Source organism: Persicobacter sp. CCB-QB2, assembly GCF_001274635.1.
GTDB lineage: Bacteria > Bacteroidota > Bacteroidia > Cytophagales > Cyclobacteriaceae > Persicobacter > Persicobacter diffluens.
On the sequence record NZ_LBGV01000001.1, the window covers coordinates 865072 to 922742 of the forward strand.

49 protein-coding genes and 1 other RNA gene (2 of these 50 only partly in view) are annotated in these 57671 nt (G+C 42.2%); 29 read left to right on the top strand and 21 right to left on the bottom strand.

The genetic code is table 11. The features are described from left to right. Both NG22_RS03990 and NG22_RS03995 read left to right on the top strand, forming a co-directional pair. A protein-coding gene (locus NG22_RS03990) for a RagB/SusD family nutrient uptake outer membrane protein (RefSeq protein ID WP_082304980.1) crosses the window boundary here: on the top strand, window positions 1-1613 show its 3' portion. 46 nt of this gene lie to the left of the window's left edge; 1613 of the gene's 1659 nt are visible here — the last part of the coding sequence; its start codon lies beyond the left edge, outside the window; the stop codon is at window positions 1611-1613. 18 nt (window positions 1614-1631) lie between these two features. Further along, the gene (locus tag NG22_RS03995; protein WP_053404527.1) at window positions 1632-3041 is read left to right on the top strand and encodes a hypothetical protein; all 1410 of its coding nucleotides are present in this window, start codon (window positions 1632-1634) and stop codon (window positions 3039-3041) included. A gap of 445 nt (window positions 3042-3486) precedes the next feature. Here NG22_RS03995 and NG22_RS04000 read toward each other — a convergent pair whose 3' ends face one another. Then, window positions 3487-3990, bottom strand: coding sequence for a dihydrofolate reductase (locus tag NG22_RS04000; RefSeq protein WP_053404528.1), 504 nt, complete (start codon window positions 3988-3990; stop codon window positions 3487-3489). An 836-nt stretch (window positions 3991-4826) separates the two neighbouring features. Here NG22_RS04000 and NG22_RS04010 point away from each other — a divergent pair. Both NG22_RS04010 and NG22_RS04015 read left to right on the top strand, forming a co-directional pair. Then, window positions 4827-6512, top strand: coding sequence for an AAA family ATPase (locus NG22_RS04010; RefSeq protein WP_072159181.1), 1686 nt, complete (start codon window positions 4827-4829; stop codon window positions 6510-6512). Between the two features lie 582 nt (window positions 6513-7094). Further along, window positions 7095-7418 carry a hypothetical protein gene (locus NG22_RS04015; protein WP_053404531.1) on the top strand — a complete coding sequence of 108 codons (324 nt, stop codon included), beginning with the start codon at window positions 7095-7097 and terminating at the stop codon, window positions 7416-7418. A 234-nt stretch (window positions 7419-7652) separates the two neighbouring features. On the opposite strand, the gene NG22_RS04020 is transcribed toward NG22_RS04015, so the two are convergent. Then, window positions 7653-9713 (bottom strand): M13 family metallopeptidase, encoded by a 2061-nt coding sequence (locus NG22_RS04020; RefSeq protein ID WP_053404532.1) that lies wholly within the window; start codon window positions 9711-9713, stop codon window positions 7653-7655. Window positions 9714-9919: 206 nt separating this feature from the next. Here NG22_RS04020 and NG22_RS04025 point away from each other — a divergent pair, with 206 nt between their 5' ends. The 5 genes from NG22_RS04025 (at window position 9920) to NG22_RS04040 (ending at window position 12635) form a co-directional block, all read left to right on the top strand. Beyond that, on the top strand, window positions 9920-10390 hold the full coding sequence (locus tag NG22_RS04025) for a hypothetical protein (RefSeq protein WP_053406876.1): 471 nt from the start codon (window positions 9920-9922) through the stop codon (window positions 10388-10390). A gap of 101 nt (window positions 10391-10491) precedes the next feature. Continuing rightward, window positions 10492-10650, top strand: a complete 159-nt coding sequence (locus NG22_RS17720; protein WP_157600856.1) for a hypothetical protein — start codon at window positions 10492-10494, stop codon at window positions 10648-10650. A gap of 87 nt (window positions 10651-10737) precedes the next feature. Beyond that, window positions 10738-11007 (top strand): hypothetical protein, encoded by a 270-nt coding sequence (locus NG22_RS04030; protein ID WP_053404533.1) that lies wholly within the window; start codon window positions 10738-10740, stop codon window positions 11005-11007. A 156-nt stretch (window positions 11008-11163) separates the two neighbouring features. Further along, entirely contained in the window at window positions 11164-11811 is a 648-nt protein-coding gene (locus NG22_RS04035) for a peroxiredoxin-like family protein (RefSeq protein ID WP_053404534.1), read from the top strand. Between the two features lie 143 nt (window positions 11812-11954). After that, window positions 11955-12635 carry a haloacid dehalogenase type II gene (locus tag NG22_RS04040; RefSeq protein ID WP_053404535.1) on the top strand — a complete coding sequence of 227 codons (681 nt, stop codon included), beginning with the start codon at window positions 11955-11957 and terminating at the stop codon, window positions 12633-12635. 60 nt (window positions 12636-12695) lie between these two features. On the opposite strand, the gene NG22_RS04045 is transcribed toward NG22_RS04040, so the two are convergent. The 4 genes from NG22_RS04045 to NG22_RS04060 all read right to left on the bottom strand — a co-directional run bounded on the left by NG22_RS04045 (window position 12696) and on the right by NG22_RS04060 (window position 16432). Further along, complete coding sequence (locus NG22_RS04045; RefSeq protein ID WP_053404536.1) at window positions 12696-13016, bottom strand: GNAT family N-acetyltransferase; 321 nt, start codon at window positions 13014-13016, stop codon at window positions 12696-12698. Between the two features lie 265 nt (window positions 13017-13281). Then, on the bottom strand, window positions 13282-13689 hold the full coding sequence (locus NG22_RS04050) for a hypothetical protein (protein WP_157600857.1): 408 nt from the start codon (window positions 13687-13689) through the stop codon (window positions 13282-13284). After that, a complete protein-coding gene (locus tag NG22_RS04055; RefSeq protein ID WP_053404538.1) occupies window positions 13679-14941 on the bottom strand; it encodes an MFS transporter in 1263 nt (420 codons plus the stop codon). The genes NG22_RS04050 and NG22_RS04055 overlap by 11 nt, the downstream gene beginning before the upstream one ends. Window positions 14942-15589: 648 nt before the next feature. Further along, window positions 15590-16432 (bottom strand): LysR family transcriptional regulator, encoded by an 843-nt coding sequence (locus NG22_RS04060; protein WP_053404539.1) that lies wholly within the window; start codon window positions 16430-16432, stop codon window positions 15590-15592. A 121-nt stretch (window positions 16433-16553) separates the two neighbouring features. On the opposite strand from NG22_RS04060, the gene NG22_RS04065 reads away from it, so the two are divergent. The 5 genes from NG22_RS04065 (at window position 16554) to NG22_RS04085 (ending at window position 22276) form a co-directional block, all read left to right on the top strand. Continuing rightward, window positions 16554-17147 carry an NAD(P)H-dependent oxidoreductase gene (locus tag NG22_RS04065; protein WP_053404540.1) on the top strand — a complete coding sequence of 198 codons (594 nt, stop codon included), beginning with the start codon at window positions 16554-16556 and terminating at the stop codon, window positions 17145-17147. A gap of 390 nt (window positions 17148-17537) precedes the next feature. Next, window positions 17538-18215, top strand: a complete 678-nt coding sequence (locus NG22_RS04070) for a TetR/AcrR family transcriptional regulator (protein WP_053404541.1) — start codon at window positions 17538-17540, stop codon at window positions 18213-18215. Next, complete coding sequence (locus NG22_RS04075; RefSeq protein ID WP_053404542.1) at window positions 18212-18517, top strand: hypothetical protein; 306 nt, start codon at window positions 18212-18214, stop codon at window positions 18515-18517. The genes NG22_RS04070 and NG22_RS04075 overlap by 4 nt, the downstream gene beginning before the upstream one ends. A 171-nt stretch (window positions 18518-18688) precedes the next feature. Continuing rightward, entirely contained in the window at window positions 18689-20299 is a 1611-nt protein-coding gene (locus NG22_RS04080; protein ID WP_053404543.1) for a SulP family inorganic anion transporter, read from the top strand. 879 nt (window positions 20300-21178) lie between these two features. Continuing rightward, on the top strand, window positions 21179-22276 hold the full coding sequence (locus tag NG22_RS04085) for an ISAs1 family transposase (protein ID WP_053404476.1): 1098 nt from the start codon (window positions 21179-21181) through the stop codon (window positions 22274-22276). Here the strand turns inward: NG22_RS04085 and NG22_RS04090 are convergent. The 4 genes from NG22_RS04090 to NG22_RS04110 all read right to left on the bottom strand — a co-directional run bounded on the left by NG22_RS04090 (window position 22238) and on the right by NG22_RS04110 (window position 26744). After that, window positions 22238-22873, bottom strand: coding sequence for a hypothetical protein (locus NG22_RS04090; protein WP_072159025.1), 636 nt, complete (start codon window positions 22871-22873; stop codon window positions 22238-22240). The genes NG22_RS04085 and NG22_RS04090 overlap by 39 nt on opposite strands. Before the next feature lie 165 nt (window positions 22874-23038). Then, the gene (locus NG22_RS04095) at window positions 23039-24322 is read right to left on the bottom strand and encodes a transposase (protein WP_072159026.1); all 1284 of its coding nucleotides are present in this window, start codon (window positions 24320-24322) and stop codon (window positions 23039-23041) included. Between the two features lie 19 nt (window positions 24323-24341). Continuing rightward, on the bottom strand, window positions 24342-24905 hold the full coding sequence (locus NG22_RS04100) for a hypothetical protein (protein ID WP_053404546.1): 564 nt from the start codon (window positions 24903-24905) through the stop codon (window positions 24342-24344). 1212 nt (window positions 24906-26117) lie between these two features. After that, the gene (locus NG22_RS04110) at window positions 26118-26744 is read right to left on the bottom strand and encodes a MarC family protein (RefSeq protein ID WP_053404548.1); all 627 of its coding nucleotides are present in this window, start codon (window positions 26742-26744) and stop codon (window positions 26118-26120) included. Window positions 26745-26850: 106 nt separating this feature from the next. On the opposite strand from NG22_RS04110, the gene NG22_RS04115 reads away from it, so the two are divergent. Next, window positions 26851-27741: a CPBP family intramembrane glutamic endopeptidase gene (locus NG22_RS04115; protein WP_157600858.1), complete on the top strand. Its 891-nt coding sequence runs from the start codon at window positions 26851-26853 to the stop codon at window positions 27739-27741. Window positions 27742-27840: 99 nt separating this feature from the next. Here NG22_RS04115 and NG22_RS04120 read toward each other — a convergent pair whose 3' ends face one another. Both NG22_RS04120 and NG22_RS04125 read right to left on the bottom strand, forming a co-directional pair. Beyond that, the gene (locus NG22_RS04120; protein ID WP_157600859.1) at window positions 27841-30660 is read right to left on the bottom strand and encodes an RICIN domain-containing protein; all 2820 of its coding nucleotides are present in this window, start codon (window positions 30658-30660) and stop codon (window positions 27841-27843) included. Window positions 30661-30715: 55 nt separating this feature from the next. Further along, window positions 30716-32596 (bottom strand): RICIN domain-containing protein, encoded by a 1881-nt coding sequence (locus NG22_RS04125; RefSeq protein ID WP_082304983.1) that lies wholly within the window; start codon window positions 32594-32596, stop codon window positions 30716-30718. A 687-nt stretch (window positions 32597-33283) separates the two neighbouring features. Between NG22_RS04125 and NG22_RS04130 the strand changes: the two genes are divergently transcribed. The 7 genes from NG22_RS04130 to NG22_RS04160 all read left to right on the top strand — a co-directional run bounded on the left by NG22_RS04130 (window position 33284) and on the right by NG22_RS04160 (window position 41872). Continuing rightward, window positions 33284-35413, top strand: coding sequence for a translation factor GTPase family protein (locus tag NG22_RS04130; RefSeq protein WP_053404552.1), 2130 nt, complete (start codon window positions 33284-33286; stop codon window positions 35411-35413). Between the two features lie 419 nt (window positions 35414-35832). Beyond that, window positions 35833-36165, top strand: coding sequence for an alpha-L-fucosidase (locus tag NG22_RS17725; RefSeq protein ID WP_157600860.1), 333 nt, complete (start codon window positions 35833-35835; stop codon window positions 36163-36165). Continuing rightward, window positions 36078-37979 carry an alpha-L-fucosidase gene (locus NG22_RS04140; RefSeq protein WP_072159027.1) on the top strand — a complete coding sequence of 634 codons (1902 nt, stop codon included), beginning with the start codon at window positions 36078-36080 and terminating at the stop codon, window positions 37977-37979. The genes NG22_RS17725 and NG22_RS04140 overlap by 88 nt, the downstream gene beginning before the upstream one ends. 335 nt (window positions 37980-38314) lie before the next feature. Next, the gene (locus NG22_RS04145) at window positions 38315-38884 is read left to right on the top strand and encodes a Maf family nucleotide pyrophosphatase (protein ID WP_053404555.1); all 570 of its coding nucleotides are present in this window, start codon (window positions 38315-38317) and stop codon (window positions 38882-38884) included. 246 nt (window positions 38885-39130) lie between these two features. Beyond that, window positions 39131-40108, top strand: coding sequence for a Smr/MutS family protein (locus NG22_RS04150; protein WP_072159028.1), 978 nt, complete (start codon window positions 39131-39133; stop codon window positions 40106-40108). Window positions 40109-40279: 171 nt separating this feature from the next. Then, window positions 40280-40652: RNase P RNA component class A (gene rnpB, locus NG22_RS17150), an RNA gene on the top strand. Between the two features lie 62 nt (window positions 40653-40714). Continuing rightward, on the top strand, window positions 40715-41872 hold the full coding sequence (locus NG22_RS04160) for a sigma-54 dependent transcriptional regulator (RefSeq protein ID WP_053404557.1): 1158 nt from the start codon (window positions 40715-40717) through the stop codon (window positions 41870-41872). Between the two features lie 87 nt (window positions 41873-41959). On the opposite strand, the gene NG22_RS17915 is transcribed toward NG22_RS04160, so the two are convergent. Both NG22_RS17915 and NG22_RS04165 read right to left on the bottom strand, forming a co-directional pair. Continuing rightward, window positions 41960-42103 carry a hypothetical protein gene (locus NG22_RS17915; protein WP_172674290.1) on the bottom strand — a complete coding sequence of 48 codons (144 nt, stop codon included), beginning with the start codon at window positions 42101-42103 and terminating at the stop codon, window positions 41960-41962. Window positions 42104-42214: 111 nt separating this feature from the next. Then, on the bottom strand, window positions 42215-43210 hold the full coding sequence (locus NG22_RS04165) for an acyltransferase (RefSeq protein WP_053406877.1): 996 nt from the start codon (window positions 43208-43210) through the stop codon (window positions 42215-42217). Between the two features lie 316 nt (window positions 43211-43526). On the opposite strand from NG22_RS04165, the gene hemN reads away from it, so the two are divergent. Then, window positions 43527-44894, top strand: coding sequence for an oxygen-independent coproporphyrinogen III oxidase (gene hemN / locus NG22_RS04175; protein WP_053406878.1), 1368 nt, complete (start codon window positions 43527-43529; stop codon window positions 44892-44894). Between the two features lie 374 nt (window positions 44895-45268). Then, window positions 45269-45715 carry a hypothetical protein gene (locus NG22_RS04180; RefSeq protein ID WP_053404559.1) on the top strand — a complete coding sequence of 149 codons (447 nt, stop codon included), beginning with the start codon at window positions 45269-45271 and terminating at the stop codon, window positions 45713-45715. Between the two features lie 406 nt (window positions 45716-46121). Here NG22_RS04180 and NG22_RS04185 read toward each other — a convergent pair whose 3' ends face one another. Next, window positions 46122-48035 carry an ATP-dependent DNA helicase RecQ gene (locus NG22_RS04185; protein ID WP_053404560.1) on the bottom strand — a complete coding sequence of 638 codons (1914 nt, stop codon included), beginning with the start codon at window positions 48033-48035 and terminating at the stop codon, window positions 46122-46124. A gap of 265 nt (window positions 48036-48300) precedes the next feature. Here NG22_RS04185 and NG22_RS04190 point away from each other — a divergent pair, with 265 nt between their 5' ends. The 4 genes from NG22_RS04190 to NG22_RS04205 all read left to right on the top strand — a co-directional run bounded on the left by NG22_RS04190 (window position 48301) and on the right by NG22_RS04205 (window position 51688). Beyond that, on the top strand, window positions 48301-49482 hold the full coding sequence (locus NG22_RS04190) for a carboxypeptidase-like regulatory domain-containing protein (RefSeq protein ID WP_172674315.1): 1182 nt from the start codon (window positions 48301-48303) through the stop codon (window positions 49480-49482). Between the two features lie 13 nt (window positions 49483-49495). After that, a complete protein-coding gene (locus tag NG22_RS04195) occupies window positions 49496-50374 on the top strand; it encodes an SDR family NAD(P)-dependent oxidoreductase (RefSeq protein WP_053404562.1) in 879 nt (292 codons plus the stop codon). Window positions 50375-50658: 284 nt separating this feature from the next. Beyond that, entirely contained in the window at window positions 50659-50889 is a 231-nt protein-coding gene (locus tag NG22_RS04200; protein ID WP_157600861.1) for a hypothetical protein, read from the top strand. 295 nt (window positions 50890-51184) lie between these two features. After that, window positions 51185-51688 carry an RNA polymerase sigma factor gene (locus tag NG22_RS04205; RefSeq protein ID WP_053404564.1) on the top strand — a complete coding sequence of 168 codons (504 nt, stop codon included), beginning with the start codon at window positions 51185-51187 and terminating at the stop codon, window positions 51686-51688. Between the two features lie 102 nt (window positions 51689-51790). On the opposite strand, the gene leuS is transcribed toward NG22_RS04205, so the two are convergent. Both leuS and NG22_RS04215 read right to left on the bottom strand, forming a co-directional pair. Next, window positions 51791-54562, bottom strand: coding sequence for a leucine--tRNA ligase (gene leuS / locus NG22_RS04210; RefSeq protein ID WP_053404565.1), 2772 nt, complete (start codon window positions 54560-54562; stop codon window positions 51791-51793). 176 nt (window positions 54563-54738) lie between these two features. Beyond that, entirely contained in the window at window positions 54739-55170 is a 432-nt protein-coding gene (locus NG22_RS04215) for a hypothetical protein (RefSeq protein WP_053404566.1), read from the bottom strand. A 221-nt stretch (window positions 55171-55391) separates the two neighbouring features. On the opposite strand from NG22_RS04215, the gene NG22_RS04220 reads away from it, so the two are divergent. Then, window positions 55392-56174, top strand: a complete 783-nt coding sequence (locus tag NG22_RS04220; protein WP_172674316.1) for an alpha/beta fold hydrolase — start codon at window positions 55392-55394, stop codon at window positions 56172-56174. Here the strand turns inward: NG22_RS04220 and NG22_RS04225 are convergent. The 4 genes from NG22_RS04225 to brnQ all read right to left on the bottom strand — a co-directional run. Further along, window positions 56110-56598, bottom strand: coding sequence for a hypothetical protein (locus NG22_RS04225; protein WP_053404568.1), 489 nt, complete (start codon window positions 56596-56598; stop codon window positions 56110-56112). The two genes, NG22_RS04220 and NG22_RS04225, sit on opposite strands and share 65 nt — an antisense overlap. A gap of 57 nt (window positions 56599-56655) precedes the next feature. Further along, entirely contained in the window at window positions 56656-57078 is a 423-nt protein-coding gene (locus tag NG22_RS17980; protein WP_053404569.1) for a hypothetical protein, read from the bottom strand. Window positions 57079-57322: 244 nt separating this feature from the next. Further along, entirely contained in the window at window positions 57323-57508 is a 186-nt protein-coding gene (locus NG22_RS17985; RefSeq protein WP_216597591.1) for an SEC-C metal-binding domain-containing protein, read from the bottom strand. An 87-nt stretch (window positions 57509-57595) separates the two neighbouring features. Continuing rightward, window positions 57596-57671: the 3' portion of a branched-chain amino acid transport system II carrier protein gene (brnQ, locus tag NG22_RS04235; protein WP_053404570.1), read on the bottom strand. The gene runs 1211 nt beyond the window's last position; the window shows 76 of its 1287 coding nt (coding positions 1212-1287); its start codon lies off the right edge, out of view; the stop codon is at window positions 57596-57598.

The window sequence follows — 57671 nt, forward strand, 5'->3', positions numbered from 1 at the left end:
TTTTGATAGGATGCATGCCTTCCTGTAGCTTTTTGGATTTGGATCCGGTACGGGAATATGAGCGGAAAGATTTTTATGCCACTGCAGATCAGGCGATGATGGGCCTGGTCGGGGTTTATGGCAACCTTCGTCCGCTTTATCGTCGGAATTTATCCGTCAATCTTTCTTTGGGAACAGATGAAATTGTGCTGAACAAAGCCTCGGATAATACGCTGGGGGCACTGATTGCTCGCCATACCTTTAACCGCTACACGCCAGAGGTGAATGACATCTGGACGGATTCTTACCGCGGAATTTCCTTTGCCAATGACTTCATCTACAATATGGAAGGCCGGGGAGAGATTGACGGCCTGAGTGAATTGCAACGTAAAACATATTTGGGAGAAGGCCTGGCTTTGCGCGCATTGTTCTATTTTAATTTGGTGCGCCTTTATGAGCATGTACCCTTACGGCTGGAGCCCTTTACGGATTATGCCCTGACGCCCGAACAACTGCACATGCCCAATAGTCCGGCAGCAAAAGTTTATGATCAGATTATAGATGACCTGGACGCTGCCATCGCCTTATTGCCGGAAAGTCCACGGAACCATGGTGCGGTAGGGAAGTTGGCGGCACATGGGTTACTCGCCCGGGTTTATTTGACGCTTGCAGGAGCTAGATTACAAGGGGGTAATGTGGGGGAAATGAAGTGTTATGAAATGGCGGTTTTTCACTGTAACCAGGTGATATCTTCCGGCAAACACGAATTGTTGCCCAGTTATCGGACGGTATTCCTGAACCAGATTCAACAACGGAATATTGACAAGGAAATCCTCTGGGATGTGGTGTTCAAGGTAGAAGATATCCGGAATATGGGCGGTATGCTTGGACAGTGGCTGGGGCCGAAAATCCCCAATGTGAGTCCGTCATTACCGGCAGCAGATTCCCGGGGAAGTGTCACGCCTTGGTTGATAGATCTGTTTGATGCTGAGTTGGATAGTCGGTTCGATTGGAATATTGCGGCTTATAACATTAGCTATGATGATGAATTCAAAACGTATAAGTACAACAATATCGGGGATCAGAATAATTTCGCCATAGGTAAGTGGAGGAGAGCCGGGCTGGATTTGGAAATGCCAGATGAAGATCATGTGGTGTTTTATGAGGAAGGTTTTCTGGATCGAAATTCCACTTCTTTTGATTACCCCCTTGTTCGTTATTCGGATGTGCTTTTGATGAAAGCCGAAGCCCTGAACCAATGGAAAGGCATTAATCCCGAAGCCATTCAGGCTTTGGATGAGGTGAGGTTTCGGGCAGGATTGGTCAGCATCACTGAGGGCTTGGCCGAGAGGGGATTAGCGCTTTCTCCGGCTACTTTTTTGGAAGAAATCAAGGATGAGCGTGCCAGAGAGTTGTGCTTTGAGGGGCACCGTAGATTTGATCTGGTTCGTTGGGGAGAATTTACAAGGCGTATTCAGGAGACCTATCAATATTCTCAGGAAGTGCATGGAGAGAGTCGTCTGCACTTTATTGTTCCTGGCGAAAATGTGCTCCCTAAACATGAGGTTTTTCCGATTCCGGAAGATGAAATTAACCTTAACCGTAACATTGAACAACACCCTGATTGGCAGTAATTTTTTAAAGACAAGAAGATGAAATACTATAAATTGTTATGGCTCTTTTTGCCACTTTTGGCTTGTGAGGAATTCACCAATGAAATAGCTTTGGAAGAGCGGGTGAACTATGTGGGTTACCAGCATTATAAAATGAATATTTCTCCCAAAGAGGTGTGGACCTCGGGAGATCCGAAGGTGAGAGCGAGTGGGAATTTGTCCTATTTTTTGGATTCCGCAAGCATAAGTCCAACGGATACTATTGCCCTTTCGGACTATTTTGAGATTGATCAAAATACCGGGGTGGTACGCTTAAGTGGTCAGGATTCTCTGCCACAGGGGGATTACCAGTTATCGGTGCATGTACAGAATGATTTGAACAGTTTTACCAATCCGGAGGCCATTCGATTACGGGTGTTGCCACCTACTTTTATTGAAATGTTGCCCGCACAGGAGGCTTATACCTTCTGGGTGGATACGCAATTGAAGCCGGAAGAGGATACGCTGTCAATTTTGACGATTGATCGAGGGGATCCATTGAATGTGACCACCATTTTGCATCCGACAGATTCCTTTGCGCTGTCGGAAAATGGGCAAATCATCTTTACTCAAAAAGCATATACCGAAACCAAATATCAACTGCATTTGCAGGTGGTGAATGATGCGCTTGATACAGCGGAGACCCGATTTGAATTGGAGAGAGCAATCAAAATCATTCCGATTGCGGATGACATTCCTTTCAGTATCAGTCATTGGGCCGGGGCAAATGTGTTTTTCTTTAATGGGTATAATTTCCCGGGGGATGAGCTTTTTGATCCATTCCTGGTGAATGATTTTAATGAGATTCATTTGGCGCACATGCGTACTATGCAGATTTATCCGGCAACACCACTGGAAATAAAAGCAGGCAATAGTCTATGGGGATTTGCTTTGGAAAGTAAGCTCAACCATGTTTTTGACAGCAAAAGGGTGCTCAAATATATTAACAATAAGGTAGGTACCACTTTTGGTGATTTCTATGAACATTTGATGTTTACGGATCTTATTCCCTCGGAAAGATTGACGAGCATTGGTCTGCAGGCCCAGTTTTATTCCAATGGCGCGATAGTACCCGATCAGCAATATATGGAAGGCTACTGGGTGACCGAAGCACAATTTCAGCAATTGTTGTCCGTAGACTTAGCCGAAAGAAGAGCCATTGTGGACGGCTGGGACGCATTCTTTTCTTCCATTGAAAGCAGTGAAGAGGATAACGTAAATCCGGAATTTAAACTGCATAATATTGACGTAGCTTCTTCGGAGGAATGGCTTTCTCTGATTCAGGGCGATGCCGCAGGTGGCCGATTGGTTTTCCGTTTTGTAGAGGCCAAGCCAGATGCTAACTCCGGATTGATGGGCGTGCACTATATTAATATTAAACGAATGGTGGAGCCAGTGCTGGAGCTGTAAGAGGTATTTGGAAAATAAAATTTGTATCGAATTCGAAGCATTGCAGAAGCGATATCCGGTTCTTTAGAAAGAAAAGCATCACAATTGTTGAACGCTTTTAGCAGATTTATCGAAATGAGCTTGCTTCAGTAATTGTTGGGAAAATACAAATAGTGGGTCGGGCGAGGTGGCAATAGAAATAGGCCACTTCACCACAGACTGCTTCTTCAAAGGGAGCAGTCTTTTTTTCTTCGGAATTATTCACCACAGCATATATTAAAGCAATATATTAGTCCTAATAGCAATTGATTGCAGTTGATTTTCTTTGATTTTTTGTGGCCCCTATTGGGCTAAGCTTGCTTTCTTCTCCTTCATCGGCTTCGTTGGAAAAAAACTTGGAATAGGAAAAATCTATTTATTTTTCACCAATGCAGCTAAACGAGAATTTAAGTAGGCATAATTCAGGTTATATACGATCGTATATAGCAAATTCCATGGCGTGGGAGTGCTGTTCATCTGCGGGGAAAAATTCGCTTTTGGATTTATGCCATTGATGGAGGTTCAATGGCGGGAAGAAGGCATCCGCTTTCGAAAAATTTCCATGCACATGGGTAAGGTAGAGCCTTTGCGTAATGGGCAGTGCAGCAGCATAGATTTGAGCCCCACCACCAATTAATACTTCCGGATAATGAGGTTGGAGGCTTTGGATCGCAGTTTCTATTTTAGTGTGGGATTGAAATCCATTCAGCTTAAATTGGGGATCCCGGCTAATGATCAGGTTCTGAATCCCTGAAAGCTCCATATCCGGAGACAATGCCGTCTTCCGCCCCATAATCATTGGGCGGGAAGCGATCATGGATTTGAAAAAGGCGGTGTCTCTGGGCAGACTCCACGGTAATTTGTTATGCACGCCAAGCTCGTGGTTTTGTCCTATAGCCGCGATAATGGAAATAGTGGGGAGTTTAGTCATGCAAATAAGATGAGTATTTTTTTCGAAAAGGTCAAGATGGTCTCTACGGCCCATTCCAGGGAATTTTGCAGTTGGTCTTTTGATGTTCACAAGGCTCGCTGTAACACTAAGGTCTGAGAGGTATTTGATCAACAAAATTCATTCACCCCAAAGGAGTGTTACAAAATAGCGATGGGTGAAAAACCATCGATACAGGTTCCCCTCTGTAACCCAAGCCTGAAGGGCTTGTATTATAAAGGAATAGAAGGGATGAATTTTAAGATGAGCATTTGGAGGAATTTCGATGTTATTTTGCTGAGCTGATGTGTTTCACTATAATTCGATTAACTCAACTAGCCTCGTTACGTGCTTTAATCCCTCCGCGATAGGAGAGCAGCAGTATTGAACGAGATATGCCCGAAGAAAGTGGTGTTTAGGGGTTGAAAAATAGCGGCAAAATTGGTTGATTTAAATGCCAATAAAAACCTAACCAAAAATTTGTCACCATGAGCGAAATTAATCAAATCCCACCTATTACGGAAGCAACACCCAATTGTCGTACGTCTTCGCACACGGAACTTCGGAGTCTAGCAGGGATGTTGCGCAGTGACTACGATCCTGTCCACGGAATTTAGCAGTTGGTCTTTTGATGCTCGAAGGGTTTATCGTAACCCTTAGATCCGGAAAGGATTATTGGGTCAGCAAATTTCACTTACCCCCTCTGTTCAAAGCAACGCGCTTTAAACAAATCCAACAAAAACGAAATCAAATCCGTCAAAGTGGTGATCGGCAACAGCGGGCCACTATTTTTTATCCCTTGGGGAAAAATGCTTAAATTGCCTTATAAAGCATGTAACATGAAAAGACTTCCCATCGGCCTATCCGATTTCAGACAAATCCGCAATGAAGATGCTTATTATATCGATAAGTCCCTCTTCATTGAGGAACTGATGCGAAATAATGCGCAGACTTTATTGTTTCCGCGTCCGCGCCGTTTTGGGAAAACGCTCAATATGAGCATGCTGAGCTATTTTTTCGATATTGATCATGCAGAGGAGTATCGGGATTGGTTTTCCGGCCTGGCTATTGAGCAATCGGAGGAATGGAAGCATCAGGGAAAGTACCCAGTGATTTTTTTGACGTTTAAGGATTTGAAGATGGGGAGTTTTGAGCTAGCCGTCTCCAAATTGAAAAAAGAATTAGGAAGGGATGTGGTTAGAAAATATGGCTATTTGTTTAGCTCTGATCAATTGGATGAATTTGATAAAGAATATTTGTTGAACTTCCGAAAAGGAGCGGTGGATATTTTTGATCTCGAGGATTATTTAAGGGAGATCAGTAAAATGTTGGCGAAACACCACGGTATCGCTCCCATACTCCTGATTGATGAATACGATGCGCCCATCCATGCGGCTTTCGAATATGGTTACTTGCCGGAGATGGTCGGTTTCATGCGGAATTTTCTATCTGCCGGTTTTAAAGATAAAGATCTCATTACAAAAGGAGTGATCACCGGTATTCTGCGTGTTGCGAAAGAGGATATCTTTTCCGGTTTAAATAATCTGGCGACTTATTCTATTTTGGATTACGAGTTTGCGGATAAGTTCGGGCTGACGCAGTCTGAAATCGACCAATTGTTGGATGATGCGGGCTATAGTGCAGACCGGCAAAAAGTGGCTGATTGGTACAACGGCTATACTTTTGGTCAGGTAGAAAAAATTTACAATCCATGGTCTATCCTGAATTTTGTTGCCCGTCATGAAGAAGGACTCAAACCTTATTGGGTAAATACATCCTCCAACAAGTTGATTCAGGAGACTTTGCCCAAAATTGATGCGCCCGCCCAGGAGTTGCTTTTCGATTTGTTGCAGGGTAAATCCGTGCGTGCCCGACTGGCTGATTTCATCATTTTTGAAGATTTACACAGTGGCGACTCCAAAGTAGTTTTAGGATTATTGATATTCAGCGGTTACCTCACCACGGACGGCACCGCCCTGGATCCGGGCCGACTGGAATACAAGCTTCGGGTGCCCAATGAGGAGATCCGCATCATGTATGAAATGATGCTGGCAAGATATCTGAAGGCGAGTGAGAAGGTAACAGACAATGAATTGTTGATGGCCTTGCTGCAGCAAAAGCCCAAAACTTTTGCTGATGCCTTGAAAAGATATTTATTGCACTCCTTTAGTTTTTTCGATATCGGTACCAAAGGTTTTTTACCAGAAAAAATCTACCATGCTTTTATGCTGGGATTGATGGCGAATTTGAGTCAGGAATATCATGTTAAATCCAATCGGGAAAGTGGTTTGGGGCGGGCAGACCTGATCATTTATCCTAAAGATTCGAAGAACCAAAAAGGTTGGGTATTGGAATTCAAGAAGAAGACGCTTGATGATCCTGAAAGTCTGGAAGAACTCGCACAATCCGCCCTGGGTCAAATTCATGAGCAGCAGTATGTGACTGAGTTAAATGGCCATGGGAAAACAGAAATCATGTGCATGGGCATTGCTTTTGACGGGAAGCAGGCGGCTTGTGCGTTTTGAGGAAAATGGGGCTCGTTGTAGAAATGCAGCTCGTAAGTCTTCGTACACCGAACTTCAGCCTTAGGTAGTAAATCAGCGCCGCGACTACGGCCAGTCCAGGGAATTTTGCAGTTTGTCTTTTGATGTTCACAAGGCTCGCTGTAACACTAAGGTCTTCGAGGTATTTAATTAACAAATTTCATTCACCCCAAAGGGTGATACTAAATAGCGACGGGTGGTCCCCCTGGTAACCCAAGCCTGAAGGGCTTGTACTATAAAGGAATAGAAGGGATGAATTTTAAGATGCGCATTTGGCGGAATCTCGATATTATTTTGCTGAGCGGTTGGGTCTCATTATGCCTCGATAAACTCAGCAAGGGTCGTTGTATACTTTAATCCCTTCTGAACTCTTTTTAGAGGTTGGCGGCTTGTTCGGTTGGAAAAGTTTATATTAAGGTCAAACCAAAAGCATAAATTAATGTCGGGCAGATCTATAGGTAAAGCTTTATTGGGTATGTTGATAGGTTTGATATTATTTTCTATATACCAAAATAGCCCAAGGGAAGTCGGTTTGTTTTCGTAGAAGACCCCTTTGCCACCTCCATGAATGGTGAAAATTGTGACTCATTTCTCGGCGTATTTCACCCTCATATAAAAAAGAAAAAAGTAACCAATAAGATGTTTCTGCTGGGGCTGTTTTTCAGAGGCTTGTTGAGCCAGTGCGATAGTTCTTGTGCGGAACCAGTATTTATGCAAGCAAGAGCAAAGGCACTTATTTTGTATAAAAATTCAGCAGATACTATTTGTTATGGTCCATTTCATGGATACTATAAAAATGGGGATTACTTTAATAATGATCAATTCAAAGCAGTATTAGTGAAGGAGGTTTGGAATGATGATTGGTCAATTATCGAAAAAATGGAGTGATCAAGTCCTCCTGCGGGCTTTTGTTTAGGGGGCTATAATCGTTAGATTGAAGCTGAATTTTGCGGAATGAGATGGAAAAGGGATGGAGCGGGTTTGTTTGAACCACAGCGGGCCGATAGCCCGATGGGGTGAGCCGCGAGAGCCCGACGGCGCGTCTAAGCGCGGCGATTTCCCCAAAACAAAAAAAGCGCCCTCTGCTGAAGACGCTTTTTGTAATCTAATATTTTGGGATGCTTACCAGATGACGATACGATCTTTACGTACCATAGGGGCATCATCTTTCAAATCGAATGCTTCCTGGAATGGAGGGAAGTTGCCCAATGGGCCAATTGCACGGAAGAAACCAGGAGAGTGAGGATCCGTCATCACTTGCTGACGCAAAGCTTCATCACGAGATTTAGTTCTCCAAACAGTTGCCCAAGACAAGAAGAAACGCTGCTCTGGCGAATAACCGTCAATCGCATCAGGACGACCATTTTTCTCCAAATCTTTCACCATGGCATTATAAGCCAAAGTTACGCCACCTAAATCGGCAATGTTTTCACCCAAAGTCAAACGACCGTTCACATGTACGGAATCCAATACGGTGTAAGCATCATACTGCTCCACCACCTTATTGGCCAAAGCGTCAAAACGCTCACCATCTTCTTCCGTCCACCAGTCATTTTGGTTACCGTTGGCATCGTACTTACGACCCTGATCATCAAAACCGTGGGTGATTTCGTGACCGATTACTGCTCCGATACCACCATAGTTCACGGCTTTATCCGCTTTGTAGTCGTAGAAAGGAGGCTGCAAAATTGCGGCCGGGAATACGATTTCGTTATTGGTTGGGCTGTAATAAGCATTTACCGTTTGTGGTGTCATGCCCCATTTGCTCTTATCTACCGGCTTACCCAGGTCATTCAACATATCATAGTAGTCGAATTTGTTGGAGTTGATGATGGTTTGCAAGAAGGAAGTTTGGTCGATTTCCAAATCAGCATAAGACTTCCATTTGTCAGGATATCCAATTTTTACATTGATATTTGCCAATTTTTCCTGCGCTTTTGCTTTGGTGTCGTCACCCATCCACTCCAATTTGGTGATGCGCTCGCCCAATACTTCACGTACGTTCTCGATCATGGCCGCCAACATGCTCTTAGCTTCCTCAGGGAAAACTTCTTTCACATAGATCTGACCAAAGCCTTCACCAGCTACACCATTAACCGTGGTTAACATGCGCTTCCAACGTGGACGCATTTCCTGAGCTCCACTTAATTTCTTACCGTAGAAGTCGAAGTTCAGGGCTACAAATTCTGAATCAAGATATGCAGCGAAAGTATTGATCGCTTTGAATTCGAAATAAGCCTTGATGGTTTCCAAATCAGCACCAGCCAATACTTTGGAAAGGTTTACAAAATAATCAGGCTGTGTTACCACTACCTCCGGTACAAGATTTACCGGCACATCTCCGGCTTTCAAATATTTGATCACATCAAAGCTTGCGAAAGATTGATCAAAATCCTTCGTGCTCATTTTATTATAAGTCAATTCAGGATTACGCATTTTAGCTCGATCCCAGGAGATTTTTGCCATCTCTGTTTCGAAAGCCAAAATAGTTTGTGCCTCTGTTTTTGCTTTTGCCTCCTCTTCGCCCAATTTCATGAATACATCGGTGATGTACTGCACATAGGCATCACGAATACCGGCGAAAGGCTCACCATCTTTTAAATAGTAATCTTTGTCAGGCAAAGACAAGCCCCCTTGTGAGAAATAATAAGTAGTGGCCTGAGAATTTTTACGGTCGGTATATACATAATCGCCGAAAAGTCCACCAACACCTACAATGTTCAATTCCCCCATTAGCTGAGACAAATCTGCTTTGCTCTTCAAGCCACGGATTTTATCAAAAATAGGCTGTAATTTTTCTGTTCCGGCATTTTCAATAGCCGCAGAGTCCATACCCAATTGGTACACCTGTAGCGCCTTTAATTGATCTCCTGAAAATTGATCAATGTTCTCCAACGCTTTTTTCATGATGCGCTGCTGAGCGGCGATATTACGGTCACGTAATTCGTTGAATGCCCCCCAACGGGTTTGATCATCCGGAATTTCCGTGATTTTGTCCCATCCGCCATTGGCGAAGTGATAGAAATCTTCCCCCGGGTGAACGTGGGCGTCCATATTTTTAGGATCAATACCATGGACTTCAGCATCAGCCGTAGCAGCTTGCTGTTTTTCTTTAGAATCACAGGAAATTAGTGCTGCAGAAAGTGCAACGGCCATACCTGCTGACAAGAATTTTTTATTCATAATGAAAAGATAAGTTTCAAATCGAGCTGGAAAAATAGCATTTATAACAAAAACATACCCTCAATATTTGATAAGCGGAAATATATCGAGGGTATCGGCAACTTGAAATATTGACAAACGGTTAAATTCATACAAATGTACTTTGTAATCGGTTTTCTTTCGTATTCCGGTTGATTCGATTTAAAAAACCAGAGCAGAAATATCTTATGGCTAGAGCAAATTTAAAGCTGGTGGACTGCATCAGAAAGGCAGCTACCAAAATTGAAAATGAAGGGAATTACCAATGGGGGCATATGGGCGGTTGTAATTGTGGACATTTGGCGCAAGAGATTACTCACTTAAGTGCCAAAGATATCCATCAATACGCTTTGGCGAATCGCACTGAGGGTGATTGGTCGGAACAAACTGCTGCATTTTGTCCTACTTCCGGCTATCCTATGGATATGGTGATCTCCATGATGCTCGATGCGGGATTGGATATTTCGGACCTCAAACATTTGGAAAAATTATCCAATCCGGAAATTTTGAAAGGTTTACCTGCAGAAAGCCATTACCTGAAACATAACCGTAAAGAGGATGTGGTTTTGTATATGCGAATTTGGGCGAATCAGCTGGAAGAAAAATTGTTAGGTAATATTTCAGTAAAAATTGAAGAAATCCAGATGGAATCGGTTTAAAATGGGGATTTTTATGATAGGTTGAATTAAAAATTGATGATTAGGAAGGATGGGTTTCAGTCCAATTCGTTATTAAAGTGTAACTAATCAAATCCTAACCTATGGAAGCTGAAAATTTACCATTTGAAACACGCCCACTAGAAAATATCGACCCTCAACCTGCTCCAAGACAGCGAGTGCTGCGAGATGTTCAAGATGAAAACCTAGACAGTTTGATGGACGATCTTTTTAAAGATATGGGATATGAATTTGAAGAGTAAAGATGATGAAAAACCGGCCTAGTGTCGGTTTTTTTTGTGAATACTATTTTCCTATGTGTATCTTTGGAAAAATAAGCAACAGAAATCATGGCGAAGAAATCTTCAAATATTGTCAATCGTTATTTTATCAATGAATTTGGGGCCTACAAAGTATTGGTGCAGGTGAATCCTGTGACTTTAGAGGGCCTTGAGCTGATTGTGCATCCCGATAACCGAATCGAAAAAACGGAAATGGAATTTGATGAGGAGATTTATGATGATTTGGCTGAGGATAAATTTGAAGAAACCAATGGCTTAGCCTTCAATTTATATTTGAGCCAAAGTGAGGGAGAATTACCGGCAGGTGAGGGAGAATAATGCAATATTGAATAATGATAATATGAAAGCAGTTAAATTCGTTTTGACTGCTTTTTTTATGGATTTTTCCGATAAGATGATCGAATTTTTCCGTTTCTAAATCTTTCTAATTCTATATATCATTGTGAAGTTGATTGATGAAACAAAACAATAGCCATGACATTTCAGGAAAAATTGGCTTCACTCGTGGAGCGCATAGAAGGAAAAATGCCCGAATCTTATTTGGAGGTTATGCACGGGGCAACACAGGATCTAATTGATTCCGGTATTCAGGACAAGGTACTGAAAGTAGGCGATAGGGCTCCGGAATTTGTGTTGGAGGATCAGAACGGGAATAAAGTTTCGAGCCGGGAGGTGTTGGCTAAAGGCCCTTTGGTTTTGACTTTTTACCGGGGTGTTTGGTGCCCGTATTGCAACACAGATTTGGCCAATATTAAGAAATACGTGCCCGAAATGCAGGAATTAGGCGCCGCCTTCTTTTCTGTTTCTCCTGAGTTACCACAAATGCTGGATAATATTATAAAGACGCATCGACTGAATTTTGATATTTTACATGATGACCGCAATGCTTTGGCGGATCAGTTTGGATTGAAGTTTTATTATCCGGAAGATTTAAAGGCATTGTACAGGGATCAGTTCAATATTGATTTGGAAGTGCAGCAGGGGAATGAGGAATGGGCATTACCCATGCCGGCCAGATTTGTGATTGATCAGTCGGGCATTATCCGCTATGCGGAGAGTGAACCGGATTACAGGAGAAGGCCTGATCCGGATGATTTAATGGAAGTTTTAAGGAAATTGTAATATTCTAAAATGACTATTTTTTGGAAAGTAGTTAATTGAAACTTTTGGGCTTTGAATTCTCTTATTTTTAAACGTATTTATAATGTTTAAAGGAGGAGGGTTCAAAGCCCTTCCTTTTCCATCTTTGTCTTATATTTCAGAAAATGAAGACTTACACCCTGGCTTTTGATATTTATGGAACTTTAATTGATACCAGTGGCGTATCAGTAGCTGTCCGCCAATATGTGAAGGATAATACGGATGATTTTGTACAGCTGTGGAGGTCTAAGCAATTAGAGTATTCTTTTCGAAAAGGATTGATGGGGAAGTATGAGGATTTTGGGGTGTGCACCGCTCAGGCACTGGATTATTGTTGTCTGGCTTTTAATATTCTGCTTTCTGCCCAGGAAAAAGAGCGTTTGATGCTGGAATATAAGGTGCTTCCGAAGTTTGAAGAAGTGGAGAGCGCTTTATCCGCCCTTAAAGATGCCGGCCACCGGCTTTTTGCTTTTTCTAATGGTAGTAATGAGGCGCTGTATCATTTGCTGGATCATGCCGGGATTTATGATACCTTTGAAAAGGTGATTAGCATGAAGGATATTGCGATGTTTAAGCCTCACCCTTCCGGGTATCAGCATTTTTTAGATAAAGCAGGAGCAGAAGTGCAGCAGGCATTTCTAATTTCTTCCAATCCTTTCGATATCATCGGGGCGGCTTCTTACGGAATGCATACTGCCTGGGTCCGAAGAAGTAAAAACAGCATTTTTGATCCCTGGGGAATTCAGCCCAATTATGTGTTGAGCAGTTTACTGGAATTGCAGGCTGTTTTAGCCGGTCATGGATGATGTTCCGCTTTTCAAGATGTGGGTGTTTTTCAAGGGGAAAAGTCCGTTTTGCGGATAGTTTTATGCAAACTCCAAATAGGTGCTTACCGCTTGAAATCCTTGTTTTTTATAAATGTTGATGCCCTCCTCAGTGGCCTGGAGGATCAGATATTTAAATCCTTTTTCCTTTGCAAGCTGAATGGTGGCTGCCATGATCTGTGTGCCGATGCCCTTTCCTCTGGCGGAAGCCAAAGTGGACACATTGTAAATACCGGCGGTCTCCTGGTTGGAGGGAAATAATTCGGCAACCGCTGCTAATTTACCTTCCCAATAAGCGGTGAGTAAATAGGTAGGAGGGGGGCTTTGAAGTAAAAAGGCCGCTTTTTCCCGATAATAAGTCATCACATTTTCGTCCGCAGGAAACCAATTGGCAGCCAGTACCTGGGCAAAATGATTGATGCTCTCTGTATTTTTAGCGAGCTGAATATCGAGTTTTTCATTAACCCGAATTATTCACCGCTAGATTCAGTGAATTGCTCTAACTGAAACATTGTCAGTGCGTTGTATTTGTTTCTGCTGATTTTTGTATAGCCCAAATTTGGGTGAGCTTGCTTTCTCCTCATTCATCTGCTTCGTTGGAAAAAACTCGAAATAGGAAACTATTCCTTCATTTTTCCCGCCTTGCAGCTAAAAGAGGATTGAAGCATGAATAATCCGGGTTAAGTTGTATGGCTGTTGATGCAAATTCTGAAAGCTGCAGCACCATCCCGGTTTCCGAATTTTGTACTTTGATGCCCAATTGTTTAAAAAGGGATTCGATGGCCGTTGTTAAATGTTCTTTGGTAATCCAGATACAAAAAGCCTGCTGTAGGGAATGATAATGCTCAATGGCCTGTTGGAGCTGAGGGATCTTCACCTGATCTCCTTGGGAAATATGGAGCACATTAAAGGTGTCGCAGTCCAGCCCACTATAGACGGCGGTAAAACCATTTTGTTCCAATACCTGCATTTGGTTATTTTTTGTCGCAATAAAGCGGGAATGGTGCCCAAAATTTTCAATGATCTTATTTTTCATTTTTGCTATTGAGTTTTTCATATTTCCAGGAAGCCCACCAGCCAATAATGGAGGCCAAAGATAAAAACAAAAACACAAATTGATGATTGAGTGGACTGTCAAATTTTTCGAGAAAATAACCCATCAATGGCCCCATGAAGATGTCCGGGGTGTAGCCGATTACCGAAATTAAACCAACCACCGTGCCGGTATATAGTATGGGGATTTGGCCTTCTTCGATCAAGGTGAAATATAAGCTCCGAAGGGTATAGACTCCAATGCTGCAAATGACCAGGTTCAATAAGGGAAGGAAAAGGGCACCCTCCGGCAACAAGCCACTACCAATGATGAGGCTACTGCCGAGCATGAGGAGGAAACCATAATGGATGATCTTTTGAGGATTAAAGGTATCGGCCAAAATACCCGCCATCACAGCAATGATGACCCTAGTCCAAAGCGAAATGGTGCCTACTTTTGCAGCGTCTATTTCATCAAAACCAAGGATTTCATGGGCATACAAAGAAAAATCATCCGTGGTTTTATAACCAATATAGGCGCAGATAATAATCAGCGCCAGGTAGCGGACTTTTTTCATGCGGGCGATTTTCCCTATGAGTTCTGGTTTTATGCTTTCCGGTTTTTCAGCTCCTGCTTCGGTTTTGGGTAGTTTTATCCAACAAAGTAGCCCTGTACCCATAGTGATGGCAGAGACTACATACAACAAATTGGAAAATGCCTTGGAGGAAATGGCAGTACTATCTACTGAGCCGGACGCAACAAAATTCAGTAAAGAAATGGCCACTGTACCCATACTGGCGGCCACAAAAGCTCTGCCGCCATCCAGTATTCCGAAAGCATGTCCCTGCTGATCGTGCCCTCCCCATTCTCTGGTGGCCCGAATCAGGGGTGCCCAAAAAAGAAAAATAGTGGTAATTCCCCAATAGGCATAGAGTAAATTCATGACCCATAGCGGTGGAATCTGTGCCATAAGCAAGCCCCCGATACCTGTGGCAACCAAGGCGATGCTGATCAGATTTTTTGCCGGATATTTGTCGGCTAAAGGTCCGCCGAAAAAGTAGGAAAATACGGCCAGAATTCCATAGATGGAAAAAAAGCTTCCCAGTTGGATGTTGTCAATCTGAAATACTTCCAGTAGGGTGGGGCGGAAGAGCCGGGCGATGACAAAAGGTAAAAAGAAAATAACTTCTCCGGCTAATATCAGCAGGAAAAGGGTGTTGTATCGGCGATTTTGAAGGAGGCTTACTGTTGGCATATCTGTCAATATAAGGCTTTCATTTTAGAGCTAAGAAAAATATAGATAGCATTTAGGCCGGTTTATTCATGCTTGACCCGGATCAAACAGAGTTATGCTCTTTTAGCTGTCAGGCGGGAAAAATGAAGGAATTTTTCCTATTAGAGTTTTTCCCAACGAAGTAGATGAATGAGGAGAAAGCAAACATACCCAAATTTGAGCTATTGATAATTCGGTAAAACTAACCGTAAAACAACGAAGTCTAGGTGTTTATAGCAACTCACTAAATCTACCGGTGAATAATTCGGCTTAAAGACTCTTTTTGCTGCCAGAAGGAGAAATGAAGAAAATTTTCCTATTTCGAGTTTTTCCAGCGCAACCGATGAGTGAGGAGAAAGAACGCCTACTCTAATTTCGGTCATTAGAAAATCAGTCAAAATAGTTGTAAAGGATTAGTGGTAAGTCTATTGAGTTGGATAGGTGATTCTGGAGGTGAATAATTCGACTTAGTGCTTCTTTAAAAGCACAACATCCGGCTGCAAAATCGAATTATTGGAAGCGATTTATGATATTTCCCCAACAATAGCGCTGCTATGCTTTCAAAATAATTGGGTGTCGCTTTTGCATTAATCAAATTTTCGCTTCGGCTTTTGGCTTTTAATCAAGCGCTTAGAAACTGATAAAACTTTTCAGTGCGCGAGATTTATTACTTTTTTTCCATACGAATATAAGTTCCCGTACGAATAGTGCATCCGACAATGGAATAAACTTGATGCCGGAAATCATATTGTTGGTTTGGGCGGCTAGTGAAACCCCAACACCCGCAGAAACCAGAGAGGTGACGGTGTCATTATTTTGGGCCTGAAATACGGGATTCACCTTGATTTTTTTCGCTTTCATTTGGGCGGTCACCTCCTCAAATAAAGGGCAGTTGGTTCTTTCTATAAAAGGCATTCCTTCCAATGCTTCAAGGGGAAGGCTGGAGGCGGCGGCTAATGGGTTTTGGTGGGAAACCGCTATGTCGAGCCTTTCAGAAAAGGCCGGGCGAGAAGCATAAAATTCTTCATCAATATCCTGCTTTTCAATGAAAATACCGTCCAATTCTTCCTGGTCCAGCTTTTGGAACAGCTCTACCAGCGTACTTTCAATCATCTTTACCTGGTATTGGCCGTATATTTCCTGATAGTTGCGAAACATTGGCACCACGGCTTCAATCACAATATTGTCTAAAAGGCCTAATCTTAAGAGCCTGTTTTCGCCATCAGCAAATTCGTTTTCAATTTCGTGCCATTGCGCCAGCATTTTTTTTGCCAAAGGCAGCAGGCGTTGTCCCTCCGGACTGAGGCGTACATTGCGTTTGTCGCGGTGAAATAAATTCACATCCAGACTTTCTTCCAGCTTTTTGATGCCCGCCGAAAAAGTAGACTGAACTACCGGGATCTTTTCTGCCGCTCTGGTGAAGTTCTTGTATTCGGCCAGTAATACGAAATATTTCAGAAACTGTAAATTCATTATCGTAAATGTCGATTTGTTTGATCTAAAAAATCTGTTTTGCAAATATAATGACTTACCCCATATTTGCACAAGACAATGGGACAGGAAATAAAGATTTTAGACATAAACAAACATTAAAATGAAAACGGTTTTAGTAATCAACGGACATGAACCCTATGCTTTTGCAGCAGGCCAATTCAACGACGGACTTTTCGATGTTGCGGTAGAAACTTTGAGTAAAGAATTTAAGGTGTTGACCACCGTAATGAAGGACGGTTATCAGGTGGAAGAGGAACATGAAAAGTTCAAACAAGCCGATGTGGTGATCTTCCAGTTTCCAATTTATTGGTTCAGTACGCCAGGCTTAATGAAGAAGTATTTCGATGAAGTCTATGCTTATGGTGTATTCTTCGGGATGGGAGGAGAAAATCCTGAGGTAGAAAGTAAATACGGCTTTGATAACGGTCTGATGAACGGTAAACCCTATATGCTGTCGGCTACGATGAATGCCCCTATGGATGCTTTCAATACGGCAGATGGCTTTTTTGATGGGAAATCCATGGATGAAAGCTTACTATATCATATTCATAAAACTCATCAATTCTGTGGCATGAAAGCATTGCCTTCTTTTGGTGCTCATAATGTGATAAAAGGTCCGCAATTTGAAGCGGATGCCCAAAAGTGGAGATTGCATTTAGAAAATGAGGTAGTAAGGTTGTTTACAACCGCATAAGCAGCTGTTCTGTGTTATCAAAGGGTTTATACTTCCGGGTGTAAGCCCTTTTTTTGTGAAGGGAAAATGTTTCAAGAATCGCGGATAAGAATAACAAAAATGATTTTTTTAACGTAATCACATTGTTGGTTTAGCCCATAATAGTAATACTATTATCTCGGACTATTCACGCTGAAATCCTCCTTTAACGACAAGGCGGGAAAAACGAAGGAATAGTTTTTATTTCGAGTTTTTTCCAATGAAGCAGAGGAAGGAGGAGGAAGCAATTTAAAATTTGGCCATTTAAAAAATCGGGAAAACAACCTAAATAATCTATTAGGGAGTTGATGGATTCGATGTAGTCATATTTTCGGTGAATAACTCGGCTAAAAGCCACCTAAAACCTTTCTTATGAAATCCATCTGGCCCTATCCTGTTCTAAAGGTGAGCGAAAGTACCTATTTGAAAGATCCAGCATCTACGGATTTGGGACGCCGTATAGTATCCGGTAGTATTGATCAGATTTCTGACCTGGGTTTTGAAGCCTTTACTTTCCGAAAACTGGCTAAAAAAATTAATTCTACAGAGGCCTCTGCATATCGCTATTTTGAATCCAAACACCAATTGTTATTGTATTTGGTAAATTGGTACTGGGCCTGGACGCATTACCGCCTGATGTCCGCTACCGCTTCAAATGCTCAACCACAAGCGCGGCTGCGCAAAGCGCTTCATCTTTTGAGTGTGGCTATAGAAGAGGATGGGAATTTTTCTCACATTAACGAAATCCAACTACAACAAATAGTCATTGATAATGCCGCCAAGACTTATCTGACCACCGCGGTCGATAGGGAACAGCAGCATGGTGCATTCTCCAACTATATTTTATTAGTTGCCCAACTGGCGGAATGGGTTTTGGCCGTTAATCCGGATTACCCTTATCCGCATATGTTGATTTCCAATACGATAGAGGGTATGCATCACCAGCGTTTTTTTGCCGAGCATTTGCCTGCTCTAACGGATTTGAATTCTTCTCATGATCAAATCAATGCATTTTATCAGGATTTGGTATTTAAAACGCTTGCCTCATGAAATACGCATTGGTTCATTTCGTGCCCCGACAATTTGCTCATTGGATGAGTCTCTTTTTATTACTCTTCCTGGTTTTGAGCACCATGGATCAAAATGATGAACCATTAGCGGATGAGGTGAAAGTGGAGCTTAAAATGGAGATGAGCGGTGAGTCGGGGGAAGATTCAAAATATTGCCATGATTGGGAATGGCCTTTAGAACCTTTCATCACTCAGAAGCGGGGAGGTGATTTTCCCGATCTTATTTTTTCAGTGGAAATGTTGAGTCAAAGGGTGGTTAGTCCGCCTCCGGAACTTTTTTGAAAAGGCCTTTCCTCCATTCTGACAGGGATTCAGGAAATAAATGCCGCTTTTCTTTTCACTAATCTGTCAATCAATTGCAATTCATTTTTTCAATATCCATTTGGGCTTCCTAAAAAAAGGACACCATCAAAATCATAGAAGGTTTATCCTTCAGCAGAAAAACCAATTATTATGAAACCAAATCCACGCCAGGGGATGTTCGCTCACTTGAAGTCCGATTTTCCCGCCAGTATCATTGTTTTCCTTGTCGCACTTCCACTTTGTTTGGGAATCGCCCTGGCATCCGGAGCACCTTTGTTTTCAGGCATCATTGCCGGCATTGTAGGGGGTATTGTAGTGGCCAGCCTTAGTGGCTCTCCTCTGGGCGTTAGCGGACCTGCGGCCGGTCTGGCGATTATTGTCTTGAATTCCATACAGGAATTGGGCGCTTTTGATGCTTTCTTGTTGGCAGTGGTAATCGCCGGGATTATTCAGATCATTTTGGGGTTTTTAAAAGCCGGGATTATTGGTTATTATTTTCCTTCCTCGGTGATAAAGGGTATGCTCTCCGGTATCGGCATCATTATTATCCTCAAGCAAATTCCCCACGCCATGGGCTATGATAAAGATGCTATGGGGGATTTTTCCTACAATCAGATTGACGGGCATACCACTTTCTCGGAGCTTTTTTATATGCTGGAGGGCATAAACCCCGCAGCCATGATCGTGACGGTGGTTTCCCTGATCATTTTGATACTCTGGGAACAGCCCTTCATGAAAAAAATCCCCCTTACCAGAATTGTGCAGGGGCCATTGGTGGTGGTCAGTATGGCCATTGGTTTAAATTTGTTTTTCCAAAATAGCGGATTACTCAAATTTGATGCGGATGAATTAGTCACCATTCCTGTAGCCGCCTCCATAGAGAGTTTTATCGGGCAGTTTACCCTTCCGGATTTCAGCCAGATTACTAATCCTGATATTTATGTGATTGCCCTGACTGTTGCGGTGGTGGCGAGTTTGGAGACCCTGCTTTGTGTGGAAGCCACCGATAAACTGGATCCTCAAAAAAGGGTGACCCCTACGAATAAGGAGTTGATTGCCCAGGGGGTAGGGAATACACTCTCCGGATTAATTGGTGGTTTGCCGGTGACACAGGTTATTGTTCGAAGTTCAGCCAATATTCAGTCGGGAGGAAAAACCAAGCTGTCGGCCATTCTGCATGGTTTTTTTATATTGATTTCTATCATCCTGATTCCAAGGGTTTTGAATTTGATTCCTTTGTCCGCATTAGCTGCTATTCTTTTTGTGGTGGGTTATAAGCTGGCCAAGCCTACAGTATTTAAAGCCATGTACAAAAAGGGAATGCCGGAATTTGTTCCGTTTATGGTGACTATTTTAGGAATCATCCGTATCGATATGCTGGTGGGGATCGGCCTGGGCCTGGTGGTCGCCATCATCTGGATTTTATATAATAATTATAAAATTCCTTATCATTTTGATGATGCGGATTATCGGGCAGGAGAGCCCATTCGCATTCATTTGGCGGAGGAAGTTTCCTTCCTGAATAAGGCGCCTATTCTAAGATCTCTGAAACATCTTCCCGATGACTCCACCGTAATTATTGATGCCTCCAAGACCAAATCCATTCATCCGGATGTCCTCGAAATCATTGATGATTTTGAAGATAATGCCAAAACACGTGGCATTACTGTGGCTTTAGTCGGTCTGACGCATAGCAATGGAGAAGACCCTGTGAAGCTTTTCAGTAAGACGGTTTCTTCACAGAATGAAAAGGTCAGCTAGCCCATAGATCTTGGGTTTATAATAGAGAAATAAGGGGTGTCCATATCTAGGGATTCCCTTTTTTTTCGGGGCTACCTCCTGACGTCGGCCCGGGCTGGCGGCAGTCGCTTTTTACGGTGAATAGGGTTTAAATTTTGGCCCACCGTAAAAGAGCTTCAACAAACGGCTACGCCTCTGCCTTCATCCCTAGCCCGCACTGGTTAGTGCAGCAAGGACGGCTAATGCCAATCCCCTTCCTCAAGCTCAAAGAGTGACGTACTTCTTGTGGTAGTATTGTGGCAATTTTTAGGGCCAAAACAGTAGACAGTTGGTGTTTACTGTTTTTAAAAGCACTCCATCTTTATTCCACCATTTTGTCTGTTATAATCTTATTCCGATTCCAATATTCCTTGGAGGATTCTGCTAACTACCTCCAAGGCTGGTAGGGATGGATTAAAGTATTAACCCGAATTATTCACTGATAAATTCGTTGCAAAAACACAAGCGACTTATTTTCAATTCTTTATAATTTGTTTTCTTTGATTTATAGTAGCCCAAATTTGGGCAATCTTGCTTTCTCCTCATTCATCTGTTTCATTGGAAAAAACTCAAAATAGGGAAATTTCCTTCATTTATCGGCTTGCAACGGCATGAGGAATCACGGCTTTTTCAAAAGACTATGAATGGATAAAAAATAGGTAGATCCGGTTTCTCATAAAACTACAAATGGACAAATAATAGGAATGATCTAGTTCCCAATGGGGGCTATTTGATTTGAGCGCTTGTTTATGAGTTAGCTTAGGGAAGTGGCAAATATTAAACTACACAACCGGATTGATAAAAATATAGGGCAAACGCATCAAGTTAAAAACTATTGAGAAATTGGTTTATTTTTGCCCTATGAATACACCCACGACTATTTTTTCAGGAGTAGAAGACCCTCGCCAAGAGTGGAGATGTCTTCATCCATTAGAAAATATCCTTTTTATCGCCTTAGCAACAATGATTTGTAATGGCGAAGATTTTGAAGATATGGTAATTTTCGGAGAGCAAAATTATGAATGGCTAGCCGAGTGCCTTGATTTATCGAATGGTATCCCATCTCATGATACCTTTAATCGAGTTCTACAAAGATTACGACCAGACTCATTGCTGAATAGTCTCAAAGAAGATGGGCAACAATTACTGGACGTTGTAAATGAAAAGCAGGTGATTTTAGATGGGAAAAAATTAAGGGGAGTTTCTCCAAATCAAAAAGGGAATAAAGGTTTATACATATTAAGTGCTTGGGTTGGTGAAAATAATATTTGCATAGGCCAACAAAAGGTTAAAAATAAAAGCAACGAAATTACAGCCATTCCTGAATTACTTGATAGCATAGAATTGGCCGGCGCTACGGTGAGTATTGATGCGATAGGGTGTCAAAGGGAGATTGCTCAAAAAATAACACAAGATTGTGATGCTCAATACTTTCTTTCGCTTAAAAAAAACCAGAGGAACAGTTATCAGATTGTTGAAGATGCATTCCGCTTCCACAATCCTAGCAAATTTGACTTAATGATTGAAGAAGGGCATGGAAGAAAAGAAGAACGTAAATGCACTATAATTTCAATGGCATCTTTGCCGGAAGAGGAGCAATTAACTGGTTGGGAAGGGCTAAAAACTATTGTTAAGATTGAGAGTAATCGAAATGTTAAAGGGAAGGAAAGTAAGCAGGTTAGATTCTACATGAGTTCTGAAGAAATTTCAGATCCAAAATACTACAATTTATTGGCAAGAGGACATTGGAGCATAGAGAATCAACTGCACTGGCATTTGGATGTGACATTTAATGAGGATGCTTGTAGAGCCAGAAAGGATCATTCCGCTGAAAACTTAAATATCCTCCGAAAAATCGCACTGCAGAGAATTTCTAGAATGGATGATAAACTCAGTAAGAAAAAGAGGAGATACAAGGCTTCAATGGATCATAACTACCTTATATCCATCATCTCCTGATGCGTTTGCCCTAATAAAAATATCCCATTTGGGCAGAATCTCGTTTCTTTGTAAGTTTTTGTCAAAACTTTTGTATTTATTATCATCTATCTTAATAGGTGATTCATAAGTATTGTTGTTCATAAATACTAAAGGAGCTTTCTGACACCAGGTCATTTTTTTTGCAATTTCCAGCGTGTTTTCAACTGTATCAAGAATAAGGCCTTTCCAATAGTTTTCTAACGCAGCCCATACTCTTTCTATTGGATTATATTTACTGTGATACGGGGGATAGTAGACCAAATGAATTGGAATTCCAATTTTTTTCGAAAACTTAATGATGCGTTGAATAAAGCGTCGAGTATTTCCCGCCACCGGTTTTCCATTGTCCAAATTGATTAATAATGTATCATAATTTGATTTATCATATCCCTTTTCATCCCACCACATCTCTAGGCCATCAACAATAAAGTCACTCGTTTCCTTTGACTTACCAAATATGAAAGTAATATCTTCAGATTTAGTTTCTCTTATTCCTAAGGGAACAAGAGTTTCAGTCCAGTGATGATCATGATCTTCGGCTTGATTAGCTTTCTGAGTCCTAGGAGCCTGTCGGATTACCCCAAATCGTCACCCGACTGTTCCCGCAAAAATTTAAAAATCTGCGGTTTTTCTATTTTGAGGCGAATTTTGCCTTAAAAATCGATACCTCACTTCTTATATTTCGAAATTCATCTCTATTGATGAATAATAAAGTCCATTTTAGGCTATTTTATTGCCTTTTCAGGCTAGTTTTAGCTTAAGTAACCGTCTTATATTATAGCATAGACACACCAATCCCCATTCTTGGCTAACCTTCTTTTCTCCTCTGAATGAAAATCTCCTGAACCCAAGAGCTTCTTTAATAATGCCAAATATTGGTTCAATTTTGTACTTTCGTTTCCGATAAATCTCCTCCTCTGTTGTTGTTCGGTTGTTTAATCTTTCTTCAAGTTCTAATCGTGTTTCCGCCTTTGATTTTGGTACTATGGGCTTTATCCCCTCTGGACAACCTTTAATATTATCATCTGAATAGTACCCGCAATCAGCGGCAATTACCTCTATTTCTTCCTTCAATGGTTCTGGCACACTATCAATGGCTGGTAAAAACTCCTTTTTATCGTTGGCGTGATTATTACAATGTTGCCCCACAATTACCATGTCTTCATTAGCAACCGCCTGAGCATTATAGCACTGTTCAAAACCATTTTTAGATTTCATTATGCGAGACTCCTTATCAGTAAAATTGACCTGGTCTTTATCCTGGGGAGTTTCTGAAGGCTTTTGGGGCGATCGGCCTCTTGGTTTTTGGCCAGTTTTACTAGCTTTTTCTTCTCTCTTCTTTACCTTCTTTTCGTAATCCTTAAGTTCGTCTTCATAAGCTTCTTTTCTTCTGGATTCTATAGTGGCTTTGGCCTCCTGAATTTTCTTTAACCTTTCCTCACGTCGCGCTATTTCATCCGGAATATTGACCGATACCTCTTCTTCGTCTTGTTCAGCGGCCTTTTCTAATAGCGTTGCTATTTCCGCTTTTAGTTTCTTTTCCAGCTCTAAAGCGCGTTTGTAACTCATCGCTTTGTGCTTAGATGCATTTGCCTGAATCTTAGTACCATCAACAAATACATTCCCCATCTTCACTAATCCCATTTGGGAGCCAATCATCAAAATCTCAACAAACCAATCCTCAATTTTATCAAGATGAGTCTTCCTAAAATTTGCAATCGTGTCATGATCAGGATGAAGATTGCCTGCGATAAATCGAAAAGCGACTGAGTCGTAAGTGGCTGCTTCAATTTTGCGAGAACTGAAAATGCCTGTACAATAGCCATAAAAGATCAACCCAAGCAGTAGTCTTGGGTCGTATGGGTCTTTACCATAACCTTTATAGCTAGCATAGACAGATGAAAGATTGAGCTGATCTATAATTTCGACGACAAATCTTGCCAAATGATTTTCAGGTAACCATTCATTGACATCGTGCGGCATCAAATTGTATTGCTTTCTATCTCCTCCTCGAAAATTTATCATGCTTCAATTTACAACTTTTTTAGGAGTTAGTTAAATCCGACAGGCTCCTAGAATAACCTCCGCGACTAAGATTTCCTACTTTTGTTTTTGCTTTGACATCTAAAGAAATTTGTATCGTTCGGTCATTGCTTTCGGCTTCTTTGTTGTGCTTTTTTACATTTGTGAAAATCTCATCTGTTTCTGCGATTTTTTTCAATGGCTTAATCTTTTGGACTTTCTTTAATGTATACCCTAATCTATTTAGAATATTATTGATTGTACGAACACAAAAATCTCCTTCATGATATTTTAAGGCTAAGAGTTTCTGTAAAATGTATTGCGCAGTTATTCTAACATAACATCGTTCTGTCTTAAAGCTGGGATCAATACAACTTTCTTCATCAACAATACAGCTTATATCATTAGCTAGCTCAGGATGCTCAATCTCTTTTTTTTCTGCCCCTACATGAAAATGCATCCATACATCGAATCCCTGTATAATGCTCTTTAAGAGCGAGTTTAACCATTTCTCGCCCAACATTAACGGATCGTTCCATTTTGGAGGGTGACCCGTCAAAATATTTAATGCATATTTCTGCTGCATACTCTCGGCGTTTATAGCCTGTCAATTTTTTAAGGGCAATGTTAATACTGTCAATAAATTCACTAAAAGGTTGATCTTTCTCCATTCACGAAGTTACATAAAGTTTTGATGTAGGCTATTTTTTTCCACTTCCCTTACTACCTTTTACAGTATTGACATTATGGAATTAACCCGAATTATTCATCGCTAAATTAAGTGATTCACCTTAACTGATTTATTATCAATTCAATAGACTTATTTCTACTGATTTTTTTATAGCCCAAATTTGGGCAAGCTTGCTTTCTCCTCATTCATCTGCTTCGTTGGAAAAAACTCGAAATAGGAGACTATTCCTTCATTTTTCCCGCCTTGCAGCTAAAAGAGGATTGAAGCATGAATAATCCGGGTTAAATCTTCCACATCAACAGTCCGGCCTTGATCAATGGGCGGATAGACAAAGGTGCTGCTGGCGACCAGAAGGCATCACAGCGACATTTCTGCAATACTTTACCAGTCTCGCATCATCTGCAAATGTCGCCTTGATGGATTCCGTCAGCAGGTTCTTTGTCCCGCCGACATTGATCACAGCCTTGATTTTTTTGTTTCGTTTTTTATCAAGAAAAAATGAAAAGAAACGATTAATTATTCAATATAAGGTATTGAATGGCTGATCTAGCTTTTTAAGAAAAAGCCCTGCATGAGGAATTAAGCACAAAAAAATTTTGGGTTATTTTTACAGCGAGGGATACCGTTCAAAATTAGTGCTATTAGAAGTAGGATACTTTCCCGGATCCTAATTTTGAATGGAAGTTTTTGGCAATTTTAAACGATGGATACCCGGCTTTTTCAAAAGACTACGGATGGATAAATAATGGGTAGATCCGATTCCATATGAAGTTTTATTTCGTTTGAGTGTTTGTTCATGAGTTTCGCCAATATCTTTGACAATATTGACTTTATGATGTGCATTTTCCACACTGATGGTCTAGCTCTGATTATTGGGTCAAAAGCCATGGAGCCTGCTATCGAGGGGAAGTCATCAAGGCCTTATTTTAATATTTTTTTGGCCAATCCCTCCAATCGTTAAATAACGCTTTGATGGATTTCGACTGTTTGATAGCTCGTCAGAATTGATCACACACCAGGTTCTTTGATTCGGTTTTTATAATGAAAAAGGAAGGATAAAATACTATACATTCCGTGGTCGATCTGACTTTTTATTAAAAAGCATTGCTATCCGATATTAAACCCCAGTTTTATCCCCGCAATCACCATATCCGTCCCCATAATGGCCAGTATCAACCCCATGATTTTCCCGATGACAGTGATGAGGTTTTGTCCCAATTTATCTAAAATAAGGTTGCTCATCGAGAACGCCCAATAAGTCAACAGGCACATAAAGGCAAAGATGGTAATCACAATTGCACTGTCTATCATACTTACTCCGGTGACTTTATTCATAGCCGTGACAATGGTGCCGGGCCCGGCCAGGATGGGGATCGCCAGAGGGCTGATGGCCACGCCTTCGTCGACTTCAGCAGTAACATTTTTATTATGGGTAACAGCTGATTTTTTGGATTGCAGCATTTCAAAGCCCACATGGAATAACAGGATACCGCCGGTAATTTTAAAGGCGGGAATGGTAATTCCAAAGAGATGAAAAATGATATTTCCCAAAAGGATAAAGGTCAATACAATGATGAAGGCCGTCAGACAGGCCGATTTGGCGATTTTTCTTTGTTCCGATTTGCCGGAGCCTGCTACCAGCCCTAAAAATGCGGGGGTATTGGCGATTGGGTTCATAATGGCAAAAAAGCCGGTAAAAACCCCCAGGGCGAAAGTGAGGTGATCGTTGGTCATAGTGGAGGAAATCTTTATCTTTAATAATTTAAATAATTATCATTAGTTTTCCCCAATGCGAGCGCTTTTCCTCAATTACAAAAGATTTTTTTCCAGCGAATTCCATTTGGAACCTCACTTAAAGGCCCTTTTAGTGGCTGCGGTCTTGCTAACTTTTAATTATTCGTGGAGTGCCTCCGGTTTTGAAAGAGATTTTATCAGAAAGCTGCCCTGGCTAACGGAAGTGCTCGCACACAGCCTGATGGGTGGCCTTTCTTTTGGCTTGGTGCTTTTTTTATTCCGCAGGGATAAGCAGTGGGTATCCGGGCTGTCGCAACCGGCCTTTTGGTGGAAATTTGCAGCAGCCTTTTTGATTTATGGTCTTTATCGGACATTCAATCTATCCGCCTGGTTTTCGGAAGTTTATCCGGCTCCTGATCAATATTTTATTTACAAATGTTTGTATCGTTATGCTCGTTTCGTAATGATGCTCTTTTTGTTATTGCTCCTATATTATGCATTTGACAAGAAACATTTGTCCAACTTTTATGGACTGGACTTCCGGCTTAAATCCATGAAGCCTTATTGGTGGATATTGGCAGGCATGGCCGTAATCATTTTTTTGGCCAGTTTTCTGGAGAGTATTCAGGCGTATTATCCCCTTTATAAAAAAAGTGGGGCACATGCTTTTGTGGCGTATAGGGGAATAAAGGAAGTATGGGCATTGGTCTTATTTGAGTCTGCCTACAGCCTGTCTTTTGTAATGGTAGAGCTGTTTTTTCGAGGATTTTTGATCCTGGCATTTTATCGATACCTGGGCTCACCTGTGGTTTTGGCCATGGCCATGAGTTATATGGTATTTCATTTTGGAAAGCCTTTGCCGGAGGCCATCAGCTCACTTTTTGGAGGATATTTACTGGGCATCCTGTCGATGCAAAGCAAAAATATTTGGGGTGGGGTAGTGGTGCATGTGGGAATAGCGCTGCTAATGGAGCTTTTTGCTTTTCTACAGGGCTAAAGAAAAGGGGCCGAAGCCCCTTAAAATGTTATTCAATGATGATTTTCCTGACAGATTTACCTCCAGCTCCCTGTATGACCATTTGGTATACGCCTGTTCTCAGGTGGGTCTGAAGGTGTAATTTGTTGCGTCCAAGGGTAGGAATTGGTTTTGCTCCCAAACCGTTTTGCCCGATAGATCCACCATGCGGATATTGATCTGCTGATCCATGGCAGAAGGAATTTCCAGAGTCATCGCTCCGCGGTTCGGGTTAGGGAAAACCAAAATCTGTGGGCCGGTATTCTCCACCAGCTGGCGATTATTATTGGCCGTGGTAGGAATAAAGTTCCATTTTTGATTGCCGTTGGAGGCATAGAAATTCCATGTTTGCAGGTATTGGTCGGAGGGGCGCACATCCAGGGCCTGTCCCCAGCAATGATTCGGTTTGAGGAAAAAAGCTCCGCCTTCTTTTTCAATTTTCCATTGTTGATGAGCACCGCTGGCTTGCGAGTAGGTTCCCAGGAGGGTTCCATTCTCACATTTTGCATAAGGGACTTCCAGATATTTAACCCCAGCAGACTGATCCAGTAGCTGAAGGGTATAAACATCATCTCCCAGATGCCTCAGTTGCCATTTTTGCTGATTAACATTGGCCGGACTGCTATTGATCGGCACCCAATTGTTCTCGGCTGTTGCGGCAATATTTTCGCCATTGGCAAGCGATCGGATTTCGTAAAGGCCATCCGTTAACAGGGCATCACTTATGGTGAAATTATTGATTTGATCTGTCTTGATATTTTGAGTCCAGTCGGTGCCTACTGGCCGGATACTTCCTTTTAGCGTATAGGTATTCCCTTCCGTAGGAGTTGAAGGCAGGTTAATACGGATAAAGGTGGTGCCAGCCCCAGTACTCACTGTTTTTGTGCCGCTGGCTTGCCATTGGTTATCCTTCCAGAATTCCACCACCAAATCCCGGGCACCGGCTGCACTGTAATTAAAATAGAAATCATAGCTATTCTGAACGGGCAGGGAACCGAAATTATGGAAAGTAAACAGGTCGGTGAATGCCGGTTTGCTGTCATATCGCTGAACATCCAGAATCAAAGAGCTAATAAAGCCCCCGTTGTCCGGGTATTGGATGGTGACGGTATTGTTGGTGTTGAGTAAATCGAATGATACCGGGATATCAATTACCCCGAAGAAATCCTCCCGATTGGCCTGATCATAACCCGCCCAGTTTTGAGGGACCGGAATGCTGGTGCCATTTACTTTGATCACCGGCAGTTTAGATTTGTCGTGCTTACGGCTGATGCCCATCCGGAGAAAAGCTTTACCTGCTCCGGCAGTGCCCAAATTCACATTGTTAAACTCAAAGCTTGTCGTTCCTGCAATCGGAATCAGATGTTGATTGTTGTAATACCTTACTGAGCGAAGCGCATTCTGGAAGCTAACATTTTGGGAAAATTGGTATTTCAGTACTGTGGTTTCTCCTGCAATCAGGCTAATGTCTGATGGAGCATCCTTCAAGGTGGCGCTGGTGAAAATCGGATCCTGATTGGCATAAATTTTCAGCGCTTTTTGATGGACCGACTGAATGTTCTGCGCCTGAGAAAGCAGGGAGAGGCTCACAGTTTGGGTGGCATCATCCAAATTACTCAATACCACATAGAGTTCACTCCCATTCAAAAAGGCCAGACTTTGAATATCCGGATTAGCACTGTTGATTTCTACCCGGTGCCCTTTCACTTCAGACCATAATTCATAAAACTTTACCCGTTCCGTATACACCCATTCCGTGTTGCCGTCAATCGGTTGTCCGGAATTTTTCGGACGCCAGAGGGCCGCACCATAAGGCTGGTAATTATTGCCGGCATTAATGTGCCAGGTGGATTTTCCACAGTTAAAGGGAATGGCTAGATCTATCTTATGTTCCCTTTTGATAAGGTCTATGATGATATGGTTCATCGATTTTACCGACTGTATGCTCTTGACTGCTGAATATTCCGCTCCGTAACCGGCCTCTATGCCTCCGAATTCTGTAATGGCAAATGGCTTCACCGTTCCCCATTTTATGCGACTGTAAGTTTCTACCAAATCAAGGATGGCATTGGCGTTGGAGCCGGATCGGCGGGTATCCTGTCCGGTAACATTGATCCCGTCGTAAAGGTGAATGGCAAAGGCATCCATATTTGCTCCGGCCCGGTCCATAAACATTTTCATACGGGTGTTCCAATGACCAAAATCCCAAAGTTCCATGGATGGCCATGCAGAGGAATAACCCACCACTTTGGTATTGATGCCCCGCGCATTAAATTCTGCGCCTATGGCTCCAAACCAATCCGCCATCCGTTCCCTCATCAGTTGATTATCCGGTTGTTCAGCCGAAAATTCAGCATCTCCGGCATGGACAAAAGGCTCGTTCATGGGCTCAAAATATTCGGGTAGAAACGCAGGCTCATAAAAGGCTTCAAAATAATCGGCACTCCATTTTGCCGCAGTATTCATGTCAATATTCCACCGCACTACATTTTTTGGGTGCTCGGTGACCACATGCCGGCTACTGTGCCGGTACCAGGTGCTGCTGTTTTTGGTGCTGTTAATATTGTTATTTCCCCAGCCAGAAATTTCACTGGGATTAGTGGAGTATACCCCAACTTCCCCATTGGCTTTACTTTTAGCAAATGAGAAAGGTCCCCAGAAACCCCTGCCGAAATTGACCCCCAGCCGGTTGGTAAGGTCCTCATATTCTGTGTTGGTGACCTCTCCATTTCCCCAGGTATCGTGAATGTTGAAGAATTTGGTGCGGTCCAGTTGACTCACCCCTCCAATATAGAATTGGACGCTGGGATCAATGGTGACCGTATTTTGCCCCCGGACATGGAGGTGAAGGCTGAGCAGTAAGCATAGAAGTGCCGCTCTATGAAAAAAAAGGATTTTCATGAGTTTAAATTTTGGGTGATGAAAAAATTGACTGGTGAATTCCTTAACCAGCTGATTATTCAATAATTAATTTTTCCTGGAATATCGCCTTTCCTGACTTTACCATGAGCAGGTAAATTCCCTGACTCAGTCCCGGACTAACTGCATCAGGCGTGGCAGATTTAGTCAATGAGGCTTCGTAAATCTTTTTTCCGGAAAGACTGTAAATCATCAGCTGACATTCCTGTTCAGGCTTTATACTTGCAGGAAGTTGAAGATGAAATTTCCCATCAGATGGGTTGGGGTAAAGGATCAGCTTTTCAGTGGAGGCGGCCGGAAGTTGACGCTGATTGCTAGCAGGAATCACTTGCCAGTGCTGATTTCCATTGTTGGCATCATAGGCCCAGGTATGGATATTATCATCTTGCGGGCGAACATCCAGGGCTTGTCCCCAGCAGTGATGAGGCCGAAGGGTATAGGCATTTCCATTTTGCTCTATTTTCCATTTTTGGTGGGAACCGCTAGCGCTGCTATGAGTTTTCACCAGACTTCCGTTTTCACAAGCCGCATAGGGCACTTCTAAATATTTATTTCCGTCCCAGGTGGCCTTTAATTTTATGGTATAAATGTCATTTCCCTGATGGCTAAGGATCCATTTTTGATCGTCATAGTTCCCAATGGTTACTTCGGTAGCATTCCAGCTATTCCAGTTGGGGGCTCCCAAATTTTTGCCGCTGGCCACGCTTCTAATCTCATAGGTACCATCCGCGATAATGGCTCCGGCACTGATGGAGATGTTGTTGATTTGGGCATTGGCAATATTCTGAGTCCAATCGGTGCCCACCGGGCGGATGCTGGCCTTGAGGATATAATCAGTGCCGGCAGTCGGGCTATTGGGCAGGCTAATGCTGATGCTTGCACTGCTGGTCCCGGCAGCCACCGTTTTTTTGCTGGCGGCCAGCCAGCTGCCCCCCTTCCATATTTCTACCACTACCTCTCTTTGTTGTTGGGCGACATATTGCACGCTAATGTTCTGTGAGCTGCTCATCGGTAAACTGGTGTAGGCTTGACCAAAGGAGATGGTTTCACCCGCCTGCGGATCATCTTCCAATGTCCAGGCGCGAACCCAGTCGTAGTAAGTGGTGTTTTTGCTATCATCCGCCAATTCTGCCGCCGTCGGGGGAGTTTGCCAGTCATAGGTTTCGGTTACCAAAAACATTTGCATGGGGCGATCAAAGGGGGTGCTGCTATAATCGGTTCTTGGATTTACCGTATACTGGTACACGCCATCAATATAAAATAAAATGGTGTTGGCATCTTTCCAGTAAGCGCCATAAACATGGTAGTCATCTGCTACATTGCCCCCTACCGAGGCGCTGTTACCACGGGATTTCCAATCTTCGGCACCGCTACAGGGATTATAAATATAGTGGGTATTGGAATGCATATGGGTGGCAAAAGTGGGGCTTTCCTTAGCCCCTCCAATACATTCAATAATGTCTAATTCTGTTTGGGTCTTGGGACAATTGCTACTGTCCCATCGGTTTTTCATCCAAAAGGTGGAAGACATGGAAATCTTACTCGCTTTCATTCGACATTCGTAATAGCCGTAATGCCCATTTGTTGCAACGGAGGACACTGCCCCGCCGGCAATGGTGTATTCATTTCCATTCACCCATTCACTTTGGCTGAGCTTGTAGTTCTTTATTTGCATTTTTCCATTGGTCACCGTTACCGCATTGGGTTTGAAAATAGCCGGCGACCGTCCGACCCAGTAGGGATGATAGTCCAGCCATTTGTTTTTGTCCAATGCACTTCCATTAAATTCGTCGGAAAAGGCATTGTTTTTCACCCATTTTTTACCAGCAGGAGCCGGATCATTTCCGCTTTGAAAGGTGGGTTGCGCTGTGGCCTGAAGCATGTAAATGCTCATCAGTAAGCATAATAATTTTCTCATAGTAATTTGGTGTTGCGTAATCTCAATCCCGTGCTGACTGCCAGGGGATTAAGGTGATCAAAAAAAATCTAGTGGAAGGTAGTGGATTAGGAGAATACCCTTAGAAAAATTTCAAATGGTTGTTAAGGGGGCATTATGTTCAGGCAAGCGGCTATTAGGACAAGAAAAAGAAATAGGGGGAGGCAGAGAAGCTACAATATTGAGCATTGCGCGAAAAGTTTTATTTCCATCAATATTATAAATAGAAGAGCATTTCACCGTATTTAAGGGTAACCATTCTTGAGTAGAAATAATTTCTCCCCTCAAAATTCCCCGGTTTCAGGGGGCGGTTCATTAGTGGAAATAAGGGGGATCTGCATGGGGACCAGCCTGGGGAAAGGAAGGTGTTTTCCTGTTTCGAGTTTTTTCCATCGAAGCATGTGAAAGACCAGAAAGCAAGCTTGTCCAAATTGGGGCTGTTTAAAAAAGCAAAACGACTCCATATGCGCTGTCAGTAAAGGCCAAACCTTTATTTTTTGAAATCTAATGGTAAATTATTGGGCTTAATTCTGTTTCGGTCGGTGTTTTTTTTAGTCACATGAAAGTCTGAGGATTATCATGTAATTATCATGGTTTTATCGGTATATTAAAATACAGTTGGGGGTAGGGTTAGGAAAATTATTTTTTCACCATAAAACCATGAGGCAAATGAAAGTATTTGATCAGAAACACATCAAAAACATTGTCTTGCTCGGCTCTACGAAATCAGGCAAGACCACGCTGGCCGAGACGATGATGTTCGAAGCTGGCTTAATTAATCGAAGAGGGAAGGTAGAGGAAGAAAATTCCGTTTCCGATTATCATGAAATAGAGCATCAGCGCCACAGCTCTGTTTATTCCACTTTGCTTCATACGGAGTGGCGCGATTATAAAATTAACATTCTGGATACCCCCGGCATAGATGATTTTGTGGGGGAAGTGGTTTCCTCCGTTCGGGCAGCGGATACCTGCTTATTGATGGTGAATGCGCAAACGGGCGTAGAAGTTGGAGATGAACTGGTGTGGCAACAAATCGAAAGATTTAAAAAGCCCACCATTTTTATTGTCAATCAATTGGATCATCCCAAAGCTGACTTTGAATTCTCCGTAGAGAGTATCTTCGATACCTTCGGCAGAAATGCGGTGTTGATGCAATACCCCTTACAGCCTGGCCAGGGCTTTCATCAGATTATTGATTTGCTCAAAATGGTGATGTATGTTTTCCCGGAAGAAGGAGGACGGCCAGAGAAACGCCCCATTCCCGAGGCAGAGCAAGAAAGAGCCAATGATCTGCACAATGCCTTGGTGGAAAAAGCGGCCGAAAACGATGAACGCCTCATGGATCTCTATTTTGAGAAAGGAAATCTGGAGGAAGATGAACTAAGAGAGGGATTACGGATTGGTATGACAAACCATGATGTTTTCCCTATTTTTTGTCTTTCAGCAAAGCAAAATATGGGTTCCGGCCGTTTGATGGGCTTTATTGATAATGTAGCACCCGCCTCTGCCGACCTGAAACCTGAGCCCCTGACGGATGGTGGGGAATTGAATTATGATTTGAATGGCGATCCCACACTTTTCTTTTTTAAAACCATTAATGAACCCTTCCTGGGGAAAGTATCCTATTTTAAAGTGATTGCCGGTAAGATAACCACTGATCAGGAACTTTATAATCCAACAACAGAGACGACCGAAAGATTGGGGCAACTCTACATCGTAGATGGGAAAAAACGGCATAATGTGGATGAGTTGGTAGCCGGAGATATTGGCGTTGTGGTGAAACTAAAGCATACCTATACCAACCATACCCTTTGCCTGAAAGGCAAAAACACCATTCTGGAGCCTATTACCTTCCCGGAAGAAAGATTGCGGGTGCATATATGGTCCGAGTCCAAGGATGAAAATGAAAAGCTGGGAGAAGCTTTGCGGGAAATTGCCCTGGAAGATCCTACCGTTCGGGTAGAATTTTCGAATGAATTAAAGCAATTGATTTTATCCGCCCAGGGGGATCTGCATCTGGAGACCATCAAATGGAAGCTTAAAGAAAACTATAATTTAAGTGTGATTTGGGAAATGCCGCGTATCCCTTATCGGGAAACCATCCAAAGACCTGCCGAAGCCACCTATCGCCATAAAAAGCAATCCGGCGGAGCAGGGCAGTTTGGGGAAGTCCTTCTGAAAATTGATCCCTATTTTGAAGGCATGCCGGAACCCTCCAAGGATTTACATGTCCGTCATAAGGAAGAAATCGATTTGCCCTGGGGAGGAAAGTTGTTGTTTTATAACTGCATTGTGGGGGGCGCCATTGATGCCCGCTTTGTTCCTTCCATTAAAAAAGGGGTAATGGAAAAAATGGAAGAGGGTCCTATTACCGGTTCCTATGTTCGGGATGTGCGCGTATTGGTGATGGACGGAAAAATGCACTCGGTTGATTCCAATGATATCTCCTTCAAAATTGCCGGCGCCAAGGCTTTCTCTTCTGCTTTTGCCCAGGCGAGCCCCAAAATTCTGGAGCCGATTTATTTGGTCGAAATTACGGTGCCGGATCATCAAATGGGCGATGTGATGACGGAAGTTCAGAGTAGAAGGGGAATGATTTTGGGGATGAATCCGGAGGATGATCATCAGATTATCACCACTCAAATTCCACAGTCTGAATTGGGAGATTTCTCTACCTCTTTGAAGTCAATCACTCAGGGAAGAGCGCAGTTCCATTGGGAATTTCAGGATTATCAGCCCTTACCAGCTAATTTACAGGAAGAGATGGTGCGGGAAGCCACAAAACTGATGGAAGCGTAATTGATAGTTGACTTTTTATAGAGAATGGCGATCCGGAAAAGGGTCGCTATTTTTTTGTCTGCATGGTATGTTATGGTAGAAGGCAAACGTTTTTATTAATTGGGATGAAAGCAGAAATATGCTTTTAAGCCGCCATAGAGCTATTTTTTTTGTGCTGAAAGAGTCGGTGGAAGCGAGATGTCGAAGGGAGAAACCAGCCTTAAGATTCGGTTTTCGATAAAGGTTTTTTTGCCAAAAACTTAAGAGGCTTATCTTAAATTGTTACTGACGATTAACCCCAATTTTAAGCGTTTTTTAGCCAAAATACAAGACGAAAATTTGAAGAATTGTGGAAGGGAGGCCCCTTCTCTCGAGAGAATAGTAGCCATATTGCTGAATATTATCTGAAATCAATTTCAATAATTCAAATTTGAAGTCTGGTGGTTTTCTACACGCTTGCCAACTATTTAGAGATGATGATGAAACGAAAGTTTACCCTATTTTTTAGCTCATTGCTTTTAAGCGTATTTTTCCATCAGACGCAGGCGCAACCACAAAGAGAACATGATCCCAGAATGGATTGGTTTGAAGAGGCCAAATTCGGGCTGTTTATCCACTGGGGTGTAAATGCCATTTGGGAAGGAGTATATCATGGAGAAGAGACCCCCGGTATGCAGAGTGGATTATGCATAATTCCCGCATTCCCATTCCTGAGTACAGAGAAGTCGCCAAGGATTTTTACCCCGATCAGTATGATCCGGAATATTGGGTGAAATTAGCCAAAGAGGCGGGCATGAAATACCTGGTCATTACCACCAAGCACCATGATGGTTTTGCCTTGTTTGATTCCCAATACTCGGACTGGAATGCCGTTCAGGCGACCAAATGGGGGAAAGATTTGATCAAGCCCCTGGCAGATGCCTGTCATCGGGAAGGGATTAAATTAGGCTTTTATTATTCTCATTCCCTGGACTGGGTAAATGGGGGATACGTAAAGCAACACTGGGATCCGGAACATGCAGCTCCCATTTCTTTTGATGAGTATTTGCAGCAGGTGGCCTATCCGCAAGTGACGGAATTGTTGGAAAACTATGGCGCTGTGGATATCATGTGGTGGGATATGCCCAAAGCCATGAGTGTGGAGCGGACCCAACCTTTTAAAACATTACTGGAAGAACAATACCCTCAAATCATTCAGAATACCCGACTGGGTAATCGAAAAATGGGCGCTTTTTGCGGGGACTTTGAAACGCCGGAGCAAAATATTCCGGAATTTGTGCAGTTGGATAAATATTGGGAATCCTGCATGACCATGAATCACAACTGGTCCTATAGAAAAAGTGATCAGGACTGGAAATCACTGAAAGATTTACTGATCAATTTGACCCAGTCAGTGTCAAAGGGTGGAAATTATTTATTAAATATAGGGCCGAAACCGGATGGCAGCATCCCTCAGGCTAGTATTGAACGCCTGGAAGGTCTTGCAGACTGGATGTCTGTAAATGCTGAAGCTATTCATGGAAGCAGCCATACCCCATTTAAGCATTTGCCTTTCTACGGAACGTGTACGCAAAAGGACAATATTTTATACTTCCACATCTATGATTGGCCGGGAGATCAGAAATTGCTAATTCCGGGATTGAAAAATGAAATCAGTCGGGCATATTTGCTGGCAGATGACCAACAGGCGCTCCATTGGGAAAAGACAGCCCTTGGGCCCGAACTTCAATTGCCTTTTCATGCAACCGATCCCAATGTGAGTGTATTGGCTGTAGAGGTAGCAGGGGAATTGCAAATAGCAGAAGTAGACGTGGAAGAGCTTCAGGCAGGGAATTTATATTCTGCTCAAAAGGCCAAGATAGCGGGTCAGCAGTATTTTGACGCGAAGACCAAATTGGTGCAAAACTGGAAGAGTAAAGGCGAATCTCTTTCCTGGGAAGTGGATATCAGGCAGCCGGGCCTTTATCGCTTAAGTAGTTTGGTAGATTTCCCCAAAAAGTCAGGGGATTATCACTTTTCTTTGGAAATTGATGGTAAGCTGCTTCAGCTTCAGTACCCCTCAAGAGAAAGAGGGCAAGTGCACAGTACTGTTTTTAAAATGGGCAGCGTGGCCTTTGAAAGTGCGGGGCGATATACCATGAAAATGACTTTGTTGGAAGATCAGGAAATGCCATTTGCGTTCAAAAAAATTCAATTAGATCCGCTTACATTAAGTCAAAATTCGGATGCGCAGGTGGTGCTACTGGCAAAGGAAGCCATTTTAGAAAAAGGCTTATGGGTGCAGCATAATTCTTACTTGGGAGGCTGGTCAGCAGAGGGCAGTGCCTCCTGGCCATTCCTGATTACAGAGCAAAGTGGGGAGTTTGATTTATGGATTTCTTTGCGAAACAGCATTCCGCAAGCTATTACGGTTTGGGTGAACCAGGAAGCTTACTCCTTTCAGGTTCCGGCGACCACTAATGGTTTGCAGCAATTAAAGGTGGGTCGAATTAATGTACCGGAGAGTGGCCAAAATCAATTGAAAGTGCAGGTGTCCGAGGTGGATAAAGCTTCCGCACTGAATATAGAAAAAATCATTTTGAAATAAAGGATGGGTTTTTAGCCGAATTAAATTCTCGATTAGCTGCAAGGTGGGAAAAATGAAGGGATTTTTCCTATTTCGAGTTTTTTCCAAGTAAGCAGATGAGAGAGGAGATAAAAAGCTTAGCCCAATTTGGGCTATTGGAAATCAACGAAAAATATTATGATTGACCAATAGGGAAGGGCCTGGTTTGACTTAAAGTATTCCGCGGGGAATAATTCGGGCTAATAATACGCTTGTATCATGATTTCAAATGAGCCTGAGTTAGGGAAAAGGCTGCTTTCTTTTTAGGGAGTGGCCTTTTTTGCTGTCCGGCATTTAGATTATTTTTATCTTGCGACATGATTGATCAGAAAAAAATCATTTTAGCTTCCCAGTCACCCCGAAGAAGGGAGCTATTAGCCGCAATGCGTTTTCCTTTTGAGGCCATTAGCCTGGATGTGGATGAAAGTTTTCCTGCTGATATGCCTGCTGAAGAAGTGGCGGCTTACTTAGCGGAGAAAAAAGCCAAAGCCTATACACTTAAAACAGATGAATTAGTAATAGCCTCCGACACGGTGGTCGTGGTGGATGGAAAGGTATTAGGGAAGCCCGCTGATGCCGATGAAGCTTTTCAAATGCTGCAGAGCATGTCTGGCAAACAGCATCAGGTAATTTCCGGTTTTTGTATTCGCGACGAATACCAACAGGTAGTGGGGGATGAAACCACCGAAGTCTTTTTTCGGGAATTGGAAGCCGAAGAAATCAATTATTACATTGAACATTATAAGCCTTATGATAAAGCGGGGGCTTATGGTATTCAGGAATGGATTGGCATGATCGGCATCAGCCGCATTGAAGGCTCTTATTATAATGTGATGGGGTTGCCGGTGCAGCAGGTTTATGAGGAACTCAAAAATTGGTCAAAATAAAAGCTCCTCTGGCTTTGCCATTACGAGGAGCTTTTGTCATAACCCAACATTAACCTGACTAAATAAGGGCAATTAATTTGCCGACTGCATCTAAGTAGGTTAAAATCAGCTTATTGTGGATCAAAATATAGAGAAAGTACAGAAATTTTCTCATTTTTGGACAATAGACAGCTTTTCTTTGAAAAATATTTTCTCAAATTGAAAGAGAAATTCCCATTGTGGGAAAAATGATGAAAGGATATTGAAATGAATATAGGAGACAGAGTAAGATTAATGCACGATAATCAGGAGGGGATTATCGTCAATGTTACCAAGAACAATATTGTAGAAATTGAAATTGAGGATGGTTTCGTAATTCCCGTTTCAGCCAGAGAAGTGGTGGTGGTCGCCAAAGAGGAAACAGACTATTTTGGGGAAGGAGGTGCTTCGGCCACTCAAAATGTAAAAGAAGTGGAGGCGGTGCAGCCCAAAGTGGTGAATTCTGAGCGAGGAGTTTTTATGGCCTATACCAAACTGGGACATGAAATTCTGGAAGCCATTTTGATCAATAATACAGATTATTCGATTGTTTATTCCGTGAGTGAGGAAACCACCACTGGCAATCAGCAAGGAGTCTCGGCCGGCGTGATCTTACCTAAAAACTATCAACGCCTGCATAAAAAGACGATTCGTTCTTTTGATGAATGGCCGGCTTTAGTGGTGCGCTATATGCTACATTCGGAGGATTATTTTGAAAATACCGGATTGTTCCAACGTCGATTGAAATTCCGGGCTTCCAATTTCTTTAAGGTCGAAAAAGAGGCCCCTGTATTGAATGAGAAGGCCTATGTCGTGCAAATTGATCAGGATCTGAAAGCAGTAGATGCCCAGGAAATCCATTCTAAAATGTCGCAAAAGCAAGCTGCCGCAACTTTGACAGGCGGTGTGGAAAAAGTAGTGCGCCCTGCAGACAAGGTAGATTTGCATATTGAAAAAATAAGTACCGATCATGAATTCCTGAAAAAGGAGGAGATGCTGGAGCTGCAGATGGAAGTGTTCGCCAAAAAACTGGATGATGCCATTGCCACCGGCATGGATGAAATCGTTTTTGTTCACGGAATCGGAAACGGGACTTTAAGAAATAAAATTCATAAGTATCTCTCCAAGGCCGCTCATATCAAATTTTATGAGGAAACAGAACGAACCCGCTTTGGCTTTGCCGCTACCCGGGTGAAAATTCATTAAGTCCTCCGATAAAAGTGGGAACCTTTCCATCCAATTTTATCGTCTAAATATTAAGATTCTAATCGCACTATGCCTTCTTTTTATGCATTTGATTAGAATTTGACCAAAAATGCGAAAATTTTGAGGTTCGTAGTGTTATTTTACCTGTGGACCTCTTTATATTTGTAGCCTTGTGCAAGCTGGCTTATCGCTCCTGTTATGCAGGTGAGGAAAGTCCGGGCAACATAGAGTACCATACTTCCTAACGGGAAGGGCGCTGCCTTGGCAGTGTACAGAAAGTGCCACAGAAAATATACCGCTCCTCGGAGTAAGGGTGAAATGGTGGGGTAAGAGCCCACCGCGCTACTGGTGACAGTAGTGGCAGGGTAAACCTTATGGGTTGAAAGACCAAATATACCGGCAGCTCGTGCTTCGGCGCGATAAGGGCGACTCGTCCGATGTCGGAGGGTAGGTTGATTGAGCCTGTTGGTGACGACAGGCCCAGATAAATGATAAGCATATTCTTCGGAGTATACAGAACCCGGCTTATAGGCTTGCACATACTTTATTGTTTTTACCCCGCTAACCACGGGCCAAACTATATTCTGCTTTTGAACTACTAACGACATGCCTAAGATTCTAATAATTGATGATGAGCGCAGCATCCGGATGACCCTGAAGGAAATTCTGGAATATGAAAAATTTTCTGTAGATGAGGCCGGAGACGGTGAGGAGGGTTTGAAAAAGCTGCAAATGGGTTCCTATGACGTAGTCCTGTGTGATATCAAAATGCCAAAAATGGATGGTATGGAGGTATTGGAGAAAGCACAGGAGTTGGGCATTGAAACCCAGTTTGTCATGATTTCTGCACATGGTTCTATTGAAACGGCTGTTGAGGCTACCAAAATGGGTGCTTTTGATTTCGTTCCCAAGCCGCCGGATTTGAACCGATTGCTATTGACTTTACGCAATGCCATGGACAAAAAGAGCCTGGTGAAAGAAACCACAGTTTTGAAGAAAAAGGTGGCGCGTAAATATGAAATGGTTGGTAGTTCCTCTTCTCTTTCTGATGTACAGTCGATGATTGACAAGGTAGCGCCTACCGACGCCCGGGTATTGATTACCGGACCGAATGGGACGGGTAAGGAATTAGTGGCTCGTGCCTTGCATGCCAAAAGTGAAAGATCTGGTTCCCCATTGGTAGAAGTCAACTGTGCTGCGATACCTTCTGAATTGATCGAAAGTGAATTGTTCGGGCACGAGAAAGGTTCTTTTACCTCTGCCGTGAAGCAGCGCATTGGTAAGTTTGAGCAGGCCAATGGTGGCACCTTATTTTTGGATGAGATTGGAGACATGTCGCTTTCTGCTCAGGCCAAGGTGTTAAGAGCCTTGCAAGAGCATAAAATTACCCGTGTGGGTGGTGATAAGGATATCAAGGTGAATGTTCGTGTTTTTGCGGCGACCAATAAGGACCTGAAGCAGGAGATTGCTGACGGTAATTTCCGGGAAGACCTTTACCACCGCCTGTCGGTGATCGTGGTTCAGGTACCGGCGCTGAAAGATCGCCTGGAGGATATACCGGAATTGGTTGGGAAGTTTTTGGGAGATATTGCCATGGAATATGGAACTGCCCCCAAGACGATCGAGGATGATGCAATAAAAGAACTGCAAAAAGGAGAATGGACGGGTAATATCCGGGAGCTTCGAAATGTAGTAGAACGTTTGGTAATCATGTCGGATAAGTCGATTACCGCCGAGGATGTGAAGAAATATGTAGAGTTTTAAATAGAAAAAACCACCGAAAATGCTTCGGTGGTTTTTTTTATTACAAAAAAAGCCCGAAGACGGACTTTTTATTTATTTCTCTAAGTATTAAGCGTTTTCCTGCTCTTGCTGAGTTTCATCTGCTGTTTGTTGAACCGGCTCTTCAACATTTACTTTTGAATAGGTAGGGCAAGTATACTGTGTACAAGCTCCCATGCTAAACAATACCACCACCAACGCGAGTAATTTCAATTTCATCTCTTTCAGGCTTTAAGGGTTATATTTTATTTATATTTTTTTCAATTAAAATAATATCCATTTGAGCATCTAAGATATTATAAATATATTTTTTTCCAAAATTTTTTAGCTGATCATTAGGTTGCATCCCCGAATGTCCGAATTATCCAGACGACCCAATACCTCAAAACTTCCATCCGGATGAATTTTGCCTAAATCCTCTGTGGCAATAAAGGAGCAGGAATGCACATTGCCTAAATCAATGATATTGATGGCTCCGCTTTTGGTCCTGGTCTCTAAAGACAAAGGATCATTGGTTTCTCTGATCAATACTTTCATGCTGTCTGCTGTTTTGAACAAAGAGTTCCCCTTTGAGTATCCCTGGGATAATAATTCGGTCATGCCATACTCAGAGTGAACTTCCTTAATGTTTAATCGGTTCGCTAGAAAATGATGAACTTCCTCTCTTAATAATTCTTTTCTTCTTCCTTTCATACCTCCTGTTTCCATCACGATCAAATCCGAAAAATCGGCTTCATAACGATCGGCAAGGTCTAACAGGCCAAAAGTCACCCCAATAAGTACTGCTTTCTTACCTGATTTTTTGATTTTCTCCACCTGGCGGATTAAGTCTTCATGGTCATTTAGGTAAAAACCTGATTCCGGATGTTTCCCAATCTTAATGAATTGGTCCACCATGCGTACTAAAGAAGAAGTGGTTCTTTCCAAATAGGAGGGCAATAAACCCAAAAAGACATAGTTTTCCACCGGTCCGTAGAAATCAGTGAAAATGAGACGTGCCAGGGTATCATAAAATTTCAAATCCTCTATATAATGCCGGCTTGGGGTCATCCCGGTAGTGCCACTACTCTCAAAGGTGTCCTGAGGCGTCCAATTTCCACTTTTAATACTATGGTTTTTAAAAAAACTAATGGGTAGAAAAGGGATTTTATCAACTTGTTGAATCTCGGAGGGATTTTTTCCCAACAGCTGAATCCATTGTTTATAAATAGGATTATTCTCTGCCTGGAAATGAAAAATGTCCAGTGCCAATTGATCAAAATGGCGCGGCGTAAGATTAAGTACCCTGTTTTTTAAGGCCTGCAAAGAGGAATTTGACATGCTTTCTATATTAGGCTGCAAGTTAAATAAAGCACTTTTATCTGCCAAAGGTTCCGACGGGCTTCGTGGCAAAACATGATATTCGATTGTTTTTTACCGGATTGGGATATTTGATAAAATTGTTTTTTGCTATTCGTGAATTTTATTTTTCTTCCTTTGAATATAACATATTAAAGGTATTGAGGGAGCGAAATGCCGGAATCTTAAAATTGATGAGATGCCATAATGGCTTTTCCCCATATTCTTAGGATATTTGATTTTCAATTTGAAATTGTTTCTGACAGGAAAAAATATTCCTGAAAATAAAGGATCGAAAATGGACCATAAGGCACTCATAAAAAAATATAATGTTCCGGCACCAAGATATACCTCTTATCCAACTGTCCCGTTTTGGGAAGAGGATGCGCCATCTGTGGAGCAATGGTTGGAGGCGGTACGGAAAACTTTTGTAGCGACCAACTCAGACAAGGGGATTAGTGTTTATGTGCATCTGCCATTTTGTGAGAATTTGTGTACCTATTGTGGGTGTAACAAGCGCATTACCAAAAATCACCGGGTAGAGGAGCCTTATTTGGAAGCCGTTTTGAAAGAGTGGAAATTCTATTTAGAGAATTTGCCCGAAAAGCCTGTGCTGAGAGAAATTCACGTTGGTGGTGGGACGCCTACCTTCTTTTCTCCTGAAAATTTAAAGCACTTATTTGGGCAGATTTTTGAAACGGTTGTGGTGCCCGAGGAGAAGGATTATTCTTTTGAAGGTCACCCGAACAATACCACGGAGGAGCACCTGAAGGTATTAGCGGAAATAGGTTTTAATCGGGTAAGCTATGGGGTGCAGGATTTTGACTTAAAGGTGCAGACGACCATTAATCGCATTCAGCCCTATAAGCATGTGGTATCCGCAACACAATATGCCCGGAAGCACGGATATAATTCCGTGAATTTTGACCTGGTCTACGGTCTGCCTTTTCAGACAGTAGAAATTATTCAGGATACACTGGCTAAAATAAAAGATCTAAAGCCGGATCGCATCGCTTTTTATTCCTATGCGCACGTTCCATGGACGGCAAAAGGGCAGCGTGCCTACGATGAAAATGACCTTCCCACGGATGCGGAGAAACGCGCTTTATATGAAGCCGGTAAACAGGGGCTGTTGGCCATGGGCTATCATGATATCGGGATGGATCATTTTGCGCTTGAGGGAGATAGTTTATACCAAGCCTTTAAAGAAAACCGATTACACCGGAATTTCATGGGGTATACCACCAATCAGACCGATTTAATGATTGGCCTGGGTTGTTCTTCTATTTCTGATGCCTGGACTGCTTTCGCACAAACTGAAAAGAAAGTGGAGGACTATCAAAAAGCTGTGGAAGAAAATGGTGTAGGGTTAATTAAAGGTCATTTTCTAACGGAGGAAGATTTGGTCATTCGGGAGGCTATTTTGGAGTTAATCTGTCATAATGCCCTTGACCTTAGTCCTGCGATAAAAGCAACACTTGATGAAGGCTGCATGGAGCAGTTGGACACCTTTGAAGCAGAGGGTATTTTGACTTTGAAGGATGACCGATTGGAGATGACCGTGCCCGGAATCGCCTTTATCCGGAATGTCTGTATGGTATTTGATACTCGTTTGCGCGCCAGAAAGATTGCGGCAGATCAGCCTATTTTCAGTAAATCCATTTAGCGCGTGTTAAGCCGAAATATTCATGCTTAGATCCTCGTTTAGCAGTAAGGCGGAAAAAATTGAAAGAATAGTTTCCTGTTTTGAGTTTTTTCCAACGAAACAGATGAATGAGGAGAAAGCAAGCTCGCCCAAATTTAGGCTATTATAAATCAATGAACACAAGTTGTAATAAATTGAAAATAAGGCACTTGGATTTAGTTGGTGAGTTTAGCGGTGAATAATTCGGGTTAAGCACAACCTAAAGCTATGTATAAAAATCAAAGAAGGCTTTCGTGAGAACGAAGGCCTTTTGTTTTTAGGAGAGATTTGTGGAGGATAAAAAGTAAATGTTTCCGGTCCAATCAATTCTATAATTGAGATGGTTCCTGTAATGTATGAGGGATGAATTAATACAATTGTTGGATCGCAAGGACCGACAGTTACGCTGGGTGATATTGCTGGTGGGACTATTCGGTATACTGCTGTTGGTGGGCGTCTTCTTTTCTTTGAATATGGCAGAAATTAAAGCGCCGGCATTAAGGCTGGCATTTTGGTTGGGCATGTTGTTCCTAGCTGGGAATTTTGTCTGGGCCTGGTGGGAATTAGGGGACCAAAAGTTATATAAATCGCTAACAGATCATGAAAATATTAAACAGGTGGCCTATCATCTTGCCCGCAAAGGGGAGCGATCCTGGCATTCCGTTTTTTATATCAATATTGTTCTGCCCGATGGCTCTCAACATGAGTTTTTTACCAATATGAAAAATGGGCAGCGTATTCTTAAATTGATCCAGGAACGCTATCCTGATACCTCTCTTTTAGAACTAGATCAGGTGGTGTAGTTTTATCAGAATTATTCATCGCTAGGTTTAGAATTCACCTCAATAGACTATTTTTCAATTAGTTATGATCTCGTCTATTGAGTTTCTGATGGCCCAATTAGAGCGGTTAGAAAATCAGCAAAATCCATCTCAACGTACCGAGATATAGCTGTTCAGCCTGACTTAATAAGAGCATGTTTCAAAACGCACCATCCGGCTGCAAATTCGAATGCCTGGAAGCGATTTTGGGTAATTGCTCAACAATAGCGCTGCTATTTTCTTAAAATAATCGGGTATCCCTTCTGCAATAATCAAATTTTCGCTGCGAATTTTGGCTTTTAAGCATGCTCTAAAAGTAACGGTGAATAATTCGGCTTAAAGGGTGTTTTATCCGAATTATTCATTCCTAGTTCAACTTAGGCTCCCGTTACTTTCTATCAATCTTCCCTGCCTCATTATAAAAGAGACTGCCCTCTCTAAGGAGCTTTTGGACAGCAGTTTTGAAGTTGTCTTCGTTACCCTCCGCAGTAAGGGCAAATAATTCCTCTAAAGGTAAGGGGCCATTGGCCAGTGCCTTTAAAAGGGAGGAGCGCATGGTTTCTTCATTCACCTCTTCTGTTTTGGTGGTTTGCTTACGTTCCAGGCATCGATCACATTGTCCGCAATCCTTTACATTTTCCTCTCCGAAATATTCCTGCAAAACTTTTTGACGACACCTGACGGCCTCATCCGCATAAAGGAGCACTGCATCTAGCTTTTTTCTTTCTTGCTGCGCTTTTCTTTTACTCTCCTCCATGGAAAGGGGAAGGTTGAGTGCATCATGCCGCGCTTCTAAAAAAGTGAGGGTCGCTGCCTCGGATTGCGCTTGATAATCTACCATCCCCATTTGGTGAAGCCTTTTGAGTATATTGATGACTAAGTCCGCTTTGAGTTGAAGGCTTTTTGCCAGGCGTTTTTCATTAATATTCACATATTCCCCATAGAGCATTCCTCCATGTTTGCGTAGTAATGCCTTGGTAATTTGATCAATTTCAGTATTCTTTACCTGTAGCTCATACATTTGTTTGGGGTTACACAGGAAGCTCAATCGGCTGGGTTTCCAAACACTTTCCGAGAGTTGAATGTATCCTAAATCACTCAGGCGTTTCATGGCATGGTGTACCTGAATAGGGGAGAGCTTGAATTTTTCGCAAAAGGCTGGCAGGTCGAACGGAAAGCTGGCCAATTTGGCAGCGCCTATGGCAATTTTATAATGATTAGCAATGGCCTGGTAAACGGTCCGGATGGTTTTGGCTGAAGGTTGACTATCCCTCCATCTTTGTTCCAGCCGGTTTATGTCCTGCTGGTTGTAAAGGGTCAGGGCAAAGGCTTTTTGTTCATCTCTTCCGCCCCTTCCTGCTTCTTGATAATAAGATTCTAAATTATCTGTAAGATCCAAATGGATTACAAGCCTTACATCCGGCTTGTCAATACCCATTCCAAAGGCGTTGGTGGCCACCATTACCCGTATTTGGTCATTGATCCAAGCCTCCTGTTTTTTACTTCTTATTTCACCACTCAGGCCTGCATGATAATAGTCCGCAGAGATTTGTTTGCTTTGAAGCCAGGCGGCGATTTGTTCACATTTTTGACGGGAACGCATGTAGACAATGGCGGTTCCGGGGATATTTTGTAAGGCCGTCAGCATTTTATTGCCTTTGTCTTCTACCATGCGTACGTGGTAGGCCAGATTGTCCCGGGCAAATGATTTTTTAAAAACTCGCGCCTGTACCAGCTGTAATTTTTGTAGTAAATCCTGTTGTACCTGTGGGGTGGCTGTTGCAGTGAGGGCGATGACGGGTACCTTAGGGAAAATACTTCTTAAGTCCGGAATTTGCAGGTAGGGAGGTCGGAAATCATAACCCCATTGACTAACACAGTGAGCCTCGTCTACGGCAACGAGTCGCACGGGCATGTGCAGTACGCGCTCCTTAAAAACAGGACTTTGGATTCTTTCCGGAGAAATGTATAAAAAAGAAATATCACCAAAACGACAGTTATCCAATGTAATGTCAATTTCTTTACTGCTCATCCCCGAAAAAATGGCGGCGGCTTTAATTCCCCTCTTTTTTAATTGACTCACCTGATCCTGCATTAGTGCAATTAGCGGAGAGATCACCAGCGTTAATCCCCCTAAAACAAGGCCTGGAACCTGAAAACAAATTGATTTTCCACCCCCAGTAGGTAACAGCGCCAGCGTATCGTGCCCTTCCAAAACGGATTGGATGATGTCCTCCTGCAAAGGTCGGAATTGACTATAGCCCCAATATTGTTTTAAGATTTTTTTCGCTTGAGATGGCATGAAGGTGAAGTAACTTTTGTTAAAATTTTAAAAAAAAATTAAATTCGTTGTGAGGAAAACAAAATGATGCGGCAGTAAAATTACGTAATCTTTATTTGTGGTTGAAAAATTCCTCCAATTACCGAAAAATGATTTTGCGTGTAATCAGGGAAGCGCTTTCTATTAAAATAAGAAGCGTGACCTGAATTTACATGGGCCAACTATGAGAAGCAGCTTAACCTTTATTTGTTTTTTGATGGTATCGTTTTTTCAATCGGTTCCGATTTTGGCACAAGATACTATTATTGTGCGCGGGCAGGTTGTGGAGGCAGATTCCAATAATCCTATTCCTTTTGCCACCGTGGAAGTGTGTGGTACCTCCGTTGGGACAGTAGCCAATGAGGAAGGTTTTTTCCGTTTTTCTGTAGAGTCAAATAGGGGAGATTCCCTATGTGTTCATTCTGTAGGATATGAATATGGATATTATCCTGTGCCTGAAAAATCTTCCAATGCCCCATTAACTTTGACTTTGGTATCTTCCACCAAAATGCTTACTGAAGTGGTGGTGGGAGATATGAAAATTACCCCGGAAAGAATTTTGAAAAAAGCCGCTCAAAATGTGCGCAAAAATTATCCTCAAAAGCCATTTGCTTTAAAGGGCTATTATCGTGACTATCTCAGAAAGAAAAAAGGGGGCTACATCTGTTTTTTGGAGGGAGCGATGGATATACTGGATCCTGGCTTTAAAAAGCCGGATGACAAGATTGAGGTGAGGATGGAGCAAATTCGTTTAAGTGATTCTTACGAGAAGAATTATAAGAAATATGTAAAGGAATATGAGCATGATACTTCCAAAATTTTGCTACATGGCGTTTTGCCAAGTCTAAGGGGCAATGAATTTGCGAGTATGATTTTTCATGATCCCCTGCGAAACCACGGACGTTCTGTGCCTTTTATGGGTACTTTTGATACGATGTGGAATTCTTCTTACTATTTTGAGTTGGATTATTATACTTATATCGGAGAGGATGAGGTTTACGTGATTTCCATTCAGCCGAACCCTTCACTTAACTATTGGCATGTTGATGTGAAGGGGCAAATTTTCGTAAGGGTGAAAGATCATGCAGTCATGAAGATCAATTACAAATATTTTGTGACGAAAAAGCTGGATAAGCAAAAGTGGTATGAGTTGAATCTGGAATATCAGGACATTGACGGTTTAATGTACCTGAAATATTTGTCCTACATGAATTATTTCAAGATTTTTAATGGAGAAGAGATCGCAGAGATCTCACAATACCGTGAATTTTTTGTCAATGATGTAATTCTTCAGGAGGATAAAAAGCTGGAAAGTGTTGGTATTCGGGTAGATATGGATAAGCCGTTGTATACACAATCCGTGAAAGAAATTCCAAATTTTTGGGATCATTATAATTACTTACTTTTAGGGCAACCTCTTATGGATTAAACTAGCATTCATAATGAACGTGGAGGAATTAAAAGGTAAAACGGTTTTGATCACCGGCGCTAATTCAGGATTGGGTTACGCCTTGGCGGAGCATTTGCTGAAGGCTCAGGCTAATATTATTATGCTATGCAGGGAGTTGAGAAGGGCAGAGGAAGCGAGATTAAAGCTGTTAACTTTATTTCCTAAAGGGAAAGTGGGGCTCATTCGGATGAATTTGAGTAGTCTCACTTCAGTGCACAATGCTGCAGAAGAGGTTTTGGCGGGTGCGAATAAGCCTGATTATATCGTGAATAATGCCGGTAAAATGTTTGGGCCTTATATGGTAACCGAGGAGGGGGTGGAATCCCAATTTGGAGTGAATTATTTAGGGCATCTTGCTTTGATGAAATTCCTTTTTCCACTTTTTCAGGAGGGCGGCGTAGGGCGAATCGTGAACGTGAGTAGTATTGCCCATCGTTGGTTTCCCTTTGAATTTCGCAATATATTGCAATCCGCTCATTATCATCCTGTCAGGAATTATAGCCATAGTAAATTGGCCAATCTCCTCCTGAGCAGGAGTCTGAATAAGGCTTTTCAAGGCATGGGAATCTCTACTGTGGCAGTAAACGCGCATCCGGGGATTAGCAGGACGAACATTGGCAGGAATTTACCTCAATGGATGGTGCCGGTTGCCTTGCGTTTTGGCCAATCTCCGGAAGCAGGGGCTTTGCCTATTATGTTAGCATTAACAGATGTGGAGGCCACTGGCGGTGATTGTTATGGTCCTGCGGGTTTTCAGCAATGGTTTGGTGGAGCTCAAAAAGTGGAAGTGGGCGCCAGTGCTCATGATGACCGATTAGCAGCGGCCTTGTGGGAATGGGGGATTGAGCTGATAGAGGGAAAATCTATTTAAATTCGCATTATCCCCTTCTATTTTCAGGTAGCGATCATCTTAATGGTAAGGGTTTGTGGAAAAATGCCAAGCAGGTTAATAAATCAAGCTCGGGGATGCTATATGCTTTCCATTATACTTCTTCTATGGCAATGTTAACATTAGGAGACTATCCCTTCAATTTATCCTTACACCCAATCAGGTGATTTGAGTAGAAGTAAAATGCTTGAAGTTTAAAAGAACCATTTTTATTTTTTTTGGGTTGTGTTTCTGTGAATAATGCAAAAAATACCATCCTGAATCATTTGATCCTAAGAAAGGGATCAGGCAGAATATCCGCCAATCTTTTAATTCATTATGAGGCCAGTCCGGAGGAAGTGGAGGCTCGTTTGGACGTGTTAATGATAATTTCCCTTCATTTAGCTCCATCTTTTGTGGGGCCGGAATTGATTAGAGTCAAAGCAGAAATCTTTCAGTTGAGAGATTATCTGAATATGATGCAATTATTAATAGAGGCTAAGAGACTGCTGGAATAAGCTTTTTTTATTCAGTCATCAAATGTTATTGCCCGTTAGCGGTTTTCCTATATTCTTTTTAAATATTTACGGTTTTCCTGCAACCCTCCTCCGTACAAGCCGATTTTTTGGTATAAAAGCGTGTTTAAAAGCACAGTATCCGGCTGCGAATTCGAATTATTCCCAGCGATCTTGGATAATTTCTCAACAATAGCGATGCTAATCGCTCAAAATGGTCCTTTATCGCTTTTCCAATATTTCAAATTTTCGCTGCGAATTATGGCTTATAAACACGCTATAAGCAAAAATTTTAGCAATGGAAGATATGGATTTCGAGAAAGGATTGCATCAATACGAATCACAGCTTTATGCCACGGCTTATAAATTTACGAAGGATTATGATGCTGCTCAGGATTTGGTACAAGAAACCCTTATCAAAGCATTTAAGGGTCGGGACAAATTTAAAAGCGGGACTAATCTAAAGGCCTGGCTATTGGTGATATTGAAAAACACTTTTTTCTCCCAATATCAAAGCGATAAACGAAGAGGAGAGCAGTTTGATCATACGGATTCTTTGGATGCTTTCCTGGCCTGGAAAGGGGGGGCCAATAAAAACCTGGCGGATAGCAGAATAGCGGTAGAAGAAATCAAGAAGGAAATTGATAAATTAGACGATCAATACCGCATGCCCTTTATGCTCTATTTTCAGGGATTTAGTTATTTGGAAATTGGGGAGAAATTGAGCCTGCCCATTGGAACTGTGAAGAACAGGATTCATTTGGCAAGGAAGGTTTTGAAGGACAAGGTGAAAAAGGAGTGATGAGCGTTAATATAGGATGGGGTAATAAATTAGCCAATTAAAAAAGCCCGGGAAAGATCATTCCCGGGCTTTTTGTTATTGATACTTCTTGTAGTGAAGTACTTAAAGTACGATGTTCACAATTTTATTCGGTACTACAATCACCTTTTTCGGTTGCTTGCCTTCCATCCAGCGAATTACCGCTTCCTGCTGCATAGCGATCTCCTGGATTTCATTTGGCTTAGCGGAAGCCGAAACCGTGATTTCCGCACGCTTTTTACCGTTGATCATGATCGGGTAAAGCTTCTCATCTTCCACCAAATAGCTTTCATTGAATTCTGGGAAAGCGGCAATGGTTACCGATTCGGTATGGCCTAATTTTGCCCACAATTCTTCTGCAATGTGTGGGGCATAAGGGGCAATCAATACCACTAATTGCTCCAGAATCGCGCGCTTTTTACATTTCATGCCCCCCAATTCGTTAGTGGCAATCATGAATTGCGAAACGGAAGTGTTGAAGATATAGTGATCAAGATCGTAAGTCACCTTCTTGATGGTCGCATGCAAAGCTTTCAATTCCGCTTTGGTAGGCTCTTCATCGGTTACTACGAAATCATCGCCTTCATGGAACAAGTTCCAGAATTTACGCAAGAATTTGTAAACGCCGTCAATACCGTTGGTGTTCCATGGCTTGAATTGCTCCAATGGCCCCAGGAACATCTCGTACATACGGAAAGTATCTGCGCCATAGCGCTCGATGATATCATCCGGATTCACGACATTGTATTTGGACTTGGACATTTTCTCTACTTCCGCACCACATACATATTTGCCATCTTCCAAAATGAATTCCGCATTGGCATAATCCGGACGCCATTTTTTGAAGGCCTCCAAATCCAATACATCATTGGACACGATGTTCACATCCACATACAATGGATCCACTTCGTAATCTTTCTTCAAACCGTAAGACACGAATTGGTTCGTTCCTTTCACACGATAAACGAAGTTGGAACGTCCCTGAATCATGCCCTGGTTGATCAGCTTTTTGAAGGGTTCTTCGAAGTTCAGGAAGCCCATATCAAACAAGAATTTCGTCCAGAAACGGCTGTATAATAAGTGACCTACGGCGTGCTCTGCTCCACCTACATAAAGGTCTACCTGATTCCAGTATTTCAAGGCTTCCGCATCGGCGAATTTCTCCTCATTGTGCGGATCCATATAACGCAGGAAGTACCAGGAAGAACCTGCCCAGCCCGGCATGGTAGACAATTCATAAGGTAGGCCGTTATAAGTCCAGTCCGCTGCACGGCCCAGTGGTGGCTCTCCTGTAGCGGTTGGTTTATACTCATCAATTGCCGGAAGTTCTAATGGCAATTCAGATTCCTTCATCAATTTAGGAATACCATTTTCGAAGTAAACCGGTACGGGCTCTCCCCAATAACGCTGGCGACTGAATACGGCATTACGGATCCTGTAATTCACCTTACCTTTACCCAAACCTTTTTCCTCTACCCAGTTGATCGCTGCTTTGATGGCCTCAGACACTTCCATCCCATTCAGGAAGCCGGAGTTGATCATCTTACCCGCCTTAGGATCGAAATCATCCTGTGCGATATCGGTATGCTTACCTTCCTGTACCGGAATAACCGGCAAGCCGAAATGGTTCGCGAAAGCGAAATCACGGGTGTCCGAACAAGGAACCGCCATTACGATACCTGTTCCGTAACCGGCTAATACGTAATCAGCAATCCAGATCGGAATTTTTTCACCATTGAATGGATTGATCGCATAAGAACCTGTGAATACACCGGAAATGGTTTTTACATCCGACATACGCTCGCGCTCGGAACGGTTTTTCGCCATTTCCACATAAGCGTCCACGGCTGCTTTCTGTGCTTCGGAAGTCAGGGTTTCGATCAATTCATGCTCCGGGGCAATGGTCATGAAAGTTACTCCGAAAGCGGTATCTACACGCGTCGTAAATACTTCCAAATCCAATTCCGGCTTTTCATCCACCTTGAAGTGAAGCGAACAACCTTTGGATTTTCCAATCCAGTTACGTTGCATTTCTCTTAAAGACTCGGAGAAATCAATCTCTTCCAGGCCCGTCAATAAACGCTCTGCATAAGCCGTGATGCGCATCATCCACTGTTTCATCAGCTTGCGCTCTACCGGATAGCCACCACGCTCAGAAACGCCATTCACCACTTCGTCGTTGGCCAATACCGTTCCCAATTCAGGGCACCAGTTCACTACTGCATCTGCCAAATAAGTCAATCGGTATTTCAACAACATATCCGACTGCTCCTTTTCGCTAAAGGCATTCCATTCTGCTGCAGTAAATGCAGGCGTGTCCTCATCGCAGGAAGCATCCACCGTCGCATTACCTTCTTTTTCGAAGATGGCGATCAGCTCATTGATGTGCTTGGCCTTGTCGGCAGCATGATCATAATAGGCATCAAAAAGCTGCATGAAGATCCACTGCGTCCACTTGTAATAGGAAGCATCAGAAGTTCTTACTTCTTTATCCCAATCAAAAGAGAATCCAATGTTGGCCAACTGCTCTTTGTAACGGGCGATATTGTCCTCCGTGGTTTTGGCAGGGTGCTGACCGGTCTGAATAGCATATTGCTCAGCAGGCAAACCGAAAGAGTCAAATCCCATTGGGTGCAAAACATTGAAACCTTTCAATTTTTTGTAACGCGCCACGATATCGGAACCAATGTACCCTAGTGGGTGTCCAACGTGCAAACCAGCACCGGAAGGATAGGGGAACATGTCCAGGGTATAAAACTTTGGCTTGGAAGCATCAACATCCGCCTTATAGGTCTGTTGTTCTTTCCAAATCTGCTGCCATTTCTTTTCAGTTGCTCTGAAATTGTATTCAGCCATTAGATCTATTGATTTATGGTATAATAATTTCCAATTGATAGGGTGCTATAAACCCAGTTTGGCCGTAAAAATAGAACTTTTTGGCGGAGAATAAAATTCGCAGGAAGGTATTCTGACTGCGGGAGAAGGCTTTGCCGACGCAAGCCTGTAGCGGTTTGAGGAGCTATATTGTCGCTTTATATCATGGAGGGGTGACGATAGGTGTTTTGGTAGGGTGACTGGAACCAAAGGTGAGTGTTTTTTCTGTTGATCTCCAATTGGATGTGAGCGTTTGGGAACTTTTTGTCTAAGATATCGGCCATCTTTTGTCCATATATCATTACTGAGGCCTTGGTGCCGGTGATTAAAATGACTTCCATAGCCGGGATTTTTCGGACCCGTTCAAAGCGCTGTTGACCAATCCATGTCAGGGAATGATCCGGGGGGCTGGGTAAGCCTCTTAAATCGGAGATCCATCGACTCAGCTTTTTTACGCGCATTAGCCGCAGGGCCTCATCCACGGTTTTTTGGTATTCCTCTGTAGTAAATACACCTTTCCATATTAGCTCAACCGCCTGGAATTCCGTGTTATAAATAAGGTCTACATATTCAGTTTGAAAAACAATCATCCGATCCAAATTCCTAAATTACATTAAGTTATCTTATGTGATTAATTGATTTTTGTTTCATTTTTAAAAGTTGTAGTGATGTGATTTATTCGTCTTTATTTATGAAAAATTATATCGGTTTCTTTACTATTTGTAAAAAATCATCGGTAAGGAATGTAAGTTCGTTTATTTTCAATGTGCTATTTATTGTCATTTCATTGATTTTCACCTCTTGCATGAAAATGAGAACTTCTGAAACTAAAATATTGAAAGATTTTAAAGGGCAACTCGCTCAGCCTGTCTTTGGTATTTCTTCTAATAGGGAGCATCCCTTACATTATATGAAAATTGGTAATTCTCCACAAAACCTATTGGTCTTCATTCATGGTGCGCCGGGGTCTCTGGATGCTTTTTTAAGCTATATGAAGGAAGAAGCTTTAAGTAATAGGGCCACTTTGATTACCTTGGATCGAGAAGGTTATGGCTTCTCCGGTTATGGTAAGGCAGAGCCCTCCATTGGAAAGCAGGCGAAAGGAGTGAAGGAGTTGATCATGGATCATGGAAATTATGATCGTATTTTTTTAGTTGGGCATTCTTATGGAGGACCCATTGCCTGTAAGTTGGCGATGGATTTCCCGGATTTGCCCATAGAACGGTTAATTTTATTGGCGCCAGCTTTAGACCCTGCGCATGAAAAAGTATTCTGGTTCAATAAGCCGATGGACTGGAAGCCTTTTAGGTGGGTGTTGCCAGGTTCATTTAAAGTGGCGAATTTGGAGAAAATTCATCACCGATCGGAATTGGAATTAATGACTAATCAATGGAGGAGTTTGCGGGTTCCCATCATGGTCATTCATGGGAAAAAGGACAGTCTGGTGCCTTTTAAGAATGTTGCTTTTCTGAAGGAGGTTTATCAGGGGGATTGGCTGGAGGTTATTAGTCTGGAGAATGAGAATCATTTTATTCCCTGGACCCAGTATGATTTGGTGAAAGAAATATTAATGAAGTACTTGCCAAATCCGTGATTTTCTTTGTAAAAATATAATTCCTGCCTCTCTTTCTAAACCATTGGTCAGTGTTTTTTCGGTTTACAGCAATTGTTACATCAATATTCCTGATTTTCGATTCCAGCATATTTGCCGTGTTTTCTCCAAAGGTTTGAAATTGTGGTTTGTAGCCTGTGATAAAGACTAATTCAAATTTCTCATATTTTTCAATTATAGATTTCTGATAAATAAAAAGGTGATTGGAGTAGGGTTGAGGAGCCTGATCAATTTGGGTGAAATCGGTAATCCAACGACTGAGGTTGTGTTTCTCCATGAAGTCATAACCTTTTCTTATCATTTCTATATAATCTTTTTCATTAAAATTATTTAGCCATATGAGTTCGACTGCTTTTAGTTGGAGATTATATAAAATATGTGCTTTGCTAGATTTAAAGATAGTCATATTGTAGTGTTTGATGCTGAATATAACTAATCTTATTTATAATTTCAGGTTACAACATTAGAAATTCATTAAATGAAAGTAGCCGAAAAGATGCGTGAACCATCGGTTTTCGTTTCTTCTGTGATTTACGATTTTTATAGTGAGGTTTGGGAATTTCCTTTCGAGCTGATCTGCGATCATGACGCAATATTCTATATGAGTAGGCTTAGTTCCTGCAATAAAAACCATTTCAATAGTGGGTATCTTGGTTAATTTTGTTCTATTCAAAGGAATGTGGACGTTTTTGATTTGAGGTTGACGTTCCAGTAGCCTAAAATCGGAGATCCAACGAGAAACTTTATACTTGGCTAAAGCCTGGAAAGCAAATTCTACCGTTTTATGGTATTCAGATGTATGAAAATCTCTTTTCCAAATTAGTTCAATGGCTTTGTGCCGGGGGTTGATTTCAATACGGGCAAAGGGTTCGTCAAGTAGGAGCATGTCAAAATAGGTGTATGTTTTAACATAGTAACGAAATAATTTTTTTCATGAATATGGATTAAAATAACATTAAAGTAAGTTGTTTTGATTTTTTTCCTGAAAAAAATATAGCGAATAGGGGTAAGGAACGGAGGGGGTGGTTTTTGTAAAGGACTAGGATTGGGAATATTTGAGATTTAAATAAAATCGCGCGATAGATTAAAAACAAATTATAAAAGGTCTTTAAATAAGACCTTTTAATGAATTATTTTCCGCAACACTGCTTATACTTTTTTCCACTACCACAGGGGCATGGATCATTTCGGTGTACTTTGGGAATGGTGTTCTTATCTTCTCCACCGTTTTGTTTTCGATAGAAATAAAGGAGTACGGCTACTAAAATTAACCCAAAAATCAGAATGCCGATTAGTCTTAAATACGATTCGTCCATAATCAAAAAGCTTTTAATGATAACTAAAAAATGAGCGAATATTCCCGGGTAAAATACAAGCACCATCATAAGGATGGTGCTTGTAAGTTATTTTTTAACGAGCTGCTGTCGGAATGTCCTGATGGGCAATAACAGTGCAGAAAAGCAAACCACCATCCATAAC

Excerpts from the sequence above, each read along its gene's own strand:
- NG22_RS04030 (WP_053404533.1), top strand. The coding sequence starts at position 10,738 with ATGGCGAAGAAATCTTCAAATATTGTCAATCGTTATTTTATCAATGAA.
- NG22_RS04085 (WP_053404476.1), top strand. The coding sequence starts at position 21,179 with ATGAATACACCCACGACTATTTTTTCAGGAGTAGAAGACCCTCGCCAA.
- NG22_RS04020 (WP_053404532.1), bottom strand. The coding sequence starts at position 9,713 with ATGAATAAAAAATTCTTGTCAGCAGGTATGGCCGTTGCACTTTCTGCA.
- NG22_RS04130 (WP_053404552.1), top strand. The coding sequence starts at position 33,284 with ATGAAAGTATTTGATCAGAAACACATCAAAAACATTGTCTTGCTCGGC.
- NG22_RS04070 (WP_053404541.1), top strand. The coding sequence starts at position 17,538 with ATGAAATCCATCTGGCCCTATCCTGTTCTAAAGGTGAGCGAAAGTACC.
- NG22_RS04095 (WP_072159026.1), bottom strand. The coding sequence starts at position 24,322 with ATGATAAATTTTCGAGGAGGAGATAGAAAGCAATACAATTTGATGCCG.
- hemN (WP_053406878.1), top strand. The coding sequence starts at position 43,527 with ATGGACCATAAGGCACTCATAAAAAAATATAATGTTCCGGCACCAAGA.
- NG22_RS04160 (WP_053404557.1), top strand. The coding sequence starts at position 40,715 with ATGCCTAAGATTCTAATAATTGATGATGAGCGCAGCATCCGGATGACC.
- NG22_RS17985 (WP_216597591.1), bottom strand. The coding sequence starts at position 57,508 with ATGGACGAATCGTATTTAAGACTAATCGGCATTCTGATTTTTGGGTTA.
- NG22_RS04195 (WP_053404562.1), top strand. The coding sequence starts at position 49,496 with ATGAACGTGGAGGAATTAAAAGGTAAAACGGTTTTGATCACCGGCGCT.
- NG22_RS04140 (WP_072159027.1), top strand. The coding sequence starts at position 36,078 with ATGCATAATTCCCGCATTCCCATTCCTGAGTACAGAGAAGTCGCCAAG.
- NG22_RS04165 (WP_053406877.1), bottom strand. The coding sequence starts at position 43,210 with ATGTCAAATTCCTCTTTGCAGGCCTTAAAAAACAGGGTACTTAATCTT.
- NG22_RS17980 (WP_053404569.1), bottom strand. The coding sequence starts at position 57,078 with ATGCTCCTACTTGACGAACCCTTTGCCCGTATTGAAATCAACCCCCGG.
- NG22_RS04025 (WP_053406876.1), top strand. The coding sequence starts at position 9,920 with ATGGCTAGAGCAAATTTAAAGCTGGTGGACTGCATCAGAAAGGCAGCT.
- NG22_RS04185 (WP_053404560.1), bottom strand. The coding sequence starts at position 48,035 with ATGCCATCTCAAGCGAAAAAAATCTTAAAACAATATTGGGGCTATAGT.
- NG22_RS04180 (WP_053404559.1), top strand. The coding sequence starts at position 45,269 with ATGAGGGATGAATTAATACAATTGTTGGATCGCAAGGACCGACAGTTA.
- NG22_RS04100 (WP_053404546.1), bottom strand. The coding sequence starts at position 24,905 with ATGCAGCAGAAATATGCATTAAATATTTTGACGGGTCACCCTCCAAAA.
- NG22_RS04145 (WP_053404555.1), top strand. The coding sequence starts at position 38,315 with ATGATTGATCAGAAAAAAATCATTTTAGCTTCCCAGTCACCCCGAAGA.
- NG22_RS17720 (WP_157600856.1), top strand. The coding sequence starts at position 10,492 with ATGGAAGCTGAAAATTTACCATTTGAAACACGCCCACTAGAAAATATC.
- NG22_RS04040 (WP_053404535.1), top strand. The coding sequence starts at position 11,955 with ATGAAGACTTACACCCTGGCTTTTGATATTTATGGAACTTTAATTGAT.
- NG22_RS04080 (WP_053404543.1), top strand. The coding sequence starts at position 18,689 with ATGAAACCAAATCCACGCCAGGGGATGTTCGCTCACTTGAAGTCCGAT.
- NG22_RS04125 (WP_082304983.1), bottom strand. The coding sequence starts at position 32,596 with ATGAGAAAATTATTATGCTTACTGATGAGCATTTACATGCTTCAGGCC.
- NG22_RS04220 (WP_172674316.1), top strand. The coding sequence starts at position 55,392 with ATGAGAACTTCTGAAACTAAAATATTGAAAGATTTTAAAGGGCAACTC.
- NG22_RS04045 (WP_053404536.1), bottom strand. The coding sequence starts at position 13,016 with ATGACTTATTATCGGGAAAAAGCGGCCTTTTTACTTCAAAGCCCCCCT.
- NG22_RS04075 (WP_053404542.1), top strand. The coding sequence starts at position 18,212 with ATGAAATACGCATTGGTTCATTTCGTGCCCCGACAATTTGCTCATTGG.
- NG22_RS04065 (WP_053404540.1), top strand. The coding sequence starts at position 16,554 with ATGAAAACGGTTTTAGTAATCAACGGACATGAACCCTATGCTTTTGCA.
- NG22_RS04120 (WP_157600859.1), bottom strand. The coding sequence starts at position 30,660 with ATGAAAATCCTTTTTTTTCATAGAGCGGCACTTCTATGCTTACTGCTC.
- NG22_RS04150 (WP_072159028.1), top strand. The coding sequence starts at position 39,131 with ATGAATATAGGAGACAGAGTAAGATTAATGCACGATAATCAGGAGGGG.
- NG22_RS04010 (WP_072159181.1), top strand. The coding sequence starts at position 4,827 with ATGAAAAGACTTCCCATCGGCCTATCCGATTTCAGACAAATCCGCAAT.
- NG22_RS04000 (WP_053404528.1), bottom strand. The coding sequence starts at position 3,990 with ATGACTAAACTCCCCACTATTTCCATTATCGCGGCTATAGGACAAAAC.
- NG22_RS03995 (WP_053404527.1), top strand. The coding sequence starts at position 1,632 with ATGAAATACTATAAATTGTTATGGCTCTTTTTGCCACTTTTGGCTTGT.
- NG22_RS04225 (WP_053404568.1), bottom strand. The coding sequence starts at position 56,598 with ATGACTATCTTTAAATCTAGCAAAGCACATATTTTATATAATCTCCAA.
- leuS (WP_053404565.1), bottom strand. The coding sequence starts at position 54,562 with ATGGCTGAATACAATTTCAGAGCAACTGAAAAGAAATGGCAGCAGATT.
- NG22_RS04050 (WP_157600857.1), bottom strand. The coding sequence starts at position 13,689 with ATGAAAAATAAGATCATTGAAAATTTTGGGCACCATTCCCGCTTTATT.
- NG22_RS04215 (WP_053404566.1), bottom strand. The coding sequence starts at position 55,170 with ATGATTGTTTTTCAAACTGAATATGTAGACCTTATTTATAACACGGAA.
- NG22_RS04060 (WP_053404539.1), bottom strand. The coding sequence starts at position 16,432 with ATGAATTTACAGTTTCTGAAATATTTCGTATTACTGGCCGAATACAAG.
- NG22_RS04055 (WP_053404538.1), bottom strand. The coding sequence starts at position 14,941 with ATGCCAACAGTAAGCCTCCTTCAAAATCGCCGATACAACACCCTTTTC.
- NG22_RS04015 (WP_053404531.1), top strand. The coding sequence starts at position 7,095 with ATGAATGGTGAAAATTGTGACTCATTTCTCGGCGTATTTCACCCTCAT.
- NG22_RS04205 (WP_053404564.1), top strand. The coding sequence starts at position 51,185 with ATGGAAGATATGGATTTCGAGAAAGGATTGCATCAATACGAATCACAG.
- NG22_RS04110 (WP_053404548.1), bottom strand. The coding sequence starts at position 26,744 with ATGACCAACGATCACCTCACTTTCGCCCTGGGGGTTTTTACCGGCTTT.
- NG22_RS04035 (WP_053404534.1), top strand. The coding sequence starts at position 11,164 with ATGACATTTCAGGAAAAATTGGCTTCACTCGTGGAGCGCATAGAAGGA.